Source organism: Chroococcus sp. FPU101, assembly GCF_017312365.1.
Taxonomy (GTDB): domain Bacteria; phylum Cyanobacteriota; class Cyanobacteriia; order Cyanobacteriales; family Microcystaceae; genus Chroococcus.
Genome location: NZ_BLJI01000021.1, coordinates 1 through 57,671, shown reverse-complemented (window position 1 = coordinate 57,671; position 57,671 = coordinate 1). Strand labels below are relative to the sequence as shown.

The following is a 57,671-nucleotide window of genomic DNA, read 5'->3' as shown; positions in this document are numbered from 1 at the left end:
GGGCATTATTGCAAAAAGTTGAGTCAATACAGCGTTTGCTCATTATTTATTGGCGTGTCGCCAGTTTATTAATGATTACGGTATATTTAATGATTGCATCTTGGCCGATCGCATTTATCACCAGTTTCGCAGCTAGAATTTTAATTGCGATCGCGTTGTGGTTTTGGGTCGATCTCAATGATGAAATTAAAGATTTACCCCAAAGCTTACTTAAATTATCTTTTACCGCTTGGCGATGGGCAGTCACGATTTATACACTTATTGGTGCGATCGCCATTCTTCCCTTTTACTCCTGTGTCTTGACTGAAGGTGCTATTAAACAGCCGTTTTGTGAAGTATGGTTAGAAGCCCCTTGGCAGTACAAAGCATGGATGCACCCTAATTTAGCCCCAGGTGTACTAGGCTTTTTTGGCATCGTGGGTCTAGTTTTTTATGTTCTTTATTTGGCTTATTTTCTCTTTTTCCGTCTCGGTAAACAAGGACGTTCCGCCCTAGAACAATAATGATGATTGGTAAACGACTCGAAGCTTATACCATTAAACGCCCGCAAGAAGTTTTACTCGTGACGATTGAAAATGAGGGCGAAACCGATGAAATTGCTATCTTTAAAGGTTTTTCTAGTTCTTTGATGCAACCCACTAACCCCGATCCAGATATTCCCGTTATTAGTGAGCAAGCCGTGATTACTAGGATTGATCGGCTCAAAAGTCCCTATAATCCCAATCAACCGAATTATATTCAACAAGGGTTAACTCTTGAAGAAATGGAACCTTTATTAGAAGAATTAGGGATTTTTCGGGCTTGATGACCAAGCCCCTCAATGATGAATTAATCTTCTAAATCAAGTTCATTAAAATCATCGGTGTCGTCTTCTTCACTCGCAGTCGGAAAGGGAATCGAACCTATTTCGAGTTTTTCGCGGACTAATTTTTCAACTTCGGCAGCGACTTCGGGACGTTCTTCTAAATATTTCACGGCATTATCGCGACCCTGGGAAATATTTTCACCGTTATAGTTATACCATGCCCCTTTACGGATAATGATATTGGTTTGTTCCGCTAAATCTAGCGTGCAACCCATCTGAGAAATACCTGTACCAAAAATGATGTCAAACTCAGCAATTCTAAAAGGTGGCGCGACTTTATTTTTAGCGACTTTGACCTTAGCCCGAATTCCATACTCGCCTTCACTTCCTTTTTTAAGGGTTTGCGCCCGACGAATATCTAAACGCACTGAGGCATAGAATTTAAGAGCGTTACCACCTGTTGTTACTTCTGGGTTTCCATAAGTCACGCCAATTTTTTGCCGTAGCTGGTTAAGGAAAATTACGACACTACCCGACTTACCGATATTACCTGCAATTTTTCTTAAGGCTTTACTCATCAGTCGAGCTTGTAAGCCCACTTGATTATCGCCCATTTCGCCTTCAATTTCGGCTCTGGGGACTAAAGCCGCTACGGAGTCAATCACAACCATATCCACCGCAGCAGAACGCACCAATTGATCGACGATTTCTAATCCTGCTTCTCCCGTATCGGGTTGGGCTACTAATAGGTTGTTGATATCGACTCCTAAAACAGCCGCATAAGCTGCATCAAGGGCGTGTTCTGCATCAACAAACGCAGCAACTCCACCCGCTTTTTGCACTTCGGCGATCGCATGAAGGGCTAGTGTTGTTTTTCCCGCACTTTCTGGCCCATAAATTTCGATAATTCGTCCTTTGGGTAATCCACCTCCTAACGCTACATCCAGAGTTAGCGCACCGCTAGGAATGGTTTCCACCCGCATTCGTGTCGCATCTCCGAGACGCATGATCGAGCCTTTGCCAAAACTACGCTCAATCTGATTTAATACCAAGTTTAAAGCTTTGTCTTTATCGGGATTATTGGTAATTGCAGCCATTTATTTGTCTCACTCAGTCTTTAGGAGGTTACTAAGATAATAGTACAGAGGTATTTATTTATTGTAGCTTTTTTTTGTCTTGCTAGGGGCGTACTGCATAGCAATATAATAATTTCTTTATTAATTATACAAAGATTTTTTAGCCCTACCTTAAATCAAGGATTTAAGCAAAAATTGTAATAAAACTTAATTGTATGAGGAGAGAATTTTAGGTGTTTTTACGCTTAAAGTTCGTCAAAATAGAATATAGACAAACTTGAAAGTAAACACGAGTTAAATCGATGACCGTTAGTCTTTTTTCTGAAACGATTGGTTTAAAAGATGGCTATTTAAGAAGTGTTCATCATATCGCTTTAAATGTCAAAAATATGGATGCTTCGCGCTATTTCTATAGTCAAATCTTAGGACTTCATGAATTGACAGGTGAAGAAATTCCAACCACCTTAAAACAGTTAGTAGAACAAGGAAAAGTCACTAATTTTGCGACTCCCGATGGCATCATACTTGATTTATTTTGGGAACCCGAATTATCTCCACCTGATCTTGATCCACAACAACAATTTACACGGGCTAATCATTTAGCATTTGATATCGATCCCAATTTATTTGATCAAGCAGTAGAAGTCTTAAAAAATCAGAACGTAATGATCGATCATGGCCCCGTGACACGTCCCACAGGTCGAGGAATTTACTTTTATGATCCAGATGGTTTCTTACTCGAAATTCGCTGCGATCCGATTTAAAGTGCAGGGGCGGCGACTAGAGAAAAACCAACCCCTAAAGCTAACCCGACGAGGACTTGAAAAGGAGTATGTCCCAACAATTCTTTTAAACGTTCTTCGTTAACTTCCTTGCCGTCTTGAAAGAAGCCATCTAGAATTTGATTGAGAATACGGGCTTGTTTTCCCGCCGCTTGACGAACACCCGCCGCATCATACATCACAATCACAGCAAATAGACAAGCGATCGCAAATATTGGACTATCCCAACCCTCCTTTAGACCAACTCCTGTCGCCAAAGAACTGACTAAAGCCGAGTGTGCGCTAGGCATACCCCCCGTTGTCACCAAATACCGAAGATTGACTTTTCGATGACGAACTAACTCAATAATTAGCTTTAGGAACTGGGCAAATAAACAAGCTGCGATCGAGACAATTAAAATGTGATTATTAAAAATTTGATCAAACTCCTGCATAGTGTTTAGCGCTTAGTGCTTACGAGTCACGATATAAGTAGCAATGGCTCGTAGAGGTTCAGCTTTTTCCCCATAAGCCGCTAATTGTGCGATCGCATCATCCACTAATGCTTGAGCTTGTTTTCTAGATTCTTCAATGCCCCAGAGACTTGGATAGGTAGCTTTTTGAGCTTGTAGATCTTTTCCTGCCGTTTTGCCTAATTCTTCTTGGGTCGCCGTAATATCTAAAATATCATCGACAATTTGAAACGCTAGACCTATATTTTTAGCATAACGGGATAAACGTTGTATATCCTCTTCACTTGCACCTGCTAAAATTGCGCCCGCAACCACTGAAGTTTCTAACAAAGCCCCCGTTTTATGAGTATGGATAAACGTCAGGGTATCGCTTGTAATATCGTCTCTCCCTTCTGATTCTAAATCCAAGACTTGACCCCCGACTAATCCCGCCGCGCCTACAGTACGCCCTAAACGAGCAATCACTTCAATAATCTTTTGTGGGGCCACATTACGAGTTTGAGTCGCCACAAATTCAAACGCATAGGCGAGTAGACCATCACCCGCTAGGATCGCTATATCTTCGCCATAAACCTTGTGATTGGTTAACTTTCCGCGACGATAATCATCATTATCCATCGCGGGTAAATCATCATGAATCAACGACATCGTATGAATCATTTCTAAGGCGCAAGCAGTAGGCATCGCCATTTCAAGCGTTCCATTCATTAGTTCGCAGGTTGTCAAACATAGAATCGGTCTAAGTCGCTTTCCTCCGGCTAACAGAGAATAGCGCATTGATTCATAAATTTTTTCGGGTCTAATAATGGGGAGAGACTGTTCTAAAGCCTCTTCTACGACTTTTTGACGTTCTTTGAGATAAGAAGTCAGATTAAATTGAGAAATAACTGCTTGTTCGCCTAATGTAACCATGTCTAATCGTGTTTGACCAACCGACTGCTCTCTTAATTTTACTGTCTAAGGGTAAAAGAATTTAAACCGAAATTTTTTTTAATAGGGTAGGGATAAGATTTTCAAACCTTTCCCCTACCCCTCGTTTTAAGGTTGAACTAAATTTTGAAGACCATCAACTACGGCCGCCGAGATAATTTTATCCTTATCTGTAATTTCGCCAAGAACTTCTTTTCCTTTAACCAGATAGCCAAAAATCGAATATTGTCCATCCATTAAATTAAATCCAGGTGGAGTTAATTCATTATCAAATTTAAAGAAGAAAAATTGAGACGAACCCCCATTCGGATCAGTCGAGGGACGCGCTAAAGCAACTGCCCCAAAGGAATTAAATGGTAGAACGAGTTCAGGTAAGTAAATTCCCGAATCTTCTAGAGTTGCTCCATAAATCGGTTTTTCCTCGCCTCTAACCAAGACTTCTAGGGGAATAGCTCGATATTTTTTCGTTTTCGAATCGATAAAGCCATTTTCTGCCCCTACTGGCTTGCCTGTTTGCACAACGAAATTATCTTCGGAGCGAGTAAAAGGTAGATTATTGTAAAAACCCCGTTGTACTAAATCAACAAAATTACCAGCGTTAACGGGTGCGCTGTAACCATCAACAACGATCGTCATATCGCCTTTAGTGGTTTTAACTTCAACCGTTGCCCGTCCTTTTAGTTGGGGTAAATTCGCGTATTGTTCAGGGACTTCAAAAGGAAAGCCTTGAACCATTAACTCTTCTAAGGTGGTAATCTGGCTTAAGATAGCCTGACGTTGACTTAGAATGGCGGCTCGATCTTGAACGCTCACGGAGTCATCGAGTTCGATTAAGTCGGCTTTAAGGTGATCTAAAATGTCAGACGCTTGAGATTTTTTAGCCTCTGGTATACTCGCTAAAATTGCATCTTTTTTCGTGGCTAGTACAAAAGAAGCATCTTTAAGATCTTTTTTAATTGGCCCCCAACGTTTTCCCTTAAGATTTTTTTCAATATCTTCGATCGCACCCTGCAACTGTCGTACAGGACGATTATCGATGGGTAGAGCATTTCGTAAAATCGATTCAGGATCGGTAACCGCATCTCCTTGCGCTAAGAAACTTAGCAAAATGGGTTTTTGTTCACTAAGTGTCCATCCGGCATCACTAAAACTAAAGCACAGAAAAAGAATAAGGATGGCTATTAGACTGGCTTTCCAAAACCCAAGAAAGCGAGGCCAATGGCACCCTACGCGCACGCCTTTCAAAAAATTTACTGGTTTCATCAATTTCTCTGGGACTAAAAATAACCGCGCCACACACAAAATACTTGTATGTTTTTACTTCTACCCTTGTCAAGAGGCTGAAGAAAGATATCAAGACCAGAAATTACAAAACGGTTTCCCGAATTCTAGTAAAATATTCTATTGACCATTACGGCCTAAAAAGCATTTCATGATTTCGAGCAACGATTTTCGGAGTGGTGTCACCATCGAATTAGATGGTTCTGTCTGGCGGGTGGTGGAATTTCTCCACGTTAAACCTGGTAAAGGATCGGCTTTTGTGCGGACAAAACTAAAAAATGTTCAATCTGGGAACGTTGTTGAACGCACCTTCCGCGCGGGGGAAACCGTTCCACAAGCGTCCATTGAAAAGCGAACCATGCAACACACCTATAAAGAAGGTGATCAGTATGTCTTCATGGATATGGAAACGTTTGAAGAAGCAACGATCCCACCCAACAAAATTGGCGATCGTGTTAAGTTTATTAAAGAGGGTATGGAAGTTAATATTGTCTTCTGGAATGACCAAGTTCTAGAAGTTGAACTGCCAACCTCTGTCATTTTAGAAGTCACTGAGACTGATCCAGGTGTCAAAGGCGATACGGCAACAGGCGGCTCAAAACCTGCAATTGTCGAAACGGGAGCGCAAATTATGGTACCTTTATTTATCTCAATTGGAGAACGGATTAAAGTAGATACCCGCGATGGCTCATATTTGGGACGGGAATAATTACACCTGTTAGTTGTCTTTGACTAAAAGAGACAACTAACACTCAGTACAGAACAGTAGTAGGGATGAATTAGTGTCGATTAACTATAGCGAACTCCGTGAACTGTTAACTGCGATTGCTCAAACAGATATTACGGAAATGATCCTAAAAAGTGAAGATTTTGAACTGACGGTACGCAAAGGGACAACATCTTTTAGTCCGCCAGTAGAAGTTTCTATACCCGTTGTTCCTATACAAACAACGCCAGTTTCTCCGCCACCTCCTCCAAAAATTGAACCGACTCCCACTGAACCGATACCCTCCCCAGTCGATAAAAAATGGGTGGCTGTTACTTCGCCAATGGTCGGAACCTTCTATCGTGCGCCAGGCCCCGATGAACCGTCATTTGTCGAGACAAGCGATCGCATCCGCACAGGGCAGACTGTTTGTATCATTGAAGCAATGAAGCTGATGAATGAAATAGAAGCAGAAGTGGCGGGGCAAATTATGGAAATTGTCGTCGATAATGGTGAACCAGTAGAATACGGACAGACCCTGATGTGGGTTAACCCAGATTAATAAATGTTCTTACGTCATGACCCTTAGTTTATATAACACTCTCACACGTCAAAAAGAATCTTTTACATCATTAGAACCGAATCAAGTTCGGATGTATTGCTGTGGTATTACGGTATATGACTATTGCCATTTGGGTCATGCGCGGGCTTGCGTGATTTGGGATCTCGTCAGACGATATTTAGAATGGCGCGGCTATCAGGTGAAATATGTCCAAAATTTTACCGATATCGATGATAAAATTCTCAACCGAGCCAATAAAGAGCATACATCAATGGAAGATGTATCAGAACGCTTTATCGCGGCTTATTTTGAGGACATGGAACGACTTGGAGTCAAGAAAGCTGATTTATATCCCCGCGCTACACATACTCTAGATGGCATTAAGTGTCTCGTCTGTGAGTTAGAAGAAAAGGGATATGCTTATTCTTCAAGTGGCGATGTTTATTATTCAGTGCGTCGTTTTGCTGATTATGGTAAGCTTTCAGGACGTAAGCTAGAAGATTTAATCGTTGGGGCTAGTGGTCGCGTTGATGCCGATGACCCCGAAGCACGAAAGAAAAAAGATCCTTTTGATTTTGCCCTCTGGAAAGCCGCTAAACCGAATGAACCGTTTTGGGACTCAAAATGGGGAAATGGTCGTCCTGGGTGGCATATCGAGTGTTCTGCGATGGTTAGAGAGCATTTGGGAGAAACGATCGATCTTCATGTGGGAGGGAGTGATCTTGTTTTTCCCCATCATGAAAACGAAATTGCTCAATCTGAAGCAGTGACTGGAAAACCATTAGCCCGATATTGGATGCACAATGGTATGGTGAAAGTCGGCGGCGAAAAAATGTCGAAGTCTTTGGGGAATTTTATTACAATTCGGGAATTATTAGATCGATATGACCGAAATGCGGTTCGTCTATTTATCCTCCAAGCGCAATATCGTAAACCTCTTGATTTTACTGATGAAGCCCTACAAGCTGCTACAAACGGATGGGCTACTTTAAAAGAAGGGTTACTCTTTGGTGAACAATTTGGACAACAGTTAGGGTGGAAAGTTGATAATAAACTTGTTGATTCATTTGTCGATCGTTTTAATGAAGCAGTAGATGACGATTTTAATTTTGCGGGTGGTTTAACGATTTTATTTGAATTAGCTAAAGAGTTAGGAACTGAGAAAAATAATTTAATCCATGAGGGAAATACTAGAGGACAACTTTTAGAGGAAAAATGGAATACTTTATTTAAACTAGCGAGTATTTTAGGTTTAGAAGCTGTTTTAGAAGAAGTGGAAAAATCAGTTGCTGGTTTAAGCGATGCTGCCATAGAATCACTAATACAACAACGGGCTGATGCACGAAAAAATAAGAACTTTACAGAGGGCGATCGCATTCGAGATGAGCTAAAATCACAAGGTATCACTCTGATCGATCAAGCGGGTAGTGTGACTAAATGGCATCGGGAATAATTTTTTAACGATTTTCTTTAAATCTGAGTTCAAGACCTATAATAACTTGTTTGAGTAACCAATAGAGAAAAGTAATAACAAATGTTGTAATAATAATGACTAAAATTGGTTCTTTATTTGTTAATTCTTCGATTGAGCTTTTTAATAAATAAATGGGACGAGTCACAAAATCCCAACTATTAAAACGCTGAAAACGTCCTAAATAGATGCCAATACCACTAAGAAAATGGATGCCTAATTCGGAGGGTAAAATATATTGTTTATAACCTTGTTTCTCTAAATAATTTCCCAGATTCATCACCGATAAGACATAAGCAAGAAAACCAGCTAAAATAAAAATGGTATATTGTGGTATTAAAACTAAAGTAATGATCCAAACTGAAAAACCGTAACGAATTAAATCAATTAAATGAATGACATCCGTTAATACATAAGGTGCGTTGGGTAAAAAAGCAATAAAAGTTAAGAAAATAAACCACCATAACAGAGAACGTTTTTGAGAAAAACGAAATAGAAAAATACTTAAAACTAAAGGAATAAAAGCTAGAAATAAATTCCAAATCATAAAAGAATGACTGTAGTTTAACGTCTTCCAAATGTAATTTATGATTGGCATAACAATTATTCCTAGCACAATAAATGACAGTTCTACTTTTGCTATTATACTGTCACTAGAAAATTAGGATTTAGCTCCAAACCGTTGTAATTCCTTTATTGTCTAAACGTCGGATCGCAACTACAGCAGGACGCGGAGGATCATTTGCTTGCTTAGTGGGCCAGTTTGACCCGATGGGAACTTGACGCAGTTGGATAAATTCTTGTCCTTGAGTGGTTCTAAGGGTAAATTCTTGTTCTTGAAAAGCCATATTTTGACGAATTCCTTTTGCTTCTCCCGGATGTTGAACGGAAAGAAAAAGAGTTTGTTGATCTTTCGTAAACCAAGGGCCAGTTAACTCAGTATCCATCGGCCCGATCGCAAATGGATACGCATTCCCCATATTTGGGCCAGATGTCGGGAGAAACCACGCGGTATTATTACCAAAAATTCCAAGCGGTTTTTCTGGATCATTGTGACTTCCTGTAGACATATCACAGACCATCCAAAGATTACCACTTGCATCAAATTCTAGGTTATCTGGGTTTGAGAAACCGAGTCCTCCTTGTGTGGGTTCACCCCCTGTCGCAAACATTTTCCAACGAAAGGACATTGTAGCAGGATCATTTTGATCTTCATTTAGACTCATGATCCAACCATACTCATAGGATGTTTCTCCATTAGGGCCCTTGAAAATGTTTTTATCTGGCCCTCCATCTTCCCCAGGAGTTCCCGAAGTAAAGGTAATATACAGAGTACCATCTGGGGCAATTTCTGTATCTTCGGGTCTAGCGGTACAGGTAACACCGATTGCATTGGCGGCAAAATGAGCATCAATGAGGATCGCCCCTTGTTTCTCTGCTGGTTTGCCCTCATAAAGGTCACTAAGGGTCTTGAATTGTTGTTTATACGAGGCGATGTCTTCATCTTTGCTATGAGCGATAATACCCCCTTCTATACGGTTAGGATTGGGCAATACTATTGTACTTATTCCTTGCCGTGCCACAATTTGACTGGGTAAAACGGGATCAATGGAAGTGTTTAGCGTTAGGGGTATCCATTTTCCAGTTCCATCAGGATTAAATTTAGCCCCGTATAACATTCCGCGTTCTAAAAGTTTAGAATTTTGTTTATCTTGAGGGTTACGGATGAGGTCTTTGGAGATGAATTTATAGATATGTCCACCTCTACGATCACATCCTGAATAGACAGCAAGTGGTTTTCCTTCTACTACTCTAAACCCGACTGCTTCGTGACGAAAACGACCTAACCAAGTATGTTTAGTTCCGTAGTCATTGGGGTTAGCGGGATCAACTTCGACCATCCAACCATATTTATTAGATGCTAAACCAAAAACATTAGCGCGTCCGTCAATTTCAGCATTATTAATAAAAAAAGGTTTTTTAGCAGGATCAAAGGATGTACCATCAGCAAAGACGGGTTCAAAAACTTGATCTTGATAGTTTTCTTCTGCACTAAAAACGGTTCCCCAAGGTGTTGTTCCTCCCGCGCAGTTTTGGAAGGTTCCGATAATTTTACTCCCTAATTGATCATCGTAACCGCGTTTGTTGGCTTTCGTAAAAACAGCTACAGCAGGGCCAGTTGATTTAAGATATTTTTTATCTTCTAAACCTGAGATTCCTGTAATTCTGCGATCGGCTTTTGAAAAAGTTCTTGTCCATTTCCCATCAGCATTTCGACGAATTGATATAATTCCAATTCCTTGATCGATTAATCCCTCTTTAGAAATTTCTATAATTTGATTTTTTAAAGGATTATTATTAGGGAGGGCAAAGGCATTTATTTCTCCTTGGGTTTCTTTTAAGGCTAATTTAACTTCTTCAAAGGGTAAAGATTTTCCAATGACTTTTTCATAGGTTGTCATCCAAGTCATACCGCTAATATATTCAAAGTTGACGGTTAAGTAGCCTTCATTTGGGCTAGTTTCTATAAATGATAAATAGTCGTTATTATAACCAAAACGGGAATCAGCGATCGGATCACCCCAAGCTGCAATAATATCATATGTAAAATCTTCTGGTAATACTAAATCATCAACGACTTGATAAGTTGAATAAGTTTTGATTTGTTGTTCTGAAGTGATCAGGTTAATCTCTAGTGGTAAAGGAAGTTTAATCGGTTTAAAACTAAGCTTGTTTGTAGGTTTAGCTACTACCTGAGAAAAAGGCATGGAAAAACTATTATCAGTTAAATTTAAGAGTGTTCCTCCAGCTGTTGCACCCATAAACATTAAAAAATGGCGACGTTTTAGATTCATATTAGTCGTTTTAAGATTAGTTTGATAGTCAAACGGCTATATTATAAATCATCTATCTTTAAGTTTAGTTTAGGAACAGGTTAAGCAATATTTTTTTAATTGAGTTAGAAAAGGGATTGAAGACCAAACCTTTGACAGTAATCAGTATGAAAGTTGATTTGACTGTTATACTGTTTACTGAAGCAAACCCCTACAATTAATTCAAAAACTCCCAGATATATTGATTAACAAGTTCAGGTCGTTCCTGTTGTACCCAATGACTACAATTAGGAATGTATTTAATCGTTAAATATCTGACAAATTCTTCAGTACCATAAGTTAATTCTTTACCTAAAGCGGTATCATTTTCACCCCAAATTATTAAAGTGGGAGTCTCTAATATTGTCCAATCATCATTAGATTGATTAAAGAAACCTTGAAAAGTAGAACGATAATAATTAATCATTGCTGTTAAGGCTCCTCTTTTTGCAGCAGCATCTTTATATGCTTCAAGATCAGCTTGAGAAAAAGCCGTTTTATCAATAGCCATTCCCTTAAATGCAGTTTCGATGATTTCATAGTCATTTAACTGGATTAACCATTCAGGTAACAAGGGAATTTGGAAAAAGAAAACATACCAACTTTTAAGAAGTTGCTGGAATGTTCTTAAACCTTCACCAAATTTTGCAGGATGAGGTAAATTTAAAACGATGAGTTTTTCGACCATGTTGGGGTAATTATAAGCAAAACTCCAAGCGATCGCACCTCCCCAATCGTGACCAACTAAAATACAATTATCATATCCTAATCCTTTGATCACGCCTTCAATATCCTTCATTAATTCTGACATTTGATAGGCTTCTAATTCAGTTGGTTTATCACTTTCGTTATAGCCTCTTAAATCGAGAGCAACAACTTTATACTGTTGAGAGAATTCAGGGATTTGATGTCGCCAAGAGTACCAGAATTCAGGAAAGCCATGTAAGAACAACATTAACTTTCCTTGTCCTTGGCTAACGTAATGAAGTTGGATATCATTAGTTTGTATAAATCCATCTTGCCAAGTATGTTTTAGGGTAGTCATTGTTTTTAGCCTCTCTCTAATATTGACCTGATTCAATCAATAAAATTACTGTTTTAAGTTTGATTGAGTTTTTCGCTTTCTCTTGAAATGGTATAAAAGCCAACTGCTATTTTAAATATACTAATGATAGATTATCTTGTTCAAAGATTTTTCTAATTTAGGAAATTTCTTTTTTTGGTGTGAGGAGTAGAATGTTTAATAATCTTAAAAAAGCCTTAAGTCATCAAGGCTTAGTTACTGTGACTGGGGTATTGATCACAAGTCCAGCACTAGCCAATGAGCTTAATCAAACTTCAGTTAATCAAATTCAAAATAACAAAACATCTTCCCTTTCTCAGTCTCTTTACGAAGCACAAACCTTTTCCCCTTCGACTCTCAGTAACCCGATGAGTCAAATTACTAACGTCAATCAATTGACAGATGTTACACCAGATGCTTGGGCATTTGAAGCACTCAGAAGTCTGATTGAACGCTATGGCTGTATTGTAGGATATCCAGATCGTACTTTTCGAGGAAATCGTGCTTTAAGTCGTTGGGAATTTGCCGCAGGGTTAAATGCTTGTTTAAATACCATTGAACGTTTAATCCAAGAAGGTGTATCTGTTTTAAGAGAAGATATCGATAAACTGACTCGACTTGCAGAAGAATTTGAAGCTGAACTAGCAGCTTTAGGCACCCGAATTGATAATCTAGAACAAAGAGTTGCTTTCTTGGAAGATCATCAGTTTTCAACAACGATAAAATTAAATGGTGATGTCATTATGGTTGCATCGGGACTGTGGGGTTCTGAACAAGCAGATGCACCCGAGGGAACACCTTTACAGGATAATCAAATCACGTTTAATTACCGCTATCGAGCCAATTTTGATACCAGTTTTACAGGTGAAGATAGATTACAAGTGCGTCTACAAACCTCTAATATTGTTTTTGCGCGAGGTGGTAGCAATTTAACTGATTTTAACTTTGCTGCACCGGGGGATAATCTGCTACAGATTAACAAATTACAATATCGTTTTCCTGTCACTGATCAATTAACCGCGTGGATTAGTGGTGTTAAAGTGACATTAGATGATATATCCGATCCTTTGGCTCCATTTACGGGTTCTTTTACGGAAGGTGCATTATCCTACTTTGGTGCGATCGCTCCGATTTATGTTTTAAGTGATAATCTAGGAACAGGATTAGGCTTACTCTACGAATTTAATAAATCTTTAAATTTGAGTGCTTTTTATTCGGCAGGAAACGGAAAAAACCCCGAAGCAGGTAATGGGTTATTTAACGGTAATTATGTTGCTGGCTCTCAGTTAACTTATGCACCGACTGATAAACTTAGTTTAGCGGTTGCTTACTCACGTAATTATATTCCGAGTGGTCAATTTGATTCTTTTTCGCTACTAGGTTATACAGGTGTGTCTAATAGCGATAATCCATTTAATGACAATGCTACAGCATCCGATAACGTCGCTCTCCTATTTGCATGGCGCATTATTCCGCAAATTAGTGTAGAAGGTTGGGGAATGTATACGAGAGCTTACGCGCAAGGTGGACTTAGAGACGGTGATACGGCTGATATATGGAACTGGAAATTTAGTTTAGCTTTTCCAGATTTATTTAAAGAGGGCAATGTTGGAGTAATGACAATTGGACAACCCCCTTATGCTGCTTCAATTAGCAATGATAACAATATTGCCGATGTGACCGAAGCAACGGAAGATAATCCTTGGTTATTAGAAACCTTTTATGTTTACCAAATTAACGATAATATTTCCGTAACACCTGGTATTTATGTTGGTATTAACCCCGAAAATAACCGCGCTCCTTTGTGGGTTGGTGCAATTCGGGGTAGTTTCAAATTCTAAAACATTTGTACTCTAACAACAATTCAAAATAAATTCAAAAAGGGCTTGCTTTTTTATCCATGTTGTTGCTATTATTAGTAATTGTGACAAACATTCCTCGGTAGCTCAGTGGTAGAGCGGTCGGCTGTTAACCGATTGGTCGTAGGTTCGAATCCCACCCGGGGAGTTTAAAAATAAGATTAGCGTAACACCTCCATCTAGCCCCATCTACCTCTCCCTAACCTTCTCCTCACAGGATAGGGAACAACGGGAAGGAAGGCTTTAGGGCAATACTTCGGGGTTGTCGTCTAGGGAAAGCAGAAATTGAATTAAATCTGTTTGTTGTTGGGGGGTGTAACCGCTTTGGGGATCAACCCAGTAGTTGTGTCCACTCCCGTCTACATTTGCCTTTTGTAAATCTGGATTTTTTTGATTAGCGGCGATCGCTACTTCCCGTAACTGTTGATCTAACAGCACTCGCAGACTGGCACCCGCATCAGGAACAATTCCTTTTAATAGCGTTCCTGCCATACCCAACTGCTCAGAATCAGCCACGCCAAAGCCTTTTTCATTTCTTTGAAGGGCTTCAACACTAGCGGCTACTCCTCCATCATGAAGGTAAGGTGCTGTTACAGAAAGTCCAATTAAACTCGGTACTTTGTAACCACCCGCAGGATTATTCATCGCAAAAGCTAACTCTTGAGAGCGTTTTGGGGTGAGATCCGTCGGAATTTCTAGTACAGGTGGATTAGCTGGTAGGGGAACGGAAACATTACTGGGATAGGTTTTTGGCGGCGCGAAAACTTTGGGAAATGCGGCTAATGTTTTAGCGCGTGATGGTTGTGTGCCTATTTCATCGGCGGCTATCACTTCATGATTTGTGAAATATCTGCCACTGTGACATTCAATACAACCCGCATTGTTAAAGATAGCGGCACCTCTTTGAAGACTATCAAGATCAGTTGTTGGAACGGGTGGCGGAGCAAGGGTATTTTGATATGCCGACATTGCGTTAAGTTGTTTCGCTACGGGCATTCCAGGGGAGTTCGCCATCAATCCATCGAGCATAAAAGGTGATCCTTTGGGATAATCTGGCATTCTGATGGTTTCATTCATCCCCGGTTCACCTGGTGTGGGATCGATCTGCTGGAAAAATTCTGAGGGTTTAGCACCTTCTGGCAGACGATAGGCTGGATTGGCTGAGTTTTGGAAGATAATGCCTAAATAAGTTTCTTTGTCAATCCCTAATAACGGTTCGCTACTATCGGCCCCTGTCGTCGCATCGGAGTTAGTGGCATGGACGTTACTATTCAGCGTTGTTAAGCCATGAAACCATCCGATTGCAGAATGACCACTCCATCCGTAGGGCCAAGCGTCGCGGGTGTACGAAGAGGGAATCTGAGCAGGATTATTCACTAAGCTTCCTGATGAATCGAAATTACCAGGGGGCCAAGTCAAAAGTTCTGCATCTACGGCAGTTTCTACGGTTTGAGGATCGGGAAGTTTTGCTGTTTCACCTTGATCATTTAGATAAGTATGATCGCCTAATGGAAGTTGAGTCGGATTAACTCCTGTTTGACGGAACATTGCGGCTGAATTACTCGCCATCGCCAAAATTAAGCCCGTATCTAGATCATTATTCGGTGCGCCTTCTATAACTCGTCCAGTCTGATGATCAATGGTTGAATGGCACAAAGCACAAGTAATGCCTACCCGTAATTTTCCTTTCTCGATACTGGTACGCATTCCCAAAGGGGTAAGAAAACCTGCGGGGATGTCTAAACCTGTATTTAGTAAAGTTCCTGATTGAAAGGTTTTTCCGCCGATGGTAATATCTTGATCGATCGGTATTTGCAGATTATGAGTAAATTGTCCTTTAAGACTAATGATCGCTTTTGTTAAGCTAATAGGATTGATTGGCCCATCTAAGGCTCCGACGACATCAGTTTGAAAGACTTGATCTTTAAAGGTTTCAGCATAAAATGCTTTGCGTCCTAGAGCAATTAGATCTTCAGTAATTTCAACTGCTCCGTTTTCGGGGGATAATTTTTGCTGTCCTTCTTCAGTTTGTAACCATTCTGCCGCCGTTTCTGGGACTATGACACGTCCTAAGACATCATAGGTACCAACATCTGACGGAGGAGACTGGGTTATTGGTGTATAGGTCTGAGCAAGCTGAGGCCTTGGAGCAAAAGCAATTTCTAATTGAAAACCGAAAAAAGCGGCTAATAGGACTACTAAACTCAACAACAGGGTCGGAACTAGAAAATTAGGCAATGACTTCGGCCAATTCATAAAATTCTATTTATCCTGCTTCTGGTGCTTCTCGAACATCATCGGAAGGACGTTCGGTAGCTTCTTTATTTTCCCTGATCTCTTTGGTACGTCCTGGTATAGGTACACCTTCTTCGCTTTGGTAGTCTTGGGGAATGTCTTGTTCTGGGTCATTAATCTGACCGTTAGCGTTGACATTGGGTTTGGTAGAACTACCTTTATGACTGGCGTGACCACTACTCATTGTTTTTCCTCCATTAGAAAATAAATATCAGAATTAGACAGCATAAACTGTCTCACTGTTGTTATATTGAGTTTAAATAAATTTTTATATTGATTTAATTAGCTATATTCAAAAATTATTTTAAAGTACAAAAGCGTATTTAAAGTAATGTTTTTAAGCATTTATTTGATATTTTGCTTTGTATTTATGTTAGATCAAGTGAATATTTTTTTGCTCTATTACTAAGGTATTAAATATTTTTTCTATTTTCTCTATCTAAAGATGATTTTTGACCCCTCTCCTACAAGAGAGATGCTCAAGTAAGGTAGAGGGGTTAAAGGAGCAGAAAAAAAATTAATTATTGCTATTTTTTTGCTTCATTCGGTCGAAATCTTCGCGATTTATTCCTTTAAAGAACATCGGGATAAACTGTTCGACAAACATTTTAGGATCTTTTTGCCAAGCTTTTTGAGCCATTTCAATACGGAATAATTGCAGTTCTGGATTAAAGACCGTTTCGGGAATGTGTTTCATTAAATATTGAGTCCGTTCCCAAAGTGGCATTGTTTCAGAAATTTCCATTAAATGCTCAATGCGTCGTAATTCGGCACCCATCATGATATCACTAGATTCATAGGCTGCTTGTTCAATGGCAAAGAAACGACGTTTTGCCCGTTCCACTTTTTCTTTGTGTTCTGGACTTTTCTGCGCCATTTTTGATAACCAGCGATTTCCCCAACGAACATGACCTGCTTCTTCTGGAAAAATACGCTCAATGGTTTCTCTGATTTTAATATTTTCTTCGGTCTGCTCTGCTTCTTTTAACGCTTCGATATGAGCCGAGAAAAATTCACAGCCTCGTTTTTCAGTGGCATTAATCGCAGCTAAACTATCGATAATGATATCATCTCGATTGGATTGGGTTGTATAAGCTTCTTGATCGATCAGCTTTTCAAAAGCATCGATATAAGAAATTCCTGTCGGTTGTCCGATATCTTCACCTAAATCAATCAATAAATCAGTTAACCACAGAGCATGACGGGATTCTTCAACGATATGATTAGAAATATCGCGGATTAATTCTTTGGGTTGTCCGTTGAGTCGTTCGATGAGTTCTGTTAAATCTTTACAGCTACGTTGTTCATTATAACGATAGCGGTTCAGAGTCATCATGTGCAGTTCACGATCTTGGATAACTCGTTTGAGAATATCTCGCGCACTGAGAATATTTCTGTATTTGCGGGGATAGGAGACTGTCATAATGCCGTGTATGTATGAAGTTTTGTTACACTATTCATATTCTAACGAGGTTTACTGAGAGCAAGCTATAAAAATGTACCGTTGGGTAGACATCAATTAACTTTTTAGAGTTTTAGGAACTTGTAAACTCAGCAAAGTCACTCGCACAACCATAAATAAAGATAGTGCCAACCATAGAAGATAAACGCTTTGAAACTGCCAGGCGATTATCGCTAGTGGAACAAATCCTGCTAAAGTTGCTACTAAAGCCGTATTGCGTAAAATTGCCCCTTCGGCTAGTCCTAAGAAGTAGCCATCTAACATAAAGGCCAAGGAACCAAAACCCAAAACAGGTAATAGCCAGGGAATATAAGGATGGAGACATTCTAAAACATCAGCATGATTGGTTAAAAGTCCCAGTAAAGAGTCTGGAAACAGCAGACAAGCAACTGCAAAACTAAGTCCAATGGTCAAACTTGCTTGTCCCGACATTTGTAAAAGAGGGTATAACTGCTCATACTCACCTTTTCCTTTAAACATTCCAGCCATACTTTCAGTTGCATAGGCTAACCCATCAACAATATAAACCGTTAGGGTAATGACTTGTAATAGCAAAGCATTTTCCGCTAAGGTCATTGTTCCCATTGCTGAACTGAGGTTTGTAAATAGAGAAAAGGTCGATAAAAAAGCTAAGGTACGGATAAAGATATCTCGATTTAAAATTAGTGTTTCTTTCCAACTTGCAGAAACCCAAATTTGACCGAGTAAACTTTTTATTTTTTCTAGCTTGATTTCTCGACAGATAAAAAATAAACCCACCAATAACATGAAATATTGACTAATGGATGTGGCTAACCCTGCACCTGCACTTGTCGTCTGAAAGCGCATAATGAAAAGATAATCTAAAACAATATTTGCACCATTTCCTACCAAAGACATCCAGAAAACTTTACCACTGTGTCCTCGTCCTAAAAACCAACCGATGAGAACAAAATTCAGCAGTGTCGCAGGTGCGCCCCAAATTTGAGTATTATAATATGCTTGTCCTGCTTCTTTAACCTCTGGAACAGCGCTGAGGAGCGCAAAACCTAAGTTTCCTAACGGTTGATGGAACACTAAAAGGAGAATGCCTAAACTAAAAGCAAGTAAAGCATTTCTCATTAGAGTTAGCGAGATTAAATCTTCGTTATTTCCTCCGACAGCCTGCGCGGTGATGGCAGTCGTACTCATCCGCAAAAAACTTAAAGTACGATAGAGATAATTAAATAAAATGGTCGCTAGAGTGACTCCTGCTAGGTAGTGAATTTCTTGTAAATGACCTAAAAAAGCCACACTCAAAAAACCCGACAAAGGAACCATTAAGTTAGAGAGAATATTAATAAACGCTAGTCTGTAAAAGTTTTCGCGTACATCTTCCTTGACCAAGGTTGGTAAGGTTGTGGAACTCATATAAGTTATAAAATTTCTTGCTTTCTAGCTATAAGTTTAGCGAAAGGAGAATGGAATATCAGATTTACGCCAACTCCCCAAGCAATAGCAAGCATCCATCCACCGAGGACATCACTGGGAAAGTGTACCCCTAAATACATCCGTGTCCAACCAACTGAGACAACGTAAAGTCCTCCTATCAGCATAACCCATTTGTACCAGCGTGTCTCCCAAGATAAATGAAGAAGTGCGACGAATAAAATCATACTCATTAATGAATGACCACTGGGGAAGGAGTAATCTAGCGGTAGAGGTTGAAATAACTCCCATAAGTGGGGACGAGCGCGATGATAGACTAATTTAACGCTATAACTAATTAAAATAGCCCCAAATTCAACCGTCAGCAGATAAGCTAGACGATGCCATTGTTGACGAAGGATTAAAAGTAAAGATACTAAAAAAACAATTGGTGCAATTCCTTTAAGATAACCAAACTGAGTCAAGATAGAAGCAAAAGCATCTAACTGCGGTGTTTCTGTTTGATGAATTGCTGATAAGAGTGAGACATCCCATGATAAGCTCGTTCCATTTTGCAGAATAGAAAACGCTAACAGGGCAAAAATCTGTAACGGTAAATAAACACCTATAAAAAAGAGAAAAATCGAAAATTGTTTAGGCTCAGGACTCGGTGATAAATCCACTTCTGTTGTCATCGTTTATTTTTTATCTAAAAGCTGATTCTCTTTCACTCTAAAAAAGTGGTTTAAGAAATGCCAATAGTTTTATTTTTTAAAACGATTAATAAATTCTATTAATGTATAGGATATGGGGGGTATTTATCCTATAGCAACTATCTAGAGGCTGATTTTAGAGGCGTTACAGCTAAAAAATAAGATGGATGACGTTTTTGGTCTTTGGCGCGGCTAGGGGTAAATTTTGGCTAAAGAGGTTAAACAAACGATCGCCTAACCTCTGTTTCAAATTACATCCCCATCACTTCATATCCACCATCGACATAGATAATTTGTCCTGTAATTCCGCTAGATAGATCACTACACAAAAATGCAGCAGTGTTTCCGACTTCGATTTGGGTTACGGTTCGTTTTAGAGGTGCGACTTCTTCGACATGATGGATCATATCTAAAATACCACCAACCGCAGAAGAAGCTAAAGTACGAATTGGCCCTGCTGAAATTCCATTGACTCTAATATTATGTGATCCTAACTCAGATGCGAGATAGCGAACACTCATTTCTAAACCTGCTTTCGCAACTCCCATTAAATTGTAATTTGGGATGACTCTCACTCCACCAATATAGGTTAGGGTGACGATACTCCCACCCTCTTTCATTAATGGTTTTGCTGCTTTAGCCATGCGAGTTAGTGAGTATGTACTAATATTTAAGGATTTGAGAAACGCTTCACGAGTAATATCGCTAAAATCACCTGTTAATCCTTCTTTATCGGCAAAAGCCAGACAATGAATCAGAATATCTAATTTATCCCATTTTTCCGCGACCGCAGCAAAAGTAGCCTCAATTTGCTCATCATTTTGGACATCACATGGAACAATTAGGGAGGGGTTCAGGGGTTCAACCACTTCTCTAACTTTTTTTTCAAAGCGTCCCTTTTCATCGGGTAAATAAGTTACAGCAAGATTAGCCCCTGCTTTGTGGAGTTGTTGCGTAATTCCCCAAGCAATGGATCGATCATTGGCGATTCCTGTGACCAGAGCGTTTTTCTGTGTTAAATCTAGCATAGTTTTAAGTTAGACAATATTTTTAGGCTGAAGTCCCCGCGATCATTAAATGGATAGGTATAATCAAGGTACAGAAACGGGGATAAAATTATACCGATAAAAATATTGTGAGGCAAAAAGTACACTCTACGTTGAGCAGTTTTTCTTTAAATCGTGTTTAATATTGAATTTAACTCCGAATCATGTTTTAAATTAACTATTCACCAAGTTTGTAAAGTGTGATGGACGTATCCTTAATTCAAGATAAACCGTTAGCTGATGTCTTTCGTCGGATTGGTAGTGGAAATTTTCCCCCCGTCGTAGAAACTTTTGAACGGGGTAAAACGATTTTTTTCCCTGGAGATCCAGCAGAAAGAGTCTATTTTTTACTCAAAGGTGCTGTAAAATTATCTCGCGTCTATGAAGCTGGAGAAGAAATTACTGTTGCACTATTGCGCGAAAATAGTGTCTTTGGGGTACTTTCTCTGATTACAGGTCAAAGATCGGATCGATTCTATCATGCGGTGGCTTTTACTCCAGTCGAACTTCTTTCGGCCCCAATTGAACAAGTTGAACAAGCATTACGAAATAATCCAGATTTATCAATGTTAATGTTACGCGGTTTGTCTTCTAGAATTTTACAGACGGAAATGATGATCGAAACCCTAGCACATCGTGATATGGGTTCTCGTTTAGTCAGTTTTCTCTTAATTCTTTGTCGAGATTTTGGCGTTCCGACACCCGAAGGGATTAGGATCGATTTAAAATTATCTCATCAAGCGATCGCTGAAGCAATTGGATCAACTAGAGTTACTGTAACTCGTTTATTGGGGGATCTCAGACAAGAAGATATGATTTCAATTCATAAAAAGAAAATTACGGTTCATAATCCTGTTGCCCTTAGTCAACAATTTACCTAGCTTAAATGGTATAGATCACCCATGACAAGTGCCTATATTCTAGTCGCCTCAATTTTAATTTTAGGAGGGGTATTAGCTGCATTGGGTGATCACCTGGGCAGTAAAATTGGTAAAAAACGAATGCGACTTTTTAACCTGCGTCCTCGTCAAACAGCTACTGTAATGACGATCGCTACAGGAATTTTAATCGCATCTTCCACCCTCACTTTATTATTTAGTTTAAGTAAATCGCTTCGTCAGGGCGTTTTTGATTTAGATCGCATTCTTGCTGAACGTCGTGCTGCGATTAAACAACTTGAAAAAGAACTGCAAACGGCAAGACAAGAAAAAACACAAATTCAAAAAGAATTGGAAACAGCTATAACTGCACAAACTTCAGCTAAAAAACGTTTGATTAGCATTAATAGTAATTTCCAACAATCTCAGACTCAATTAAAAAAAGTAGCTCAACAACTTTCCACGGTACAATCTGATGTTTCTACACTTCTTCAAGATCGTCAACAACTTCAACAGCAGAAAAATCAGTTAACTACTCAAAAAAACCAGTTAACCACTCAGCTAAATCAACGACAAGCACAGGTGAAAACCAGAGATCAAGAAATTCTCAAAAAAGAACAACAGTTGTCACAACAAGATCAATTATTATCACAACGTCAAAACCGTCTACAAGCTTTAGAGACAGAACAAAAACAACTTCAAAGTGCGATCGATGCTAAAGATACTCAGATTGAACAACTCGATCAAGCAATTGCCGAAAAAGATATCAATCTTGAACAAAGAGAAAACAAACTTAAACAACTAGAAATTCAACTGAGTTATTTAAGACGAGAAGTTGAAGTATTAGAACAATATTATCAAACCTATCAAGATTTAAGAGAAAGAAGAATTGCGATCGTGCGGGGTCAAGTTTTAGCGTTTGGTGCTTTGCAGGTGGTTAATTCAGGTGATGCTAAATCGATTGTTGCTGCGGTTGATCAAATTCTACAACAAGCTAATTTATCAGCGATTCAAGCTACCCAACCGAATGCCACTAATCCTAATCTACAAATTATTCAAATTACTAAGGCTGAAGTCGAACAATTAGTCCAACAATTACAAGATGGACGAGAATATGTGGTACGAATTCTGTCGGCAGGAAATTATGTTTTAGAAGAAAAAGAAATTCGGGTTTTTGCGGATCTTGCTCCTAATCAAAGAATTTTTGAGGAAAATCAAGAGATTGCGGCTGTTTCCATTGATTCACAAAATATGTCTGAAGGAGAACTACAAAGTCGTTTAGATAACTTACTCGCTGCATCACAGTTTCGAGCGCGACGGGCTGGCGTTTTAGGAAATATTCAAGTTGAAGACGGTCGATTAACTACCATAATTAGTTTTATGGATAAAATTAATCAGTTAGATGATCCGATTGATGAAATCAAAACGGTCGCAGTGGATAAAACTTATACTACTGGCCCGTTAAAATTACGTTTGGTAGCAATTAAAGATGGAGAAATTCTATTTAGCTCATGAATATTTTAGGTTTTGACCCAGGAAAAGATAAATGTGGTCTTGCTGTTGTGGATAAAAATCGGCAAATATTGTTTCATCAAGTGATTGTTTCTGAGGACGCTTTACAAGTCATTCAATCGTTATCTAAACGGTTTTCGGTTCAATTATTAGTGATGGGCAATCAAACGACTTCTAAAGCTTGGAAAGCAAAAATAGAAAATTGTATTTCTTTTCAGATTGTCCTAGTCGATGAACACAATAGTACTTTAGAAGCACGGGATCGTTATTGGTTAATGTATCCCCCTCAAGGACTACAAAAATTGATTCCCCAAGGTATGCGGATTCCTCCACGTCCTGTGGATGATATTGTGGCTATTTTATTAGTAGAACGCTATTTACAACAAGTTTAAAGATGATGATTGTGACGGCTCTTCAACTCCAACAAATTAAAAGTCATGCTGAATTGATTTATCCTAACGAGTGTTGTGGGTTGCTGCTTGGAAAAATTACACCAGAAGGAAGTTTTTTAATTGAAGTTCAGGAGACGGAAAATAGCTGGACAGATGAAATAAGAGAAGATTTATTTATACAGACGGGAACAACGCGGGATCGTTTTTATATTGCACCCAAAGTTTTATTGCAAGTTCAAAAACAAACACGCGCACGTCAACTGGTAATTATTGGGGTTTATCATTCTCATCCTGATCATTTGGCGATTCCTTCAGCGATGGATCAAGAGATTGCATGGCCCGAATATTCTTATATGATTGTTGCGCTTAATCAGGGAAAAGTTACAGATATTAAATGTTGGAAGTTAGATCAAGATCATCAATTTCAATCTGAAGAGATTGTTTTAACTGAAGTCCCCAAATAATAACGCATAGAAATAGGCTAATGCTTCATTAGTAATTGAGCGAAACCCCGCGCTAGATGTCCACCAAAAACGATGATCATAAGCATCACTCGGATAAGCGATCGCACCAATTTTTAGATCGTTTGGCAGCATTTTTTGATACAGTAACCAACTTCTGCGGGTATGTACATCAAAAGAGTAGATATTTATTGATTTAATCTTGAGATTAGATTCAAATAGCCATTTTTTTACCGTTTTAGCTGCCATCCCTGTTCGATTGATTTTGGTTGCAGGGGCGGGAATCGGAATAATTTTTTCTTGAGGAATACCTAACGCGATTAAAGAGGCGGCTGTCAGTTGGGCAGAGTTTTGATATTGACTTAAAAATGAACCTTTCTCTAGAGGTAATCCAGTAGCAATGATGATTTGATAATGTCCTTGTTTGTATTCAGAAACAGCACCTTTAACCACAGCATCAGTGACCCATCCTTCTACGAGTAGAGCATCGGCTTTAATGGGGGCTTGTACTGCTAAAAATGAATGAATTTGCGTGACAAAAATAGTAAGTAAGGTCAACAACACTACAATGAGTAATAACCATCCTTTTAGGGTTAGTGTCCATTGGGGCTGATAGATAAATAGTCCCCAAAGTTTAATGATTTTAGACATTGAGGGTTTAGCTTTGACCTGCTTTTGAGTGTTTAAGATATTCAAAAACAGATTTATCGCCGATATCTGGGGGAATGGGTTGAATCACTTTCCGCAGGGCAAAAACCAGAAATAGAATCGACCAAATGCTTAATAACAATTTTTCAGCCGATACGGGTAGAATTCCGACTAAATGCCCTAACAGGAGTAATGGCACGAGAGGGGTTAAAAATTTAGTTTCAATACGATTAAAACAAAAGGCTTCTTTAAAATAAATTCCTGTTAGTGCGGCGAAGGTAAAGCCAATTAAGAGTAAACTGAGGGGATGCTCATAGATATATTCAGCGACGGGCATCGGTGTCATCAGAGTAAAAATGTAAATGAACCAGTACCAATGACAAGAAATAACTGTAGAAGTCGATGTAATGGAACTAAATAAATATGAATGGTCGCTAAACTTAAGGCCAAACCACAGGAAAAAACCGCAAAGATGGGCGTTAATAAGGGTAAGATGGCTTGAAGATTTTCGGCAGATAGCACTAAACTACTTCCGACCAGAAAACTAAATGCGGAAATGATTAAGCCAGCACGATATAAAATAACGCTCAGTCGATCTTGCTCAGTAATGGAAAAATTTCCAAACTGTCCTTGATAAATTTGTGTTTCTTCTTCAGCTAGCATAAGTTATTTTATTAAACGAATTGGTTATTTTTAGTATAGCTAATCGCCCTGAAAACCCGTCAACAATTATTAATAATTTTCTCAATTTTTTTTCTAATTAATATTAATTTAGCAAAAAACGCAAAAAAATGGTAAACTGCGATTAAAATTAGGGGAGGTTTATCCAATTGCAGGTTTTTGTCTATGGAACCCTCAAACCAGGTGAACGAAACTACTCCTATTATTGTGAGGGAAAGACGCTACAAGAAAGAGAAGCATACACCTACGGGAAGCTATTTCATTTGTCTTTAGGTTATCCAGGGTTATTAGAGGGAAATGGGAAAGTAAAAGGATTTTTGCTTACTTTTGAAAAGGAGTCAGACTTAGAAAACTTAGATAAATTAGAAGACTATCACCCCCTACGATCGCCTGACGAAAACGAATATCAACGAAAACGAATTCCAATTTTTAGTCTAGATGATGAATTTTTGGGGGAAGTTTGGGGGTATGTCATGACACTGGAGAAAATTCAGCAATACCAAGGAATACCCGTTTTATCGGGATCTTGGACGGAACAAGAACAATCTTAAACACTTATTCTCGTGCGATGTTGTTCTAACATTGCTTCTAAACTTGCAGAAGTCACACAACGACGCTCAGAACAATAAGCCATTTGATTGACTCCATTCATCATTTTGACCGTCATCACTCGTATGCGAAAATCATCTGTAACGAACCAGCTTCTTTCCTGTCCTTGATTGCGTTCATATTCAGTATTAATGGTTAAAACCCCATTTTCATCGAAGCGATAGACTCCAATAACAGGGATGCCTTCCACATAACCTCGGTTGCGTAAAAATTGGCCTTGTCTGGGGTCATCTTGATGAGGAACATCGACTAATATAGCCGCATAATTCGGATTGGGTTCTGAGTCATCCATATTGTCTTGCCAAGAAAAACTAGCACCACCACTGACCAAAAAGGGATCAACATTTTGTGCTTGACAAACTTCAATGACTTTGGGGTCATCTTTTTCCAAAACTTTCACAATTAGGTTAGATTCTCCAGACTCATCAGAAACAGAATCAAAATGATGAACCGTTCTTGTGCTGTACCAGACTCCCTCACTTTTGCGGAAAAAGTCCATCATCGTCATCGGTGGGATTAACTGCATAGCTGTTTTAATTAAGAAAAGTAAAAAAAATTAGAGAAATGAATCAGACCAATTCTAGGATAAAAGACACTGGTTATTTTTATGGGTCTGTATCAACAAAACTTCAGATAAACGTTATGACTACATTTGTTCAATCTCAAACCCCCTCACGCTCTGATATTTTACACGCTCACCAACAAGGTCAACGTTTATTGCAACTGAATCTACAAGGGATTGATTTAAGCGGTACTAATCTAATCGGTGTTAATTTAAGTCAAAGTAATCTGAGTCATGCCAATTTAGAAAATACCGATTTAAGAGGGGCAAATTTACAAGGCTGTAATCTCAGCAATGCTAATTTAAAAAATAGCTATCTATTTCGTTCAGATTTACAGGGATGTAATTTAGAAAATGCTCAGTTAGAAGGAGCAAGATTACAATTAGCTCGTTATAATTCTAAAACCATTTGGCCCGAAAATTATGATTATCGAAATCTTAATGCAGTTGGGCCGAAATCTAATTTAAACGGTGCGTTTCTTAATACTTCCAATCTGAGATATGCCGATTTACGAGGAGCCAATTTAAGAGGAGCTTATTTAAGTGGTGCAGATTTAACTGGAGCTAATTTAGAAAATGCCGCATTGAGTGGAGCCAATTTACAACGAGCTATTTTAACAGGGGCTTGTTTAAGAAATGCGAGATTAATTGGTGTGGAATTACAAGGGGCTGATTTACGCGCTGTTGATTTTACAGATGCTATTTTAGAACAAATTGCGAGTATTGCGGGTGCAGATTTTACTTTAGCAATGGGATTAAGTGCAGAAACTAAAGCAATGTTATGTAGTTTTTCTTCCCAAGATTTAGGAACGTGGAATGCTTATACTCGTGCTAATACCGCACAAAGTTTAAGTTGTTCTTGTGGTTAATCATTACTTAACAAATTTTAAAGTTTAGTTCTTTAAAGTCATACTAATCCAGTTGAGACACCAATATGCCTAATGATTTACAAGTAGCTGCGCTCGCATTAGCTAACAATTAAATTTTAGTAACTCATAATATTAGTGAATTTAGCTGAATAAATGAATTAACAATTGAAGATTGTGAACTTAGTTAAACCTCATCAGCATCTTTGGAAGTTGAGGCTGATTTAATTTGATGATAATTTCTTCATCTTCTATTAAAACTTGATAAAATGGCTGCTCTATCATAATGTTTAAAAATATGATGAATACATATAAGTACAGCCCAGTTTAAAAGGCTACTTAAACCTCATCCGCATCGGATAAGCGACCATCTTCTAAATAAATAATCCGATCGGCAATATCCAAAATACGGTTATCATGAGTCACTAATAAGATTGTACAATCTTGCTCTTTAGCTAAACGTTGCATGACTTCAACTACATCTCGACCTGATTGTTTATCTAATGCGGCGGTGGGTTCGTCTGCTAAAACAATCTTAGGACGACTGACTAAAGCACGTGCGATCGCTACTCTTTGTTTTTGTCCTCCAGAGAGTTTATCGGGATAATAATTAACTCGATCTCCTAACCCGACTGACTCCAACATTTGAACCGCAATGTTGTCCAGATCTTGCGCTAAATATTCGTCATGCAATTCCAAAGACATCCGCACATTTTGTTTAGCACTCAAAAAAGTCAGTAGGTTATGTGCTTGGAAAATATAACCAATTTGACGACGCACGTCTAACATTTTTCCTTTACTAATGCCATTCATTTCTTGACCTAAAATAGAAAGATTTCCCTCTTGAACAGAACGCAGTCCTCCCATCAAACTAAGTAGCGTTGTTTTCCCTGAACCCGATGGCCCAGTCATAATCACAATTTCACCCGCATTAATATCTAAATTAATATCATATAAAGCTTGTTTGCGAAGTTCACCTTTACCAAAATAGTAGTCAAGATGACGCACACTAATCACAGGTTCAGTAGATTTATCTTGATTTAATAAAATAGAAGGAGCTAATGTAGTCATAATTATTTCATCCCAATAACTTAGAAAATATCAGAAGGATCAGCCGTTCGTAACTTCCGCATCGCCACCACACCCGAACCACCACACATAATAATGGTTAAAGCTAAAACAGTGATTGCTCTTTCAGAAGACATGATAATCGGTAATAGAGTAGCTGATGCAGCCAAATTATAAAGACCAATTGATGCAACAAAACCAGGAATAAAACCTAAAAATGCTAAAATCAAAGCCTCTTGCATCAGAACTTTAATTAAATATCCATCACCATAACCCATTGCTTTGAGTGTGGCATATTCAGGTAAATGATCTGAAACATCTGAATACAAAATTTGATAAACAATTACAATACCAACAATAAACCCGACCACTGTACCTAAAGTGAAAATAAAACCGATCGCAGTACTATTCGCCCAGTAATCTATTTCTCGTTTGGCAAATTCATCTAAGGTAAAGACTGAGACCTCATTTTTCGGTAATAATTGTTGTAGGTTAGCTTTAACAGTTTCAAGATCAGCATTACTTTTAACTTTAATTAAACCAAGATCGATTTGATCAGGCTGACGTTCTGGAAAGAGGTTCAAAAAAGTAGAATCACTGGTGACAACGTTTCCATCAGCAGCAAAAGAAGCCCCCAAACTAAACACACCCACTACTTGTACTTCTTTTTGATTAAGCTGAATCGAAACTGTTTTATTTTTCTTCAATAGTTCAGCAATTGGCCCGAATTCAGTGCGTCCTGCTTGGTCAAAGACAACTGTATTCAACATTTTTAATTGATTCAAATGTTGATTAATCTCTGGGACTTTAAAAATGCTTTGAGTCGGATCTGTCCCAAAAATTAAAATCGGTCGATCCACATTTGTTTCAGGATTTCGCCAAGGGCCTGAACCAATATACAATGAACTGGTAGACTCGATCCCATCAACCCGCATCGCTTGATAAAGTCGTTCTCTCGAAAAACTTTTAACAGCAAACATGGTTTCAAACTGAGGGTTAGCCAAAACTAAATCAGTATTTAAAATATAATGGGGCTTGACAGAAGCGTTAAAAAGTGCGTCTTTAAATCCCATTTGCGTAAACATCAATAAATCAGCAAAGGCAATACCCGCTAAAGCAATAGCCAAACGGCTTTTTTCTCTAGAAACCTGTAGCCAAGCAAGGGGAGTTTTGCGTAAAAATTTCGGTAACATAAACTTTAAATTAGATTTTGACCGTTTGTGTAAAAGATTCTAATTTTCGTTGACGCATCAAAAGGAATAAAGGAAAACCCAGAGACAACCCTACCGTTAGATGACAGACAACATAAACCCAAAGAAATCTCATCTGTAGACGTGAACCTTCCCAAAATAAAAAAGCCCAAAAAACAAAAGATGAAATGATAAAATCAAGCGCAAAAAAACTAGAAATGTAGTTACTGAATAATTCTGCCAAAAACAAAGGTAAATTTAAGCCATTTTCAGTGAGAAAAGAGATAAAAGGAACATAAGGAAGAATTGTCCCTGCAATACATAACAAAAGATAGGTTATTTGTAGTATGCTCATCTTTTTTAAGGTTTAATAGCGACTTGTACTTGAGAATTGGTTAACCCCCTGACTTTAGGAACATCTTCAGGGCGCACACTAATACGAACTTCAATAATTCTGCGGTCTAAATTTTCCCCTGGTTGGTTACTAAAAACCTTCTGCTGATCCACTTGTAAGCCAATTAGACGAACGTTTCCGCGCACTTCCCCTTCAAAAGACTCCCCAGTAATAATCGCTTCTTGTCCCGTCCGAATTTTGCTAATATCACTTTGATAAATTTCGGCAACCACTTCCATTTGTCCTGTTTGGGCAAGATCAACCACACCATCATCGCTAATTTGTTCACCAGGGCGCGTATGAACATTAATCACTTGTCCCGTCAACGGAGAACGAATATAAACTTGATTGAGTTCTGTTTGTGCTTTTTGAACTTTTGCCAACGCGGAATCAACTTCGGCCTGGGCTGCTTGAACATCAACGGAACGCACTTCGGCTACTTTATTTAGAGTCGATTGTGCTTCATTAATTTGTTGTTGTCCAGTCCGTTGAATTCGTTCTAAATTAGTTCTTACTTCTTTGATTTGTTGTTGTCCAGTCCGTTGAATTCGGTTTAAAGTTACTTTTGCTTCATCGAGTTGTTTACGACTGGTTTCTAAACTCAGCTTTTTCGCATCAAAATTAGACGCAGAGATCGCACCCTCGTTATATAGCTGTTGATAACGAATAAATTCTGCATTAGCGTTATTATATTCCGCTTCTAACTTACCGATCGTCGCTTGTTGGGCAGCAATATCACCCTCTAACTGCGCTTGTGTTCGTCGTAGGGTGGCTTGTTGGGCAATGCGATCCCCTTCTAATTGCGCTTCGGTTCGCCGTACTGTTGCTGACTGGGCCTCAATTTCACCCGTTTTTGCACCTGCTTTCACTTGGGCGAGTTTGGCTCGAGCGATCTGCGCATCTTTTTGCGTTTCTGTCAAGTTATTTTGTAGACGATCCCGGCTATCTAAAATGGCGATGACTTGACCTTGTTTAACGGTGTCTCCTTCATCGACGAATAATTGTGCCATGCGATCAGAATCATAATTTAAAGGTGCAGAAACGCTAATAATTTCCGTTCTGGGTTCAAGTCTCCCTAAAGCGGTAATTCTGGTCACAACTGGAGTGGTTTCAACAGGTGGCGGAGTTTCCTGCTTTTGTCCAACCTGAGAAACGGTGTAAATCGCTGTAAATCCTGCGAGGGTTGTACCTGCTAGGATTAGACCAACTAAGATGGGATTGGTTGATTTAAAAGCTTTAAAAGTCATCGCTAATCCTATTGTTTAATCATGTTTTTTTCTTCGTGGGCGGTGATCAATTCCCCTAACATTTTTAGATGTTCTGTTAGTGAAACATGAGTATTTCCCCAGAGTTTTTCAATAATTAAGCCATTAATCATCGTCAAAACCAACCAAGCGATCGCAGGATCTTTAACCCCAATCACATCCATCACGGCTTGATGATATCGTTCATCAATTCGCTCAAAAAATTGGGTTTTTTCCCCTTCTTTTTCTTGTTGTTGACAATATTCGATCCACAGAAACATCTGTTTAATACAGTTGGTTTCCTGTGTCTCCATAAACTTGCCTAATGCTTCTAACCTTTGGGTTAAAGTTTTGGCTTTTTTAATCTCGACAGTTGCCTTAACAACGTCTTGCTGACACAGTTCCTCAACTAACTGCTCAAATAACGCCGCTTTGCTTGGAAAATAGTGATACAACGTCCCTGTTGATACCCCCAATTCTTGGGCGAGTTCTCGTGTAGTTAATGCTGCATAACCTTTCTGGGCAAAGAGATCAAAACTTTTTTGCAGTAGTTCTTTCTTATATTGCTCCGTGTCAACGATTTTAGGCATATGTTGAACAATAGTTTTTTATATCGAACGCTCGTTATATATAGTTATATCATAAATATTTGTAAAACAATAGAGGGAAATTACGGTTAATCGGTTAAGGTTTGCTCAGAACGCATTAATCCCCATCCGATCGCACAGGCTAATACACCCCCAACCGCCAAAAATGTCCAATTGTAAACCGCATAGTTAGGCACTTGTCGCACATAATGAATAGCAAGGATATGATGATCGATAATGCCTTCAACTAGGTTGAATAAACCGAAACCGAGTATTAACTGTCCAAGAAACGGCCAAAGTGAGGGAATGACGAGATTAGGGTTTCGTGCATCACGCCATAACATTAAAATACCAATCAGTGTAATCGTCCAAGAAAAAGCATGAAACAAACCATCCCACAGCATATTAGTATGTATCGCGTCGATCGTTGTGGGAGGCACCCAATTGGATACCATGTGATGCCATTCAAAAATCGTATGTAACAAAATGCCATCGACAAAACCGCCCATTCCAATTCCTAGAACAATTCCTGCCTTTGTCGTCTTTTTTGACCTGTCTTCAGTCATAATTATTGAGCCTAAAAAATTGGGCGTTGCCAGATAGAGAGTTGATCAAGCAAGATGTTTGTCGTATCAACAATTTAACAGAACTTCTTAGCATTGCCCTCGCTCTTGAGTAGCATAAAGTTTTAATCGGATGTGTTTTCTTCTACTGTATGTCTAGGGCCCCCACAGGTGCGGTGAGGGCTTAAACCTACTAGCCAGTAATCCTAATCGGATCACCCGCTTGCTGTATGCCAAAGAAGTAACTATTGTCAAAAGCTCCAAAAGCATAAATCTGTTGGTCTGAGCGGAAAGGTTCTTGATTAGGATTGACCACAGAACGTAAGCTGACCTTATTAACATGAGCAACTAAATCGACATAACCATCGGAGTTAGTATCCTCATAGCTGACTTGGTAGGTGCCATTGTTTCGGACATTAACGCCAACACCACCTCCATTAAGTAGTACATCCTTCTGATCATCAAACTTGATAGAAGCAACATTAATGTCTCTCACATCGAAATTAGAAGCACCGAGAATTGCCACAGGAATTGTACCACCGCCAGTAAAATTCATGGAACTGGGATTAGAACCAGGCTTCCAGTCGAGAACAACTTTTTTAGCGACAATGACATCGACTGAATCAGAATCAGACAGAGTATCATCATCGGTAACCATCAAAGTCGCTGTGTAACTACCAGCTGTGGTGTAGACATGGCTATCACTAGCAGTACCTATACCTCCGTTTAAAGGATTTTTGACAGATGAATTGATTGGACTGCCATCCCCCCAGTTGAACTTAACTGTGTGAAAATCCTTAGTTCCAACATCGGTATAGTTAGCACTTAACTGTAGAGTATCGCCCTCGACGATAATACCGAGTCCAGGCAAATTATCGTTGAGAGTTCCCAAAACAGGAGCAACATCATTAACAGTAATATTTGCAGAAGCCGTACCAACACCAGTATCATCATCGGTAATGCTGACGGTAATCGTGTAAATGTCAAAGGGTGTACCATTTTGGGGTGTACCGCCAAAAGAACCATCATCTAGGTATTGGTATGTGGCAGAGAAAGTTTTATTTTGATTTAAAGTGAGAGCTTGATTACCTGTGCCATTGCCCCAGTTAATGGTTGCACTATGAGTATCAAAGGTGCCAGGGTCGGTAAAACTACCTGTGACCGTCACAGAGCTATTTTCGTTGATTGTGATTGATGACAAGGCAATGTTGACAGTGGGGGCAACGTTATTAACCGTGATCTGTATAGAGTCAAAATCTTGGTTAGTACCTGCACCTGCACCACCGAAGACATTTAACAAATCTTGAGGGTTGGTAAATACCTGTGCATTTGGATCGATTTGTTGCAGTGGGGATAGTTGGGCCCCTGTACCAACACCAAAGGCTCTCAGATTTTGCCCCTTAGTATTTCTAATTACATTAGCTTCGTCGGTAAATGAGCCGCCTGTATTTGGTAAGCCATCAGACAGAAAAATGACATTACCCCCATTTGGTACTGTACCTGCGGTAGTGACTGCGGCAATTGCTTGTTGTAAAGCAGCTTCGTAGTTGGTCGAGCCACCATCGTCTAATGACATCAATACTTGATCAACATCTTTAATACCGTTGTTATCAGAATCTTTATCGGGGGTGGTAAAGCTTTGGAATCCTGTGGTTCCAGGTTCCATATCCAGCCGAGAAGCACTGCTAGAAAAAGCGACGATCGAGACTTCAGCGACATTTCCTAGACCTCGATTTCTTAACTCTTGATTGAGTGCCTTAAAAGAAGCTATTTCAACATCAAGAATGGTATTTGAAGAACCATCGCCATTTTGGTCACCGACTGGAGTGGTCAGACCTTGGACTAGAGAACTTGTACTGCCAGATATATCAATTACATAGACGGCATCAGTACCAATTAAGAATTCCTCTTTAGCATCGACTTGGATGGTATAAGTATCCGATGGTGTTGCTGTTGGGTTATCGTCCAGGTATTGATGAGTTAGACTAAAACTGATCCGTCCATTGGCAAGCCCATCAGCATCATTAGGCCCACCGTCTCTGATAGTAATTGTCTGATCATCAGAAGTAATAGGATTACCATTGATGTCAAGTACACCCCAGTCAATGTCGAGGGTAACTTCACCGCCGATGATATCTAAATCAGTGATGAGACCCGTCAGCGTTGTTGTTCCGTTTTCATTAATCGGACTCACAATTGTATTGAGATTTAAATTAAAAGTCATAATTGTTGTCCTTTTTTTCAAATTTTTATGATGAATTTCCCAGCAAGTGATCCGCAGGGTTTTTTACATTTGCCCACACGTTTTGCGATTTGACTTTGCTCATAAATCCTTTTCGATGCTAGAGATCAAAAGTCCAAAAACAGTAGAGACTTGATTTTGCCAAAAAAATCAAACCACAATAAAATGTGATATAGATTACTTTTCTATTCTTTTATTATGTAACTTCTTGAGTGAAGAGAACGTTAATAATTGTGAAATTTTCTTCATATGGGCTATGGCTGTATAGATTGATTTCGCAAGAATGGGAACTGGGCTAAATCTTAAATAGTAAAGCTTAATTTTATTTTAATTTAAAATATGTTATGTACAAGTTTTTAAAAATAAATATTATTGTATTTATCGCTATTATAAAAACGTATTTTTAAAAATATCTGATGCAGCTTGTATTCAGACTAGATAGGAGTTGTGCTATTTTAAACGGTAATTGACATCATAATAAATTTAAAAAACATTGACAAAGTTTTAAAAAATTATAATTTGATTTTTTGTAAAGCAATAAATTAATATTTTTTTTGTAAAACAATAAACTAATTTTAATTAACGCAGGGGAAATTAGTCTATAAAGTCAAAGACAACTTTAAGAAGAAGCTACCTAAATTGAGTAAGTTATCGTCATTGTCTCGAAATAAAAATATAAAAAATAAAATAATAATAAATTTAGCTTTAGCAGTATGTAACATTTTTAAAGTATTAAAAACTTAATTTTTATCAATTAACTAACGAGAGACGTAATCGGTGTAATCTTTGAAAGAAAAAGACGATATAACTTAGGTATTTTTAAAAACTGCAAAATAGTTATGGTATCTTGGATTAAGCTTCTGGTAGATGAAGCTTATTAAGTAAGACATAAATATATAAGTGCGTGATCTACCTTCTATAAAAAAAAAGAAAATTTTCTTTGTCTTTTCAACAAAAAAACTTCGATTATCATTTAAGCTCAGTTAAAATAGCTGTCTAAACTGTAATTATATGTTTAAAACATTTTCAGCTTTAATCGAGTTGTTACCGCAATATTATAAAACGGTTTAGTTTAATAGATAATCTGACTGTTGGCATCTACAACTACGAATTAAAATTAAAACCATGATCTAAATAACCTGAGTTCGGGATAAGCTAAAACCCTGATTCTATCGTTGGTTGAAACCCCTATTCCCTCGTAGAATGGATAGCAAAATAGACTTAACCCGAACTGACGTTAAATACGGTATGAATTCCAGCTAATCAATTAGCTAACTGTTCATCTCAGCACTTACCTCTATTTTTTGTAATAGGAAGTTTGACGATGCGATCGTGCTAATTAAGAACTCAATATAAGTCTAATCTTCATTTGTTATTTACCTTTTACTACACGTACTTAGTAAATCATCGTCGTATCATCAATCTCTGTTACTATGAATAAGCTTTCGGAAACTCATGCCATTTAGATACAGATTAAGGCAAATTTCCGTGATTATAGAATGATTTTCTAGATTTTTTAAGCGAGGTCTAATTGATAAGCGGAGCAAAACAGGAGAAAGGGTTAGGGTTCCTCCTGTCAATTTTATAGATATCCTTAGCGTGCTAAAGGATGGAATAGTAGATCGGGATAAAACCAATTGATGTAAATCAATAAGACTGCTGTTGCCGAAAGCAGAAGTATTAGTAGTACGGGTGCAAGTGAAAGATATCGCAGTAGACCATTATTATTTTGCATTGTTGAATCCTCCTGCCATTGAAATAAACTGTAATTGAGTTCTATTCTAAGAAACCAGATTTTATTAAATATCTTTCTAATGTTAGAGATTTGATGAATCAAAAAAATCAACCCGTTTAGACGACTGGGTTGATCTAGAAAAAATGCTACTTTTCTCTTCCTTAAGGTTTTAATAAGACCTTGACACACTGATCTGTTTTGTTTTTGAACATCTCATAACCCCGTTTCGTTTCTTCTAAAGGTAGGGTGTGGGTAAAAACAGTAGACGGATCAATGTCACCGTTAATCACGTGATCTAATAAACGAGGCATATACTTCTGTCCGTGCATTTGCCCCATTTTGATCGTTAAACCCTTATTAAAAGCCGCACCCATTGGGATTTTATCAACAAAACCCGCATAAACGCCCATCACCGACAAAGTACCGCCTTTGCGACAAGCTAACATCATTTGTCGAAGAACATGAGGACGATCGGTTTCTAGTTTTACTGCCTGTGCTACCTTATCATATAGTCCCATCGGCCCCATACCATGAGATTCCATACCGACGGCATCAATACAAGCATCAGGGCCGCGACCACCCGTCATTTCTTTGAGGGCTTCCCCAGCATCAATTTCTGAAAAGTCGATCCCTTCTGCCCCCACTTCCCGCGCTAACTGGAGACGTTCAGGCACTTTATCGATTAAGATTACTTGAGAGGCCCCTAATAGATAGGCACTTCTGATCGCAAATTGACCGACTGGCCCACCTCCCCAAACTGCGACAATATCTCCAGGTTGAATATCACATAATTCAGCACCCATATAACCTGTCGGAAAGGCATCAGAGATCGGTAGAATTTTTTCATCGGGGATACCTTGAGGAACTTTGAGACAGCCGTAGTCAGCAAAAGGAACACGGATATATTCAGCTTGTGAACCAGCAAGACCGCCAAATAAGTGAGAATATCCAAAAATCGCACTGGTTCCATGACCTAAGATCGGTTCTTGCATCCAACCATTGGGATTAGAATTATCACAGAGTGACCATGCTTGTCGCTGACAATGGAAACACTGACCACAACCGACAATAGAGGAGACAACCACGCGATCGCCTTTTTTTAATTGTTTCACCTCTTTTCCAATTTCGACCACTTCCCCCATAAATTCGTGACCAATAATATCACCCTGTTTCATCGAAGGAATATAACCATCATAAATATGTAGATCAGAACCGCAAATTGTTGTCGCGGTCACTCTAATAATGGCATCACGAGGGTTAAGAATGGTCGGATCTTTTACCGTTTCGACTCGTACATCATTTGCACCATACCAGCAGGCTGCTCTCATTACTTTGTCCTCTGTGATCAAAAGCCACTCTTTGTGAAATAATTTATTAATAACGCGAGATGAATGACTAAAAGACCTGTCAATAGACTGAAAATTTGTATTTAGCTTTCCTTAATTTCAGTGTCCGGAATTAAAATTTTTCCCTGAAAACCAATACAATTATACTGCTCTAAAGTTTGCTCCGCGATCGTTCTTGCTTGACCCGCGACTACCAAAGCAACACAAGCACCACCAAACCCTGCACCTGTTAACCTAGCACCAAACACGTCAGGAGTCTGTTGTAGGATTTCGACTAAGCGATCTAAAGCAGGAACCGAAACCTCATAATCATCGCGTAAACTGGTATGAGAATCATTCATCAATTCCCCAAACCTAAGCAGTGAAACACCCGATCGCACTTCTAAAACGCGGTTATTTTCTGTAACCACATGACGGGCGCGTCGTCGTAAGGGTTCGGGTAGGGTTTCGACTTGTTCTGGATCGGTAATATCTCGTAAAGCTGTAACATTAAGTAGTTTAGCGGCTGCTTCACATTCAGCCCGTCGTTGATTATAACCGCTACTTGCTAGAGAACGGGGAACCCCGCTATCGATCACGACAATTTCCCCACCCACAGGAAATGGTAAGACTTGACGCTCAAGTGTTCGAGTATCTAAGAACAACAAATGATCCGTATCTGCTAGACTCGAAGCCATTTGATCCATAATGCCACATTGGACACCTGCATATTGAATTTCGGCTTGCTGGGCAATTTGAGCAATTTCGACATCATCAATGTTTAGATGGAAAAGTTCTCGCAACCCCCGTAAACAAGCCACCTCCAAAGCCGCACTACTGGATAATCCTGAGCCGATAGGAACGGTTGATTGGACAGAAATATTTAACGGAGGAATTGTGTAGCCTTTTTGTTGGATTAGTGAAATACAGCCGAAAAGATAACTCGCAAAATCTGAAGGAATTGAATTTAAGTCATCAAGGCTAATATATTCGTCTAAATTTTCTGAGTAGAAATGATAATGATGATTGTTGCTTATTCCTAACTGTACGGTTGTTGTTTGTGGTATGGCAGTTGGTAAAACAAAACCATCATTATAATCTGTATGTTCGCCCAATAAATTAACTCGTCCTGGAGCGCTGGCGATCGCATCAGGTGGTTGGTGAAATAAGTCTTGGAATTTCATTGCGTTATCGAATTAGAGGGACAGGGCGTAATCTTCCTTTAATAGCCACACTGGGAAACTCTGGATCAAAAGTTAAATTCTCTAAACTGCCATCTTCATGAAGAACAAAAGTATCTTCTATTTTGGCTCCTGGTAAACTCGGATTCCAGGCAACTGCCATATTATAGGTCAAAAGATCGGTCGTGGTTGGCGTAGCGATGATCTCTCGTGCCAGATAACCTGTTGTTCCACCTTGATGATGTTCTCGAATAGCATGAGGAAAGCCTTGCTGTTCGTATGCTTTAGCCAGTGTGTTGTATATGGTATTAAGGGGAATATTGTTGTGACATAAATCTAAAGCTTCTGCTTCAATTTCAGCCACTTGGCGATGTAGTTGGGCTTGTTGATCCCTTGCTCCCAAAGGAAGAAAGGATACAAAACGAGTAAGATTGGCATATAAACCAGAACCCCTTGCGCAAAAGACTAGCATCGCCTCAGATCCGATCGCTTCGTTGGTCGGCGTAGGATGTCGATAGAGGGGTAATCTTCTCGCTCCTGCGGCTAGGGTTAAAGCAGGATGTAAACCCCTTTTCCATAACGCCTCAGCACCCGCTCCTGCTAACTGATATTCTGTCCAAGTGGGTTGAGCCGCCAGTAAAACTTCGGTCATCGCTTCACTGGCTTTTTTGCCGACTTGACGATATCGCTCTATTTCACTTGACAAAAGACAACTTTTGTGTATGTCAAAAGAGCGAGGTAATGGCGTTTCTTCGGGGATTGGGCAATCGCTGAAGACCTGCCCACCGTTGGTAACATCCCGTACAAAGGATTCACGAGTGGCTAAATTAGCCCAAGGATTGATAAATAATTTGAAATTGGTGGGTAATTCCTCATCTACTAAACGTTGTGCTTCGATCTCATCCGTTAATACCCAAGCATCCTCGCAAGTGACTAGCACTTCTGCAATTCCCGTTTCTGCCGTCAGTAGTACAGTGTTTGATGCACCCCCAGTCACCCAGGCAAACCAATCAGTACCCCGTAGTCGTATTCCTTGCGCCTCAGTTTCTCTGAGGGTTTGACGGAGCATTTCGAGTTTAAGGGAAACTTCTTCAAGGTACTGATTCATAATATTTACTGGGGTACGGGTCTGATATTTATTTGACGAGTCGGTGCGTTGGCTTGATTATTAAAGGTTTGAGAGACTTGAGCAAACTGATAGTCGGTCGCCGCACTAGCCGTATTAAAATGTTGTCGAATGATCGGTAAGCCTCCGTTAGCTAAAGAGATCAGATCAGGGTTTTGCCCAAAAGCGGCTTCACGTTGGAAAAGGGCAGCATTTTCTAAATGAGCATTAACACCACCTTCAGACATATAAGCTTGATCAAATTGCTCACCATCGAGTTGAGACAAACGATTCATTGCTGCTTGGAATTTAGGAGCGGGTGTCGTGGGAAGCGCAGCCCCAGTTTGAGGAGCAATACGCATTAAGTTACTTTTAACTTGTTGTTGCTCTTGAATTTCTGCATTAGCAAAGGCTTTTACCTGAGCATTATTAGACTTTTTCAAGGCTAATTCACCGAGCATAATGTTACCGAGTCCAGCTTGACTAGCCTCCTTCATAAACATTTGATCGATTTCATTCATTTGGCTAGTTTGGTTCATTTGGTTCGTGCGATTGGTTTGAGCCACCACGAAACCATCATGAGGCTGAAGCATAGAAAAGCCCCAGGTGAATAATAAGCCGACGATAAAAAGAGTAATAATCGTTAGATTTCGCTTCATCATGATTGAATTTCCTCATTAGAGTTAAATTTGTGATATTTACACCTGTACAGGTTCTTCGAGTTTGATAGCTACCGCTTGTAACTCTTTGGCTTTTTCTTCTGGAAGGGCATCATTAACAAACATTCCAGCCGCCAGTTCGGTTCCTGCCAGAAATTTCAGTTTCTTTTCTGTGCGGTAGGGAGGATAAAACTGAGCGTGTAAATGACTTTCGGGGTGCGCTTGCCCATCTGTGGGAGCTTGAAACCATGCCATCAGATAGGGAAAGGGACGATCCCATAAACCGTCATATTTCAGCGTGACGATCTTTAATGCTTTCGCTAGACTTTGACGTTGTTCTAGACTTAGTTCATTAAAACTTGATACGGCTTGGATGGGAGCTAACCACACTTCGTAGGGATAGCGGGCGCAGACGGGAATAAAAGCGATCGCATACTGATCTTGATAGATAATACGTTGTTGATCAGCAATTTCTTTTTGGATCAAATCTTCGAGTAAACCGCGTCCCTGTTCTTGATAAAACTGTTGTTGGAGTTCTAACATCCGTGCAGGAACAGGTGGAATAAAAGGATAGGCGTAGATTTGTCCATGAGGATGATGCAGGGTCACACCCACTTCTACCCCCTTGTTTTCAAAGGGTAACACGTACTGAATTTGAGGGACTGAACCTAAAATCTGAGTGCGATCGCCCCAAACCTGTAACAGTAATTCTAAATGTTCTAAACTTAATGAACCGAGGGAAGCTTGTGGATCTTGGGTAAATACAATAACCTCACAAGACCCATTTGCGGGTAGGGTTTCAACAAGACAATGAGGTGGAGAGTTAGCTAAAGGGGTTAGGGATGGAAAACGGTTTTCAAACACCGCCACATCGTAATCTCCTTGAGGTAATTCTGTGGGAAACTCTGGATTAGTTGTTGGGGCGAGGGGGTTGTATTCAGCAGGTGGCATAAAAGTACGCCCCTGACGATGACTTGCATAAGCCACCCATTCCCCACGTAGCGGGTGCCAGCGCAAATGAGGATTCGCTTGCACTGGCTCTGAACTCGGACTAGGGGCAGTGAGTTCCTCCGCAATGGGTTGCCGACTGTACAAGGTTAGGACTCGGCCATCCGGTTTCTGTAGCTTTTGGCTGTACATCTTCTTCCAATGACCAGGATGCGCTCAGTGTAGCGTCTCCTTTGATCGGACAACCTCTCCCTAAAGTTGCATTAGCGATTTGGCTAAGGTCAAATTTTGGAGTACGATCGGCGTATAACAAGCCATTTGCTTCTTGAAAGGTATCGCTGAACTGGGTATAGCAGAAACCGCTAAATATTTCAATACAATTTACAACTTGTAACAAAGCGGTGTAGCGTTTTTCGAGTTCTGTGACCTGCCAACTTCTGGTATAACCCCAAATTTTATCAGCTTGGGGATCTTGTGGACGACTGTAGGCGATGCCACCAAATTCGGTTAACATGATCGGTTGACCGTTGTGAGGGAAGTTATCGAGCGTTAAAACTCTTCCACCTGGACGTTCACGCTTAAATAAATCTGATAATTTCATTTCTGAGCCATAGCGTCGCGCTAACCGCAAGGGTTCGTTATCATAATCATGAATAGCGAGAATATCAGTATCTGTACTTTCCCAACCGTCGTTCCCAATCACTGGACGGGTCGGATCGAGGGTTTTTGTTAAATGATACATCGCCAAAACATAATTACGGTGAGCCTCCGTTTGGATCAGGTTGGGAACGCCCCAAGATTCATTAAAAGGAACCCACGCGACAATACAGGGATGACTGAGATCGCGTTCAATGATTTCTGTCCATTCTTGGGCCATGCGTTTAACGGCTTTTGGGGTGAAACGATAAGCACTCGGCATTTCTTCCCAAACCAATAAACCCAGTACATCAGCCCAGTACAAGTAGCGCGGATCTTCAATTTTTTGATGTTTCCGAACGCCATTGAAACCCATCGCTTTCACCAGTTCTACATCACGTCGTAAGGCCTCATCATTAGGGGCAGTCATTAAAGACTCTGGCCAATAGCCTTGATCGAGAACTAAGCGGAGATAATAGGGACGACCATTGAGGGTAAAGCGATCCCGTTGGATTTCAACGGTTCGCATTGCGGTGTAGGATTTAACATGATCGAGGAGTTCGTGACCATCCCATAGTTGAATGTCGGCTTGGATCAGGGTCGGTTTTTCGGGACTCCAGAGTAATTCGTTGCGATAATCATCAATTCCAGGGTCAGAAAGGGCAATCCGTCGGTGAATCTCTCCGTTAAGCAATGTATAGCTATCATTCACTAATACTGTTTCGCCCACCGTCAGTTCTACTTTAACTTGTAGGTTATTCAGTTGTTGTCCGACGACAAACGCCTCAAACCCAATTTCCCAACGTTCAAAATGCGGTGTCCAGCGAAGACAATCCAAATAGGTTTCACCCACCCACTCTAACCAGACGGTTTGCCAGATACCCGAAGTGCGAGGATACCAGATGCTATGGGGTTCTAATTGCCAATCTTGTTTACCGCGAGGTTTAGCTAGATCAAGAGGATCATCTTGAGCCCAAACTGTCACTTTAGTGGTCTTACTCTCATTCAGAGCCGATGTAATATCAAACTTAAAAGGAGTATGACCCCCCTCATGTTCGCCGACATACTGATCATTGACCCAAACTTTAGCATGATAATCAACCGCCCCAAAATGTAACAGCAGATGGCCTTCACCAATGGGGGTTTCAAATTCACGTTCATACCAACAATTCGGATGAAACCCAGTATCAGAAATACCACTTAGGGTAGATTCGGGAGCGAAGGGAACTTCTATATCATAATTCCAAGAGTCAACGTCACTTGGCTGTGTCCATTGATTCTGGTCATCGTAAGCAAATCGCCATAAACCATCGAGACTGTGCCAATGCGATCGCACTAATTGCGGTCGTGGGTAAGCACTATCTCTTAAAGCGTATTTTTTAAGCTTTAGTACATTCATCTATTTCCAACCCAAAGTCACAAACTTACACGGTAGCTCTAAGGGAACAGTTAGTCATAATCTAGACAGATTACACGAATCAGTTAATTTTTGTTTGCTGACCGTGCTATTATGCCACATCAAACGGTCAATGTAACTAAGTTTTTTCAATTATTTTGTTAAGTATTTTTGGAAAAATTTGATGTTTTTAAGTATTATTACTTAATCTATCGATAAACTTAGTTAACTTTACCTGTATATCTTAATTTTAAAGTATTTTGCCTAATTTTAGAGTGATAGAATTGCTAAATTTAAAGATAGCAGCACATATCACTATAAACCTCAAACTTTTGATAGAAGTAATAAAAATAAATAGAAATTAAGGTTAATTCATTAGCAGATATAAAAAAACACATACTGAAGCATCAGCCAAGGCAAAAGAAAAGCTTAAACTCTGCTGATTTATTTTATAAAGCCTTTCTCAAAGTGTTGCTTTGAAAAATGAATAATATAGGGGGAAATTATGGCAAAAGAAGAAGTTAAAAATAGTAATAATGGGATTACGAATGAAAAGTCCGTCACAGAAATTACATCCAAGCTCACACAGCTAAAGGAATTACCATCGCTTAATCTATCATCACCGAACTTTTCACCGTCTACTTCAAGTTTTCAAGCAAAAGAAGCGAAAGAATTTCCCGATATCATTTGTATTTCCCATTTACGCTGGAATTTTGTCTATCAACGACCGCAACATCTTCTGAGCCGTTGTGCAACTGCCAAACGAGTCTTTTTTATTGAAGAACCCATTTTTACCCCAGAACCCATCGAAGAACTAAAAGTCACTCAAGATAAAACTGGCGTAACGGTTGTTGTTCCCCATCTTCAACAAGGATTAAACGAAGAAGCCATTCAAGCCAAAGTTAAAGAATTAATTGATCGCTTTTTAATCGAACAGAGCATCCGTAAATATATCTGTTGGTACTATACACCGATGGGTCTATCTTATACCCGTCATCTACAGCCTGAAGCGATTATTTATGATTGCATGGATGAACTATCGGCTTTTAAAGGTGCTTCTCCTGCCATAAAAAGCTATGAAGCTGAACTCTTTAGCCGTGCTGATGTCGTTTTTACGGGTGGACAAAGCTTGTATGAAAGCAAAGTTAAACAGCATCCCAATGTTTACGCTTTTCCCAGTAGTGTCGATGTTCCCCATTTTGCCCAAGGTAGGAGAATTCAAGAAGATCCAAGCGACCAAGCATCAATCCCCCACCCTCGTTTAGGGTTTTTTGGTGTTATTGATGAACGGATGGACATTGAACTCTTAACGGGAATTGCTGATGCTCGTCCCGACTGGCATTTAGTGATTATTGGCCCAGTGGTTAAAATTGACCCTAATACCCTTCCTCAAAGAGATAACATTCACTATCTCGGTGGCAAAGATTATCAAGAGTTACCCAACTATTTAGCGGGATGGGACTTAGCCCTATTGCCATTTGCTCAGAACGAATCCACTCGTTATATTAGCCCAACCAAAACACCTGAGTATCTCGCAGCAGGTAAACCCGTTATTTCGACTTCAATTCGAGATGTGGTGCGACCCTACGGCGATTTAGGATTAGTCCGAATTGCCAATACAGCCGATGAGTTTGTACAGGCTGCCGAAACAGCAATGCAAGAAGATACGGCGGCTTTGGGATGGTTAAATCAAGTCGATAGCTTTTTAGAACAGATTTCTTGGGATCGAACTTGGTCATCGATGATGCAATTGATTGATTCTGCCATTGCAACTCGTCAGGATAGCCGTACTACTCAAATTCCACAAGCACCGAATACCATTACCAGAGAATATGTTTTTGATTATTTAGTCGTTGGGGCGGGTTTCTCTGGAAGTGTGATCGCCGAACGTCTAGCCAGTCAGTCGGGAAAAAAGGTGTTAGTGGTAGACAAACGCAACCATATCGGCGGTAATGCCTATGATCATTATGATGAGCATGGTGTTCTTGTTCATAAATACGGGCCGCACATTTTTCATACCAACTGCCGCGAAGTTTTTGATTACCTATCACAATTTACGCAATGGCGGAGTTATGAACATCGTGTCCTTGCTAGTGTAGACGGTCAATTGGTGCCAATTCCGATTAATCTGGATACGATTAATAAACTTTATGGGATGAATCTCAATTCATTTGAGGCTGAAGAGTTTTTTAAATCGGTGGCTGAACCGCGAGACGTAATCCGTACCAGCGAGGATGTTGTCATCTCTAAAGTTGGTCAAACACTCTATGAAAAATTCTTTCGCAACTATACCCGTAAACAGTGGGGACTCGATCCTTCAGAATTAGATAAGTCGGTGATTGCGCGAATTCCGACTAGAACCAATCGAGATGATCGCTATTTTACCGATAGTTATCAAGCGATGCCCTTACACGGTTTCACGCGGATGTTTGAGAAGATGCTAGATCATCCGAATATTAAAGTCATGCTCAATACCGACTATCGAGAAATCGAAAAAGCTATCCCATGTCGTGAGATGGTTTATACAGGGCCTGTGGATGATTTCTTTGATTATCGCTTTGGTCAACTACCCTATCGTTCTCTAGAATTTAAGCACGAAACCCATAATACACCAGTTTTTCAAAGCGCACCAGTGGTGAACTATCCTAATGATCATTTATACACTCGTATTACTGAGTTTAAGTATCTAACGGGACAAGAACACCATAAAACCAGTATTGTCTATGAATTTCCTAAATCTGAGGGCGATCCCTATTATCCAATTCCGCGCCCAGAAAATCAGGAGATTTATAAAAAATACCGCGAACTAGCTGAAGTAACGCAAGGAGTTTATTTTGTTGGTCGCTTGGGTACCTATAAGTATCTCAATATGGATCAATGTGTCGCGCAAGCTTTAACAACTTATAAACAAATAGCCGTTAAGGTTTAGTTCCAAATAAAATTATGACTACTCTAATAAACTCAAAACAGCCTTTAGAAATTTGGGCGGGTGTAGAGTGTACGGTCAATCGTGTTGGTGAAGCGTATTTTGACCAAATGGAACGCAACGGCCACGCGAGACGGTTAGAAGATCTAGACTTGTTTGCTGATTTGGGGATCACCGCGATTCGTTATCCGATCTTATGGGAAAGAATCGCCCCCAATGGCTTAGATACGGCTGATTGGTCGTGGTCGGATCTGCGGTTACAAAAACTCCAAGAACTGGGAATACGTCCGATTGTTGGATTAATCCATCATGGTAGCGGGCCAAAATGTACCAGTCTCATTGATCCAGAGTTTCCCGAAAAATTGGCCGTGTATGCGAGGGCAGTTGCAGAACGTTATCCCTGGGTGACGGACTATACCCCCATCAATGAACCGCTAACTACAGCCCGATTTAGTGGCTTGTATGGTCATTGGTACCCTCACGGACGAGATGATTTAAGCTTTGCTCGTGCCTTATTGAATCAATGTCGGGGGACAATACTGGCGATGGCTGCCATTCGTCAAGTTAATCCTCATGCTAAATTAATCCAAACCGAGGATTTAGGGAAAACTTATAGTACACCAACCCTAGCCTATCAAGCTAAATATGAAAACGATCGCCGTTGGTTAAGTTTTGATCTGCTTTGTGGGAAAGTCACACCCGATCATCCCATGTGGCGTTACCTATGCAAGTGGGGAATTAGTGAAACTGAGTTAGCTTGGTTTTTAGATAATAATTGTCCTCCAGACATCATGGGGATTAATTATTATCTAACAAGCGATCGTTTTCTCGATGAACAACTTGATCAATATCCAGCGATCTGTCATGGTGGCAATGGCAAACATCAATATGCAGATATTGAAGCGGTTCGGGTTCGTCCTGAAGGTATCACAGGACATTACACCTTACTAAAAGAAGCTTGGGAACGCTATCAGTTACCTCTGGCGGTCACCGAAGTACATCTTAATTGTACCCGTGAGGAGCAGTTACGCTGGTTATATGAGGCGTGGCAAGCGGCTTTAAAATTAAAAACAGAAGGGGTTGATCTCCGCGCTATTACGGCTTGGGCTTTGCTTGGGAGCTATGATTGGAATAGTTTATTAACTCGTTGGGTGGGTCATTATGAATCGGGGGTCTTTGACTTACGTGCCCCCGAACCTAGACCAACTGCACTGGCTCAGATGCTCCGCCAGTTGAGTACAGGAAATATACCCAAACATCCAATCTTAGATAGTCCAGGTTGGTGGCACCGTTCAAGTCGGCTATTACGCCCTCAGTGTGTTCTTTCTCCCCCTATTACAACATCAGTTCGCCCACTACTCATTATTGGTGCAACAGGGACATTAGGAAAAGCTATAGCGCGACTGTGTGAAAGTCGAGAGATTAACTATCGTTTACTGTCGCGTCAGGAAATGGATATTACTAACCCTGCTTCTGTCGAATCGGTACTAGAACAGCTAAAACCCTGGGCAGTAGTCAATGCGGCGGGTTATGTACGGGTTGATGAAGCCGAACGAGATCCCGATACCTGTTTTAAGATTAATACCGAAGGTGCTGCCACTTTAGCCACCGCCTGTGAACGTCATGGGGCGATGTTCCTGACGTTTTCCTCGGATTTAGTCTTTGATGGTACAGGTGTTGCACCCTATATTGAAAGTGATGCGATCGCACCGCTTAATGTTTATGGTCACAGTAAGGCACTCGCAGAGGAACGGGTTTTACAAACTTATCCAGCTGCTCTGATCATCCGTACCAGTGCTTTTTTTGGGCCTTGGGATGATTATAATTTTGTGACTTTAGCGGTGCGACAACTGAAAGCAGGTCAACCTTTTCACGCGGCTGAAGATGTTTTGATTTCACCAACTTATGTACCTGATTTAGTGCAAGCTAGTCTTGATTTATTAATTGATGGTGCGTGTGGCGTGTGGCATCTAGCTAACCAAGGAGCGATTAGTTGGGCAGATTTAGCCCGATTAGCGGCTAAAGAAGCTTGTATTAGTACGCGCCCATTAATTACGATGCCGATGCGGGAAATGGGCTTAATTGCTCCGCGTCCTGCTTACAGCGTTTTGGGAAGCGATCGTGGAAGTTTATTACCTTGTTTAGATAGTGCAATGTCTCGGTATTTTAGAGAGTGTGGCTAACTTTTTTAGAGGGAAATTTAGAGGGGGGATTATTACGACAAGATAGTGAGTAAGTCCCCTCTTTTAGGAAAAAGAAAAAACTGACAAAATGATAATTGTAAGTCGATAGAATTCCTCTTTGAACTCAAATGAAAGCAAACCCACTGGTTAAAATTTTCTACACCTGGTATCGTCAAGCCATTCGCCATACTAAATATCGTTGGTTAGTTATTTTAGCCACTTTCTTTTATTGGGTGATGCCAGTTGATTTAGCTCCAGATTGGATTCCGTTTATTGGATGGTTAGATGATGGTATACTGGCTACGATGTTAGTAACAGAAGTATCAGAATTATTAATGTCTTATCGCGGTCGCCGTAAAACGGATGAAGTTGAAACTGAAGAAGTTTTAGAAACCAAATCGGTCTAATATAAGTTTAATCAATTGGCAACGGGAGAAGTTCTCGTTGCTATTTTATTATGGTTGCTCTTGTAAATAATGTTTAATATTTTCGGTATTCATTGGACGAGAAAAAAAGTAACCTTGTCCATACTCACACCCTAATTCTTGAAGTTTAGTAAAATGTTCTTGTGTTTCCACTCCTTCTGCGACTACATCAATTTTTAAATGATGAGCTAAATTAATAATTGCTTCGACAATATCTAAATTTTCTTGATCTTGATTCATGCGACTAACAAAGGAACGATCAATTTTGAGTGTATTAACGGGTAAGCGGTGCAAATAGGATAAAGAAGAATAACCCGTACCAAAATCATCAATACTAATTTGAATTTGTTTTTCTTGGAGTTGTAACAGTGTATGACTCGCCATTTCTGGATTTTGCATTAAAAGACTTTCGGTGATTTCGAGTTTTAGATAACGACTTGCTAAACCTGTACGAGTGAGGATAGAATCAATTGTTTGAATCAGATCTAATTGTTGAAGTTGCCGACTAGAAAGATTGACACTCATTTGCAAAGAATTGATTTGTGGGAATTCATTTTGCCATGCTTTTAATTGCCGACAAGATTCAACTAAAACCCATTCACCAAGAGGAACAATTAAGCCAGTTTCTTCGGCAATTGGAATAAATTCCAAAGGAGATATTAAACCTTGTTCGGGGTGTTGCCAACGGACTAAGGCTTCAAAACCAATCAAAGTTAATGTTTGTAGTGAGATAATCGGCTGATAATGAAGCAAAAATTCTTGACGTTCTAGAGCAACTCTCAGACTATTTTCTAACTTTAATTGACGACTAATTTTGACGTGCATTTCTGGATCAAAAATTGCATAGCGAGCTTTACCACTCTCTTTAGCTCGATACATGGCTAAATCTGCATTTCTCAGGAGATCGATCGCTTTAAGATTAGGCGATAAATTAAAGGTAATGCCAATGCTTGCAGTAATGAAAAAGACTTGTCCGTTAATCGTAAAAGGAGACTCTAGAGTAGTACAAATGTTCTGAGCTACCTTAACCGCTTCTTGGGTATCTTGAAGTTGATTGAGCAGAATGATAAACTCATCCCCACCGAGTCGAGAAACAATTCCTTGGTTATGTATACAATTTTCGAGAGTGTAGGCGATCGCCACTAATAATTGATCGCCTACCAAATGCCCTAAACTATCATTAACCACTTTAAAACGATCTAAATCAACAAAGAGAACCGCAAATAAATAATCAGGCTGCTTGAGAGCTTGTTTTAAACAACGTTCGACTTGTTTGATTAATGAAACTCGATTTGGTAAACCTGTTACCGAATCATGTAGTGCATCATACCGAAGTCGTTCTTCTGCTCTTTTTCGTTCGGTGATATCAAGTGCCATGGAAATAACCAATCTACGACCATCGGGTAATCTTCCTAATGGTGCAGAACTAAAATTCCAAATTCGTTCTTGAGCGATCGCATTTTTAATCAAAAATTCTCCTTCATCCACCCGACTATCAATATCATAGAGTTGCTCAATAATTCCTTTTACGATTTCTTTGCGTTCACCGTAAACTTTTTCCGTCCAATCTGATATTGTGGGAATCTCTGCATGAGTATAACCGCTTAATTCTGTCCAAGTGCGATTAACTTGAATGATTTCTCCATCTTCTGCATGAATAATAATGGGGAAAGGAGCATCTGTAATCGCTCGTCGAAACCGTTCTTCACTTTCAGATAAAGCTTTTTCGGCTTTGAGTCGTGCTGTAATATCAATAGCCATAATTATTTCTGCTGACCGACCTTCAAACATACTTTCTTGACCTAAGATCTCAACATCAATAATCTCTCCATTGCGTTTTTTGTGCCGCCACAAACCGTAATTGTAGTGATAATCGGGATTAGGTTGCACAGATTCAATACATTGAACTAATAGAGGAAGATCTTCTAGAGGACGGATATCCCGTATCGTCATGTTTAGGAATTCTTCATGAGAATAACCATAATGAAGAATTGCTGCATTATTAACTTCTAAAAACTTTAATGTTTCTAGATCATAAACCCATAGTGGGTTAGGATTAGCTTCAAATAAAAGACGATATTTGGTTTCTGATTCTTTTAAATTCGCTTCCATTTGTTTTCGTTCTGTGATATCTTGACCGATCCCGATCAAAGAACCATCCGACAAGCGAACATTAGCCCAAGAAGCATCAATGGTTCTACCATCTCTAACTGTCATTCTAAAATCTTGCCAAACCCCTTCAGCTTTTTGAATAAAATCAATGACGGTTTGATAGTCTTGAGGATCAGGATAACATTCACTCAGAAATTGATTATCCTTAATTTCTTCAAGCTTCCAACCTAGTGTTTTTTCCCAAGCTTGATTAACCAATCGGAAGTTACGCTCAGGGTTAAAAAAGTTGATCATAACGGGCAAATGATCGATGATGGTTTGTAAGAGTTCTTGTTGCTGCTGAATAATAATTTCTGTTTTTTTGCGATCGCTGGCATCTAACACAAGAGATAGAATGGAAATTAATTGACCTGTCTCATCTAATAAAATCGAGTTATACCATTCACAATCAATGATTCTGCCATCTTTGGTATAGTTGCGATTGCTATGAAAGTTACGCGATTTTTTATTAATAATTAAATCCGCAATGATTTGAGTAACTGCTTTTCGATCCGCTTCAGGCACAAAATTCCATTCTCTCCAATGTAATCCTATAACTTCTTCTGCTTCCCAACCAAAAATTCTTTTAGCTTGGGATGACCAGTATTTAACTTTACAGTCTGCATCCCATTCAATGACGGCTAACGGTGTATTTTCGACATGAAAGGTTAATTGCTGATGGGCTTTTTCTAAAGCAATTTGAGATTCTTTATGTTCTGTGATATCAATTGCTATTCCTTCAATAATGATTTCATTTTCAATTTTTCTTCGACCAATAGAACGATCTAAAAACCAATGCCATTTTCCCTTTGCATCCTGAATTCGATACTCAACCTCAAAATCTGTACCATGTTGATAAAACTCTCGTACTGCTGGTTTAATCCGTTTTATATCTTCAGGATGAATTGAATCACTCCATAACCAAGGATGACGAGCTAAATAAGCCAAAGAATAGCCCAAAACTTTGACGACATGAGCCGAATAAAAAATACCACCTCGTTGATTAGAATATTCATAAAGAATCGCGGGTGAAGCTTCTACTAAACGTTGATACCGAGTTTCACTATTTCTAAGTGCTGCTTCTTTAATCTGAATTTTTTGCAGACTTTTTTCGACTTCTTGGGTTCTTAAATAAACCCTTTGTTCCAATTCTAAATTTAAGGACTGAATTTTGGCTTCTGCTTCTTTCATCAGTGTAATATCACGCCCGACTGCTTGATATTCTATAATTTGTCCTTCGGCATTAAAAATTCCTCGATTTGTCCATTGATGCCAACAAATTTTATTATTTAAAATGACTCGATGTTCATGGGTGATAAGCGGTTGATTGAGAGAAATTAATGCAATATTTTGAGTAACTTTTTCTTGATCTTCTTTGAAAATCAGGAGTAAAAAGGTATGATTAATTAATTCTGATGGCTCTTTATTAAAATAGCGACAATAAGCATTATTAACAAAGGTTAAGGTTCCATTGGGAAGAAAACGACAAATTAATTCGGTTTGATCTTCAATAATTGCACGATAACGAGCTTCACTTTCTCGCAAAGTTTTTTCAGTTTGTTGTTGATAACCAGAAGAACGCGCTTTTGATGATTGATATCCAATTGCAATCATTACAGTGCCAAAAATAATCCCCCCCAAAAATAAGTCTTGAAGTCTTTGAGTATCAATCGTTTTGTTCTTTTTTTCTCGTTCTCTATTGTTTTGGGGTTGCTCATGGGGTATCTGAGGTTGAAACTCAGCCGCAAAAATTACAGACTGATTTAAAACCTTGAGCGATGCCTGTTTTTTGACCAGCAACGCTGATATAAGGATGATACACAAGAACCAAATAAGCCTTAGTTTAACAATTTTCCCCATTGAGTCAAGCTAGAATCCAATTTGATTGAATTTAATATAATACATCGATACTATGATAATTATTTATTTAATGCAATAATCGAATTGACATTAATACTATCTAACTTTATAGCAAAAGACTTTGTGTTTGACTCGATTTAAAGAAAAGAAATTGTTAAATTAAGTCTCTTTAATGCAGTTCAAGGCGATAAATAGGCTAATTGTTTCCATTTAATGACAAAAAATCGATAATTCTTCTAGAGCTTTTCTCTCTAATGTTGTCACTTCACGCCATTCTCCAGGGTTTAAACCAACTAAACTCAGTTGATTTTTTTTGCCTAAATTAATAGAAACTCTCACTAAACGTAATGTCGGAAAACCAATCGCCGCCGTCATTTTTCTGACCTGTCTATTTCTTCCTTCAGTTAAGATGATTTCTAACCAACAAGTCGGCACAGATTTTCGATAACGAATCGGAGGATCTCTGGGGGGTAAAATGGGATCTAAGGAGAGTTTTTTGATGATGGCGGGACGAGTTTTATAATCTTGAATGATGATGCCTTTTCTTAAACGCTCTAAATCAGATTCTTCGGGAATTCGTTCAACTTGTACCCAATAGGTTCGCGGATGAGCAAATTTTCGATGTCCTAAACGATGTTGTAATTGTCCGTTGTTTGTCAGTAATAATAATCCTTCACTATCTTGATCAAGTCGTCCTACTGAATATATTTCTGGAATTGGGATAAAATCTTTTAAAGTAAGCCTTTTTTGCGGGTTTGCTTCATCGGTAAACTGACATAAAACATTGTAGGGTTTATAAAATAAAATATATTGATAATTTCGAGTCATGAAATTTAGTTTATCAAAAATGCAACAATTTAGATTACCCACTATTTTAAGATTATCCAGTGTTTTATTCTTTTTAGCAAATCCAGCATTTGCCTCTTTTACTGTTGATGAGGTGACAATAGACCAGTTTAAAGGGAGAGGATGTGGGATGACGTTATGGAAGCTGAGTCGAAAATCTTCTAACTATTTTGTTTTTTTTAATGGAATAGAACCAAATTCAATAGAAATGAGTATTAATGGGAAGCTACAAAAATTTACACGAATTAAAGGAAGTGGTCAACAATTTTATGGTCAGATGACTTCACAGACTTTCCAAAATAAAGATAAAAAAATAACGGTTGATGTTAATCTAGAATTAGGTAAAAAAGTAGATACAGAAGTCACCTTAATTTCTAAAGGAACAATTCGCGTTAAAAGAGACAAGGACGTAGTTTCATTTGCTGTTAGAGGTGATGCAGGTTGCTAATCTGATTTAATGGCAACTCCTTGATACATATAACCAAGAATTTTAGAAACGTTAGGTACATAAAATTCTTTTAAACTAATGGTTTTAAACTGTTCAGAAACTAAATTAATAATTGGTCGATTCAAATGACATCCATCAGCAATCAATTTTTGAAGTGGGGTTAAACGATTTTGCCAAACTTGAACGGTAGGATCTTTGCTCAAACCATGTTCAATAAAAAAGAATTTTCCTTGCGGTTTAAGAACTCGATAAATTTCTGAAATGGCTTGATCAACTTGAGCAATACTACAAAGTGTCCAGGTACTCACCACGCAATCAAAATAATTATCCTGCATTGGTAATTTTTCTCCATTTAGGATTTGATAATTAATCGAGAGTGGAGAAGCTTCAATTCTTTTTTGTAAAAAACGGTTCATGCCTGCATTGGGTTCAATCATGGTCAGTCGTCTCACCTCTGTAGGATAATAAGGTAAATTTAATCCAGTTCCTACACCAATTTCTAAAACTTCCCCATAGACATCAGCTAAAATTGCTTGACGATATTGGGTAAAAGTTGGGTCAGACATTGCCCACTCAAGACCCCAAGGAACAATAAAGTTTGAATAGAATCCCATTTTGTATAGAACAGTCAAACAACTACAGATGCAATTTACAGAAATTATTGACCAACTGAACCCGTTAATAAAAGCCCATAGCTTAACATCCTGTCCTGATTGTAACCCTGATCTTGTGGGTGTGGCTGCTGTTGATGAAGCCAAAACAGGTACGCTGAGTTACATTGAAGGTAATAAATTTGCCTCGATGTTAGAAAAAACTCAAGCTAGTGCTTTAATTTTGCCCTTAGATGAGTCGTTACAAACCTTAGCCGCAGAAAAAGGTATCGCTTGGTTAGCCACCCCAGATCCCCGTCTAGCCTTTGCTCATGCGATTAATTTATTTTATAAACCTTTTCAACCCTCACCCGAAATTCATCCGAGTGCAGTGATTGATCCGTCAGCAACGATCGGCAATGATGTCTATCTTGGCCCCCATGTGGTCATCCAAGCTAACGTTAAGATTGGCGATGGTGTTTGTATTCATCCGAATGTTGTGGTTTATCCAGATGCTAGAATTGGCGATCGTACTATTCTTCATGCTAATTGTACTATTCATGAACGTACTATAATCGGCTCAGGTTGTGTGGTGCATAGTGGCGCGGTGCTAGGTGCAGAAGGGTTTGGGTTTGTTCCCTCGGCGGGTGGTTGGTACAAGATGGAACAATCGGGTAAGACTGTACTAGAAGATGGAGTGGAAATTGGCTGTAATACGACTATTGATCGTCCCGCAGTCGGAGAAACCCGAATACGGCGTAATACAAAGATAGATAATTTAGTCCAAATTGGTCACGGTTGCCAAATTGGGGAAGGTTGCGCGATTGCAGGACAAGCCGGGATGGCAGGAGGCGTAACAATCGGTAATAATGTGATCTTAGCAGGACAAGTCGGAATCGCTAATCAAGCCAAAATCGGTGATGGTGCGATCGCAACTGCACAAACTGGAATACATAATGATATCGGTTCTGGTGAAATTGTCTCAGGTAGTCCCGCCATGCCACACAAACACTTTTTAAAAGTTGCTACTGTCTATAAAAAGTTACCTGAAATTTATCAAGCGATTAAACGATTATCTAAGTAATCTTGCAGGGGTGCGGAATGCACTGCCGCTTGCGACTTACCGTACGACGGGCGGGTCGGCAGTTTGGTTGCCAAACCCTACTTGTCTAAATTCAGAATTACTAATTTTATGACAACGATAAGCACCAACAACTACAAGTTCTAGTAGATGACGAGAAAGATTACCTCCTGCTTGGTCTAATCATTGAGCAATTTTATCAGGAAGATTCACTGTAATTTATATAATTTTAATAGTATATTGCTAATTAGTTAAATTATAATTCGTATTCAAATTATCTATAACAACATTGTTTAATTACTATTCATAGCAGAATGAGTAGTAGGACAAAGCACATACTACTCTAAGTAAAACTTGAAGTTTTACTTAGAGCGATTAATGATTAACCTAAGCAGCAGGGTGTTGCTAAATAGAGATTAGTAACGCCGAAAAAAATAGAATGGTTAGCAGCTTACATACTTCAATAATTAACTTCTTCTCTTGGTTGAGCAAAACGATTACTTTGTTGCTTCATCCAAAAACAATTAAAACACAAGTGATCTTAGCCGCTTTACTATGGCTTATTGTCATCAATCCAGGCAGCATAACAATTGTCGATACCGCTATCCGATTACAAATGGCTCATGCTTGGTGGACGGGTGAAGAAGAAGTTCTCCCAGGAAGCCAGTTGGCAGTAGAGGTTCGAGGAGAGAAATTCGTTCCCTACGATTTAGGACAATCTATACTAATGCTTCCTGTCGACTACGTGGGAACCCAACTAGGTCAGTGGCTGCCAACAGAAAAACTACGACAAAACTTTAGGGAGGCAATAATTAGCTTCTTCGTCTTCTTGCCTTTAAATCTGGTATTGGTAGTCTGTGTTTTTCAGTTTCTCAAGCTCTTTGACTTTGAAGAGAAGCAGGCAGGAGCAGCGAGTTTGGTCTGGTTACTCGGTACGACTGTATTATATTATGCTGCTGTCCATCAGCAAAACAATCAAGTGTTACTCTTTGTTCTCATCGGTTACCAAATGGCGTTAGTTTCCGTCCTACGACAGCAAAGAAAATGGGCTGTTTTGAGTGGTATATCCTTGGGAATGGCTTACCTAGTCAGGTTAACCAGTATCATTCATGGGTGTAGCGTACTCTTGTTTCTGCTTGGTTGTGTTGCCTATCAGAGTCGCTCAATGCTGCAAGTTTTCAAGTTTTTGAGGTGTTGGTTAGCTGGCTTCATTTCAATTTTTTTGTTAGAAAGAGGATTGACATACATTCGCTACGGAAGTTTCTTAGCGACAAGTGTTTCTCTACATATCCAAGTCTTTTCTTATCAAGAGGTTCCAGCAACTACAATTTCTGTTGTCCAAGGTGAACCCAACCAGTTTCGCTTTTGGGAGATGCTAAGTCCCGTAAATTTGACAGCCATTTCTGGCCCCCTATTCTCGGCAGAAAAAAGCATTTTTATTTATGACCCACTCTTACTCCCTGCTTTAGTTATAGCTTTCCTATTTTGGAAACGCCTAAACTTTTGAGCTTTTAAAT

General features: G+C 39.3%; 51 protein-coding genes, 1 tRNA gene and 1 pseudogene (1 of these 53 running past the window's edge). 20 read left to right on the top strand and 33 right to left on the bottom strand.

Annotated features, from left to right (window positions below; genetic code table 11):
- On the top strand, nucleotides 1–503 hold the 3' portion of the coding sequence (locus tag CFPU101_RS16850; RefSeq protein ID WP_206816501.1) for a DUF3177 family protein. Its footprint begins 91 nt before the window's first position; the window shows 503 of its 594 coding nt (coding positions 92–594); its start codon lies beyond the left edge, outside the window; the stop codon is at nucleotides 501–503.
- Nucleotides 503–805: a hypothetical protein gene (locus tag CFPU101_RS16845; RefSeq protein ID WP_206816500.1), complete on the top strand. Its 303-nt coding sequence runs from the start codon at nucleotides 503–505 to the stop codon at nucleotides 803–805. The genes CFPU101_RS16850 and CFPU101_RS16845 overlap by 1 nt, the downstream gene beginning before the upstream one ends.
- A gap of 23 nt (nucleotides 806–828) precedes the next feature.
- On the opposite strand, the gene recA is transcribed toward CFPU101_RS16845, so the two are convergent.
- Nucleotides 829–1,902 carry a recombinase RecA gene (gene recA / locus CFPU101_RS16840; protein WP_206816499.1) on the bottom strand — a complete coding sequence of 358 codons (1,074 nt, stop codon included), beginning with the start codon at nucleotides 1,900–1,902 and terminating at the stop codon, nucleotides 829–831.
- A 281-nt stretch (nucleotides 1,903–2,183) separates the two neighbouring features.
- Between recA and CFPU101_RS16835 the strand changes: the two genes are divergently transcribed.
- Complete coding sequence (locus CFPU101_RS16835) at nucleotides 2,184–2,645, top strand: VOC family protein (RefSeq protein ID WP_206816498.1); 462 nt, start codon at nucleotides 2,184–2,186, stop codon at nucleotides 2,643–2,645.
- Here the strand turns inward: CFPU101_RS16835 and CFPU101_RS16830 are convergent.
- The 3 genes from CFPU101_RS16830 to CFPU101_RS16820 all read right to left on the bottom strand — a co-directional run bounded on the left by CFPU101_RS16830 (nucleotide 2,642) and on the right by CFPU101_RS16820 (nucleotide 5,308).
- Nucleotides 2,642–3,097, bottom strand: coding sequence for a divergent PAP2 family protein (locus tag CFPU101_RS16830; RefSeq protein WP_206816497.1), 456 nt, complete (start codon nucleotides 3,095–3,097; stop codon nucleotides 2,642–2,644). The genes CFPU101_RS16835 and CFPU101_RS16830 overlap by 4 nt on opposite strands.
- A 12-nt stretch (nucleotides 3,098–3,109) precedes the next feature.
- Nucleotides 3,110–4,027, bottom strand: a complete 918-nt coding sequence (crtE, locus tag CFPU101_RS16825; RefSeq protein WP_206816496.1) for a geranylgeranyl diphosphate synthase CrtE — start codon at nucleotides 4,025–4,027, stop codon at nucleotides 3,110–3,112.
- A 126-nt stretch (nucleotides 4,028–4,153) separates the two neighbouring features.
- Nucleotides 4,154–5,308: a peptidylprolyl isomerase gene (locus CFPU101_RS16820; protein WP_206816495.1), complete on the bottom strand. Its 1,155-nt coding sequence runs from the start codon at nucleotides 5,306–5,308 to the stop codon at nucleotides 4,154–4,156.
- A gap of 169 nt (nucleotides 5,309–5,477) precedes the next feature.
- On the opposite strand from CFPU101_RS16820, the gene efp reads away from it, so the two are divergent.
- From efp to cysS, 3 genes are all read left to right on the top strand, one after another.
- Nucleotides 5,478–6,035: an elongation factor P gene (gene efp / locus CFPU101_RS16815; RefSeq protein WP_206816494.1), complete on the top strand. Its 558-nt coding sequence runs from the start codon at nucleotides 5,478–5,480 to the stop codon at nucleotides 6,033–6,035.
- 73 nt (nucleotides 6,036–6,108) lie between these two features.
- Complete coding sequence (accB, locus tag CFPU101_RS16810; RefSeq protein ID WP_206816493.1) at nucleotides 6,109–6,594, top strand: acetyl-CoA carboxylase biotin carboxyl carrier protein; 486 nt, start codon at nucleotides 6,109–6,111, stop codon at nucleotides 6,592–6,594.
- Between the two features lie 16 nt (nucleotides 6,595–6,610).
- Nucleotides 6,611–8,047 (top strand): cysteine--tRNA ligase, encoded by a 1,437-nt coding sequence (gene cysS, locus CFPU101_RS16805; protein WP_206816492.1) that lies wholly within the window; start codon nucleotides 6,611–6,613, stop codon nucleotides 8,045–8,047.
- A gap of 4 nt (nucleotides 8,048–8,051) precedes the next feature.
- Here the strand turns inward: cysS and CFPU101_RS16800 are convergent, their stop codons facing one another.
- The 3 genes from CFPU101_RS16800 to CFPU101_RS16790 form a co-directional block, all read right to left on the bottom strand.
- A complete protein-coding gene (locus tag CFPU101_RS16800; RefSeq protein WP_206816491.1) occupies nucleotides 8,052–8,663 on the bottom strand; it encodes a DUF1361 domain-containing protein in 612 nt (203 codons plus the stop codon).
- A 70-nt stretch (nucleotides 8,664–8,733) separates the two neighbouring features.
- Entirely contained in the window at nucleotides 8,734–10,920 is a 2,187-nt protein-coding gene (locus CFPU101_RS16795; protein WP_206816490.1) for a PhoX family phosphatase, read from the bottom strand.
- 196 nt (nucleotides 10,921–11,116) lie between these two features.
- Nucleotides 11,117–11,983 (bottom strand): alpha/beta fold hydrolase, encoded by an 867-nt coding sequence (locus tag CFPU101_RS16790; protein ID WP_206816489.1) that lies wholly within the window; start codon nucleotides 11,981–11,983, stop codon nucleotides 11,117–11,119.
- Nucleotides 11,984–12,174: 191 nt separating this feature from the next.
- Here CFPU101_RS16790 and CFPU101_RS16785 point away from each other — a divergent pair, with 191 nt between their 5' ends.
- Nucleotides 12,175–13,842: an iron uptake porin gene (locus tag CFPU101_RS16785; RefSeq protein WP_206816488.1), complete on the top strand. Its 1,668-nt coding sequence runs from the start codon at nucleotides 12,175–12,177 to the stop codon at nucleotides 13,840–13,842.
- Between the two features lie 94 nt (nucleotides 13,843–13,936).
- Nucleotides 13,937–14,008: transfer RNA gene (locus tag CFPU101_RS16780), tRNA-Asn, on the top strand.
- A 95-nt stretch (nucleotides 14,009–14,103) separates the two neighbouring features.
- Here the strand turns inward: CFPU101_RS16780 and CFPU101_RS16775 are convergent.
- The 6 genes from CFPU101_RS16775 to fabI all read right to left on the bottom strand — a co-directional run bounded on the left by CFPU101_RS16775 (nucleotide 14,104) and on the right by fabI (nucleotide 20,744).
- A complete protein-coding gene (locus CFPU101_RS16775) occupies nucleotides 14,104–16,116 on the bottom strand; it encodes a hypothetical protein (RefSeq protein WP_206816487.1) in 2,013 nt (670 codons plus the stop codon).
- 10 nt (nucleotides 16,117–16,126) lie between these two features.
- Nucleotides 16,127–16,339, bottom strand: coding sequence for a hypothetical protein (locus tag CFPU101_RS16770; RefSeq protein ID WP_206816486.1), 213 nt, complete (start codon nucleotides 16,337–16,339; stop codon nucleotides 16,127–16,129).
- Nucleotides 16,340–16,672: 333 nt separating this feature from the next.
- Nucleotides 16,673–17,578 (bottom strand): ferritin-like domain-containing protein, encoded by a 906-nt coding sequence (locus CFPU101_RS16765; RefSeq protein WP_206816485.1) that lies wholly within the window; start codon nucleotides 17,576–17,578, stop codon nucleotides 16,673–16,675.
- A 96-nt stretch (nucleotides 17,579–17,674) separates the two neighbouring features.
- The gene (gene gntT / locus CFPU101_RS16760) at nucleotides 17,675–19,006 is read right to left on the bottom strand and encodes a guanitoxin biosynthesis MATE family efflux transporter GntT (protein ID WP_242578047.1); all 1,332 of its coding nucleotides are present in this window, start codon (nucleotides 19,004–19,006) and stop codon (nucleotides 17,675–17,677) included.
- A gap of 5 nt (nucleotides 19,007–19,011) precedes the next feature.
- Nucleotides 19,012–19,698: a phosphatase PAP2 family protein gene (locus tag CFPU101_RS16755; RefSeq protein ID WP_206816484.1), complete on the bottom strand. Its 687-nt coding sequence runs from the start codon at nucleotides 19,696–19,698 to the stop codon at nucleotides 19,012–19,014.
- Between the two features lie 269 nt (nucleotides 19,699–19,967).
- A complete protein-coding gene (fabI, locus tag CFPU101_RS16750) occupies nucleotides 19,968–20,744 on the bottom strand; it encodes an enoyl-ACP reductase FabI (RefSeq protein WP_206816483.1) in 777 nt (258 codons plus the stop codon).
- A 221-nt stretch (nucleotides 20,745–20,965) separates the two neighbouring features.
- Here fabI and ntcA point away from each other — a divergent pair, with 221 nt between their 5' ends.
- Genes ntcA through CFPU101_RS16730 form a run of 4 tightly spaced genes read left to right on the top strand, consistent with a single transcriptional unit; the run spans nucleotide 20,966 to nucleotide 24,008 of the window.
- Nucleotides 20,966–21,643: a global nitrogen regulator NtcA gene (gene ntcA, locus CFPU101_RS16745; protein ID WP_206816482.1), complete on the top strand. Its 678-nt coding sequence runs from the start codon at nucleotides 20,966–20,968 to the stop codon at nucleotides 21,641–21,643.
- Between the two features lie 21 nt (nucleotides 21,644–21,664).
- Complete coding sequence (locus tag CFPU101_RS16740; RefSeq protein ID WP_206816481.1) at nucleotides 21,665–23,155, top strand: DUF3084 domain-containing protein; 1,491 nt, start codon at nucleotides 21,665–21,667, stop codon at nucleotides 23,153–23,155.
- A complete protein-coding gene (locus tag CFPU101_RS16735; RefSeq protein WP_206816480.1) occupies nucleotides 23,152–23,544 on the top strand; it encodes a pre-16S rRNA-processing nuclease YqgF in 393 nt (130 codons plus the stop codon). The genes CFPU101_RS16740 and CFPU101_RS16735 overlap by 4 nt, the downstream gene beginning before the upstream one ends.
- A 2-nt stretch (nucleotides 23,545–23,546) precedes the next feature.
- A complete protein-coding gene (locus tag CFPU101_RS16730; protein ID WP_206816479.1) occupies nucleotides 23,547–24,008 on the top strand; it encodes a M67 family metallopeptidase in 462 nt (153 codons plus the stop codon).
- Here the strand turns inward: CFPU101_RS16730 and CFPU101_RS16725 are convergent.
- On the bottom strand, nucleotides 23,988–24,656 hold the full coding sequence (locus CFPU101_RS16725; protein ID WP_206816478.1) for an ElyC/SanA/YdcF family protein: 669 nt from the start codon (nucleotides 24,654–24,656) through the stop codon (nucleotides 23,988–23,990). The two genes, CFPU101_RS16730 and CFPU101_RS16725, sit on opposite strands and share 21 nt — an antisense overlap.
- Nucleotides 24,657–24,663: 7 nt before the next feature.
- Nucleotides 24,664–25,316 (bottom strand): annotated as a pseudogene (locus CFPU101_RS16720) (DUF2301 domain-containing membrane protein).
- Between the two features lie 167 nt (nucleotides 25,317–25,483).
- Between CFPU101_RS16720 and CFPU101_RS16715 the strand changes: the two are divergent.
- On the top strand, nucleotides 25,484–25,885 hold the full coding sequence (locus CFPU101_RS16715; RefSeq protein WP_206816477.1) for a gamma-glutamylcyclotransferase: 402 nt from the start codon (nucleotides 25,484–25,486) through the stop codon (nucleotides 25,883–25,885).
- On the opposite strand, the gene CFPU101_RS16710 is transcribed toward CFPU101_RS16715, so the two are convergent.
- Nucleotides 25,882–26,469 (bottom strand): phycobiliprotein lyase, encoded by a 588-nt coding sequence (locus tag CFPU101_RS16710; protein WP_206816476.1) that lies wholly within the window; start codon nucleotides 26,467–26,469, stop codon nucleotides 25,882–25,884. The genes CFPU101_RS16715 and CFPU101_RS16710 overlap by 4 nt on opposite strands.
- A gap of 116 nt (nucleotides 26,470–26,585) precedes the next feature.
- Between CFPU101_RS16710 and CFPU101_RS16705 the strand changes: the two genes are divergently transcribed.
- Nucleotides 26,586–27,374 carry a pentapeptide repeat-containing protein gene (locus tag CFPU101_RS16705; RefSeq protein WP_206816475.1) on the top strand — a complete coding sequence of 263 codons (789 nt, stop codon included), beginning with the start codon at nucleotides 26,586–26,588 and terminating at the stop codon, nucleotides 27,372–27,374.
- A 336-nt stretch (nucleotides 27,375–27,710) separates the two neighbouring features.
- Here CFPU101_RS16705 and CFPU101_RS16700 read toward each other — a convergent pair whose 3' ends face one another.
- The 14 genes from CFPU101_RS16700 to CFPU101_RS16635 all read right to left on the bottom strand — a co-directional run bounded on the left by CFPU101_RS16700 (nucleotide 27,711) and on the right by CFPU101_RS16635 (nucleotide 43,647).
- Entirely contained in the window at nucleotides 27,711–28,442 is a 732-nt protein-coding gene (locus CFPU101_RS16700) for a DevA family ABC transporter ATP-binding protein (RefSeq protein WP_206816474.1), read from the bottom strand.
- A 20-nt stretch (nucleotides 28,443–28,462) separates the two neighbouring features.
- A complete protein-coding gene (devC, locus tag CFPU101_RS16695; protein WP_206816473.1) occupies nucleotides 28,463–29,632 on the bottom strand; it encodes an ABC transporter permease DevC in 1,170 nt (389 codons plus the stop codon).
- Nucleotides 29,633–29,642: 10 nt separating this feature from the next.
- Nucleotides 29,643–29,984, bottom strand: a complete 342-nt coding sequence (locus tag CFPU101_RS16690) for a DUF2834 domain-containing protein (RefSeq protein ID WP_206816472.1) — start codon at nucleotides 29,982–29,984, stop codon at nucleotides 29,643–29,645.
- A gap of 5 nt (nucleotides 29,985–29,989) precedes the next feature.
- A complete protein-coding gene (locus CFPU101_RS16685) occupies nucleotides 29,990–31,270 on the bottom strand; it encodes an HlyD family efflux transporter periplasmic adaptor subunit (protein WP_206816471.1) in 1,281 nt (426 codons plus the stop codon).
- Nucleotides 31,271–31,278: 8 nt separating this feature from the next.
- The gene (locus CFPU101_RS16680) at nucleotides 31,279–31,857 is read right to left on the bottom strand and encodes a TetR/AcrR family transcriptional regulator (RefSeq protein ID WP_206816470.1); all 579 of its coding nucleotides are present in this window, start codon (nucleotides 31,855–31,857) and stop codon (nucleotides 31,279–31,281) included.
- An 86-nt stretch (nucleotides 31,858–31,943) separates the two neighbouring features.
- Nucleotides 31,944–32,420 carry a DUF2243 domain-containing protein gene (locus CFPU101_RS16675; protein WP_206816469.1) on the bottom strand — a complete coding sequence of 159 codons (477 nt, stop codon included), beginning with the start codon at nucleotides 32,418–32,420 and terminating at the stop codon, nucleotides 31,944–31,946.
- Nucleotides 32,421–32,610: 190 nt separating this feature from the next.
- Nucleotides 32,611–34,641: a PKD domain-containing protein gene (locus tag CFPU101_RS16670; protein ID WP_206816468.1), complete on the bottom strand. Its 2,031-nt coding sequence runs from the start codon at nucleotides 34,639–34,641 to the stop codon at nucleotides 32,611–32,613.
- Nucleotides 34,642–36,253: 1,612 nt separating this feature from the next.
- Nucleotides 36,254–36,394: a Photosystem I reaction center subunit IX gene (locus CFPU101_RS16665; protein WP_206816467.1), complete on the bottom strand. Its 141-nt coding sequence runs from the start codon at nucleotides 36,392–36,394 to the stop codon at nucleotides 36,254–36,256.
- Nucleotides 36,395–36,555: 161 nt separating this feature from the next.
- Nucleotides 36,556–37,722, bottom strand: a complete 1,167-nt coding sequence (locus CFPU101_RS16660) for a zinc-dependent alcohol dehydrogenase (RefSeq protein ID WP_206816466.1) — start codon at nucleotides 37,720–37,722, stop codon at nucleotides 36,556–36,558.
- A 101-nt stretch (nucleotides 37,723–37,823) separates the two neighbouring features.
- Entirely contained in the window at nucleotides 37,824–38,903 is a 1,080-nt protein-coding gene (gene galK, locus CFPU101_RS16655) for a galactokinase (protein ID WP_206816465.1), read from the bottom strand.
- A 4-nt stretch (nucleotides 38,904–38,907) separates the two neighbouring features.
- Nucleotides 38,908–40,008: a Xaa-Pro peptidase family protein gene (locus CFPU101_RS16650; RefSeq protein ID WP_206816464.1), complete on the bottom strand. Its 1,101-nt coding sequence runs from the start codon at nucleotides 40,006–40,008 to the stop codon at nucleotides 38,908–38,910.
- A gap of 5 nt (nucleotides 40,009–40,013) precedes the next feature.
- Nucleotides 40,014–40,667, bottom strand: coding sequence for a DUF4142 domain-containing protein (locus CFPU101_RS16645; protein ID WP_242578046.1), 654 nt, complete (start codon nucleotides 40,665–40,667; stop codon nucleotides 40,014–40,016).
- A 36-nt stretch (nucleotides 40,668–40,703) separates the two neighbouring features.
- Nucleotides 40,704–41,759 (bottom strand): galactose-1-phosphate uridylyltransferase, encoded by a 1,056-nt coding sequence (gene galT / locus CFPU101_RS16640; protein WP_242578045.1) that lies wholly within the window; start codon nucleotides 41,757–41,759, stop codon nucleotides 40,704–40,706.
- Nucleotides 41,716–43,647, bottom strand: a complete 1,932-nt coding sequence (locus CFPU101_RS16635; protein WP_206816462.1) for a glycoside hydrolase family 2 protein — start codon at nucleotides 43,645–43,647, stop codon at nucleotides 41,716–41,718. Before CFPU101_RS16635 ends, galT begins: the two co-directional genes overlap by 44 nt.
- Before the next feature lie 502 nt (nucleotides 43,648–44,149).
- On the opposite strand from CFPU101_RS16635, the gene glf reads away from it, so the two are divergent.
- The 3 genes from glf (at nucleotide 44,150) to CFPU101_RS16620 (ending at nucleotide 49,160) form a co-directional block, all read left to right on the top strand.
- Entirely contained in the window at nucleotides 44,150–46,573 is a 2,424-nt protein-coding gene (gene glf, locus CFPU101_RS16630) for a UDP-galactopyranose mutase (protein WP_206816461.1), read from the top strand.
- A gap of 14 nt (nucleotides 46,574–46,587) precedes the next feature.
- Nucleotides 46,588–48,753: a family 1 glycosylhydrolase gene (locus CFPU101_RS16625; RefSeq protein ID WP_206816460.1), complete on the top strand. Its 2,166-nt coding sequence runs from the start codon at nucleotides 46,588–46,590 to the stop codon at nucleotides 48,751–48,753.
- A gap of 128 nt (nucleotides 48,754–48,881) precedes the next feature.
- The gene (locus CFPU101_RS16620; RefSeq protein WP_206816459.1) at nucleotides 48,882–49,160 is read left to right on the top strand and encodes a YkvA family protein; all 279 of its coding nucleotides are present in this window, start codon (nucleotides 48,882–48,884) and stop codon (nucleotides 49,158–49,160) included.
- Nucleotides 49,161–49,208: 48 nt separating this feature from the next.
- Here the strand turns inward: CFPU101_RS16620 and CFPU101_RS16615 are convergent, their stop codons facing one another.
- Nucleotides 49,209–53,129, bottom strand: coding sequence for a PAS domain S-box protein (locus tag CFPU101_RS16615; protein ID WP_206816458.1), 3,921 nt, complete (start codon nucleotides 53,127–53,129; stop codon nucleotides 49,209–49,211).
- A gap of 270 nt (nucleotides 53,130–53,399) precedes the next feature.
- Nucleotides 53,400–54,017, bottom strand: coding sequence for a pseudouridine synthase (locus tag CFPU101_RS16610; protein ID WP_206816457.1), 618 nt, complete (start codon nucleotides 54,015–54,017; stop codon nucleotides 53,400–53,402).
- 19 nt (nucleotides 54,018–54,036) lie between these two features.
- On the opposite strand from CFPU101_RS16610, the gene CFPU101_RS16605 reads away from it, so the two are divergent.
- Nucleotides 54,037–54,483: a hypothetical protein gene (locus CFPU101_RS16605; RefSeq protein ID WP_206816456.1), complete on the top strand. Its 447-nt coding sequence runs from the start codon at nucleotides 54,037–54,039 to the stop codon at nucleotides 54,481–54,483.
- On the opposite strand, the gene CFPU101_RS16600 is transcribed toward CFPU101_RS16605, so the two are convergent.
- Nucleotides 54,480–55,097: a class I SAM-dependent methyltransferase gene (locus CFPU101_RS16600; RefSeq protein ID WP_206816455.1), complete on the bottom strand. Its 618-nt coding sequence runs from the start codon at nucleotides 55,095–55,097 to the stop codon at nucleotides 54,480–54,482. The genes CFPU101_RS16605 and CFPU101_RS16600 overlap by 4 nt on opposite strands.
- A gap of 28 nt (nucleotides 55,098–55,125) precedes the next feature.
- Here CFPU101_RS16600 and lpxD point away from each other — a divergent pair, with 28 nt between their 5' ends.
- Together lpxD and CFPU101_RS16590 are read left to right on the top strand one after the other, a co-directional pair.
- Complete coding sequence (gene lpxD, locus CFPU101_RS16595; protein ID WP_206816454.1) at nucleotides 55,126–56,157, top strand: UDP-3-O-(3-hydroxymyristoyl)glucosamine N-acyltransferase; 1,032 nt, start codon at nucleotides 55,126–55,128, stop codon at nucleotides 56,155–56,157.
- Nucleotides 56,158–56,593: 436 nt separating this feature from the next.
- Nucleotides 56,594–57,661, top strand: a complete 1,068-nt coding sequence (locus tag CFPU101_RS16590) for a glycosyltransferase family 39 protein (protein ID WP_206816453.1) — start codon at nucleotides 56,594–56,596, stop codon at nucleotides 57,659–57,661.
- Nucleotides 57,662–57,671: the final 10 nt, after the last annotated feature.

Excerpts from the sequence above, each read along its gene's own strand:
- CFPU101_RS16845 (WP_206816500.1), top strand. The coding sequence starts at position 503 with ATGATGATTGGTAAACGACTCGAAGCTTATACCATTAAACGCCCGCAA.
- recA (WP_206816499.1), bottom strand. The coding sequence starts at position 1,902 with ATGGCTGCAATTACCAATAATCCCGATAAAGACAAAGCTTTAAACTTG.
- CFPU101_RS16835 (WP_206816498.1), top strand. The coding sequence starts at position 2,184 with ATGACCGTTAGTCTTTTTTCTGAAACGATTGGTTTAAAAGATGGCTAT.
- CFPU101_RS16830 (WP_206816497.1), bottom strand. The coding sequence starts at position 3,097 with ATGCAGGAGTTTGATCAAATTTTTAATAATCACATTTTAATTGTCTCG.
- crtE (WP_206816496.1), bottom strand. The coding sequence starts at position 4,027 with ATGGTTACATTAGGCGAACAAGCAGTTATTTCTCAATTTAATCTGACT.
- CFPU101_RS16820 (WP_206816495.1), bottom strand. The coding sequence starts at position 5,308 with ATGAAACCAGTAAATTTTTTGAAAGGCGTGCGCGTAGGGTGCCATTGG.
- efp (WP_206816494.1), top strand. The coding sequence starts at position 5,478 with ATGATTTCGAGCAACGATTTTCGGAGTGGTGTCACCATCGAATTAGAT.
- cysS (WP_206816492.1), top strand. The coding sequence starts at position 6,611 with ATGACCCTTAGTTTATATAACACTCTCACACGTCAAAAAGAATCTTTT.
- CFPU101_RS16800 (WP_206816491.1), bottom strand. The coding sequence starts at position 8,663 with ATGCCAATCATAAATTACATTTGGAAGACGTTAAACTACAGTCATTCT.
- CFPU101_RS16795 (WP_206816490.1), bottom strand. The coding sequence starts at position 10,920 with ATGAATCTAAAACGTCGCCATTTTTTAATGTTTATGGGTGCAACAGCT.
- CFPU101_RS16790 (WP_206816489.1), bottom strand. The coding sequence starts at position 11,983 with ATGACTACCCTAAAACATACTTGGCAAGATGGATTTATACAAACTAAT.
- CFPU101_RS16785 (WP_206816488.1), top strand. The coding sequence starts at position 12,175 with ATGTTTAATAATCTTAAAAAAGCCTTAAGTCATCAAGGCTTAGTTACT.
- CFPU101_RS16775 (WP_206816487.1), bottom strand. The coding sequence starts at position 16,116 with ATGAATTGGCCGAAGTCATTGCCTAATTTTCTAGTTCCGACCCTGTTG.
- CFPU101_RS16770 (WP_206816486.1), bottom strand. The coding sequence starts at position 16,339 with ATGAGTAGTGGTCACGCCAGTCATAAAGGTAGTTCTACCAAACCCAAT.
- CFPU101_RS16765 (WP_206816485.1), bottom strand. The coding sequence starts at position 17,578 with ATGACAGTCTCCTATCCCCGCAAATACAGAAATATTCTCAGTGCGCGA.
- gntT (WP_242578047.1), bottom strand. The coding sequence starts at position 19,006 with ATGAGTTCCACAACCTTACCAACCTTGGTCAAGGAAGATGTACGCGAA.
- CFPU101_RS16755 (WP_206816484.1), bottom strand. The coding sequence starts at position 19,698 with ATGACAACAGAAGTGGATTTATCACCGAGTCCTGAGCCTAAACAATTT.
- fabI (WP_206816483.1), bottom strand. The coding sequence starts at position 20,744 with ATGCTAGATTTAACACAGAAAAACGCTCTGGTCACAGGAATCGCCAAT.
- ntcA (WP_206816482.1), top strand. The coding sequence starts at position 20,966 with ATGGACGTATCCTTAATTCAAGATAAACCGTTAGCTGATGTCTTTCGT.
- CFPU101_RS16740 (WP_206816481.1), top strand. The coding sequence starts at position 21,665 with ATGACAAGTGCCTATATTCTAGTCGCCTCAATTTTAATTTTAGGAGGG.
- CFPU101_RS16735 (WP_206816480.1), top strand. The coding sequence starts at position 23,152 with ATGAATATTTTAGGTTTTGACCCAGGAAAAGATAAATGTGGTCTTGCT.
- CFPU101_RS16730 (WP_206816479.1), top strand. The coding sequence starts at position 23,547 with ATGATGATTGTGACGGCTCTTCAACTCCAACAAATTAAAAGTCATGCT.
- CFPU101_RS16725 (WP_206816478.1), bottom strand. The coding sequence starts at position 24,656 with ATGTCTAAAATCATTAAACTTTGGGGACTATTTATCTATCAGCCCCAA.
- CFPU101_RS16710 (WP_206816476.1), bottom strand. The coding sequence starts at position 26,469 with ATGCAGTTAATCCCACCGATGACGATGATGGACTTTTTCCGCAAAAGT.
- CFPU101_RS16705 (WP_206816475.1), top strand. The coding sequence starts at position 26,586 with ATGACTACATTTGTTCAATCTCAAACCCCCTCACGCTCTGATATTTTA.
- CFPU101_RS16700 (WP_206816474.1), bottom strand. The coding sequence starts at position 28,442 with ATGACTACATTAGCTCCTTCTATTTTATTAAATCAAGATAAATCTACT.
- devC (WP_206816473.1), bottom strand. The coding sequence starts at position 29,632 with ATGTTACCGAAATTTTTACGCAAAACTCCCCTTGCTTGGCTACAGGTT.
- CFPU101_RS16690 (WP_206816472.1), bottom strand. The coding sequence starts at position 29,984 with ATGAGCATACTACAAATAACCTATCTTTTGTTATGTATTGCAGGGACA.
- CFPU101_RS16685 (WP_206816471.1), bottom strand. The coding sequence starts at position 31,270 with ATGACTTTTAAAGCTTTTAAATCAACCAATCCCATCTTAGTTGGTCTA.
- CFPU101_RS16680 (WP_206816470.1), bottom strand. The coding sequence starts at position 31,857 with ATGCCTAAAATCGTTGACACGGAGCAATATAAGAAAGAACTACTGCAA.
- CFPU101_RS16675 (WP_206816469.1), bottom strand. The coding sequence starts at position 32,420 with ATGACTGAAGACAGGTCAAAAAAGACGACAAAGGCAGGAATTGTTCTA.
- CFPU101_RS16670 (WP_206816468.1), bottom strand. The coding sequence starts at position 34,641 with ATGACTTTTAATTTAAATCTCAATACAATTGTGAGTCCGATTAATGAA.
- CFPU101_RS16665 (WP_206816467.1), bottom strand. The coding sequence starts at position 36,394 with ATGCAAAATAATAATGGTCTACTGCGATATCTTTCACTTGCACCCGTA.
- CFPU101_RS16660 (WP_206816466.1), bottom strand. The coding sequence starts at position 37,722 with ATGAGAGCAGCCTGCTGGTATGGTGCAAATGATGTACGAGTCGAAACG.
- galK (WP_206816465.1), bottom strand. The coding sequence starts at position 38,903 with ATGAAATTCCAAGACTTATTTCACCAACCACCTGATGCGATCGCCAGC.
- CFPU101_RS16650 (WP_206816464.1), bottom strand. The coding sequence starts at position 40,008 with ATGAATCAGTACCTTGAAGAAGTTTCCCTTAAACTCGAAATGCTCCGT.
- CFPU101_RS16645 (WP_242578046.1), bottom strand. The coding sequence starts at position 40,667 with ATGATGAAGCGAAATCTAACGATTATTACTCTTTTTATCGTCGGCTTA.
- CFPU101_RS16635 (WP_206816462.1), bottom strand. The coding sequence starts at position 43,647 with ATGAATGTACTAAAGCTTAAAAAATACGCTTTAAGAGATAGTGCTTAC.
- glf (WP_206816461.1), top strand. The coding sequence starts at position 44,150 with ATGGCAAAAGAAGAAGTTAAAAATAGTAATAATGGGATTACGAATGAA.
- CFPU101_RS16625 (WP_206816460.1), top strand. The coding sequence starts at position 46,588 with ATGACTACTCTAATAAACTCAAAACAGCCTTTAGAAATTTGGGCGGGT.
- CFPU101_RS16620 (WP_206816459.1), top strand. The coding sequence starts at position 48,882 with ATGAAAGCAAACCCACTGGTTAAAATTTTCTACACCTGGTATCGTCAA.
- CFPU101_RS16610 (WP_206816457.1), bottom strand. The coding sequence starts at position 54,017 with ATGACTCGAAATTATCAATATATTTTATTTTATAAACCCTACAATGTT.
- CFPU101_RS16605 (WP_206816456.1), top strand. The coding sequence starts at position 54,037 with ATGCAACAATTTAGATTACCCACTATTTTAAGATTATCCAGTGTTTTA.
- CFPU101_RS16600 (WP_206816455.1), bottom strand. The coding sequence starts at position 55,097 with ATGGGATTCTATTCAAACTTTATTGTTCCTTGGGGTCTTGAGTGGGCA.
- lpxD (WP_206816454.1), top strand. The coding sequence starts at position 55,126 with ATGCAATTTACAGAAATTATTGACCAACTGAACCCGTTAATAAAAGCC.
- CFPU101_RS16590 (WP_206816453.1), top strand. The coding sequence starts at position 56,594 with ATGGTTAGCAGCTTACATACTTCAATAATTAACTTCTTCTCTTGGTTG.